The following is a 57,671-nucleotide window of genomic DNA, read 5'->3' on the forward strand; positions in this document are numbered from 1 at the left end:
CTACCGCGACGCGAACGGCATCAACTCTAACGCGACCAGTGCGTCCCTGCAGTTAACTCAATCCATTTTTGATATGTCAAAATGGCGTGCGTTAACGCTACAGGAAAAAGCAGCGGGTATTCAGGACGTCACGTATCAGACCGATCAACAAACCTTGATCCTCAACACCGCGACCGCTTATTTCAACGTGTTGAATGCGATTGACGTTCTTTCCTATACACAGGCGCAAAAAGAAGCGATCTACCGTCAGTTAGATCAAACCACTCAACGTTTTAACGTGGGCCTGGTGGCGATCACCGACGTGCAGAACGCCCGTGCACAGTACGATACCGTGCTGGCGAATGAAGTGACCGCACGTAATAACCTCGATAACGCTGTAGAGCAACTGCGTCAGATCACCGGTAACTATTATCCGGAACTGGCGGCGCTGAATGTCGAAAACTTTAAAACCGACAAACCGCAGCCGGTTAACGCGCTGCTGAAAGAAGCCGAAAAACGCAACCTGTCGCTGTTACAGGCACGCTTGAGCCAAGACCTGGCGCGCGAGCAAATTCGCCAGGCGCAGGATGGTCACTTACCGACTCTGGATTTAACGGCTTCTACCGGGATTTCTGACACCTCATATAGCGGTTCGAAAACCCGTGGTGCCGCTGGTACCCAGTATGACGATAGCAATATGGGCCAGAACAAAGTTGGCCTGAGCTTCTCGCTGCCGATTTATCAGGGCGGAATGGTTAACTCGCAGGTGAAACAGGCCCAGTACAACTTTGTTGGTGCCAGTGAGCAACTGGAAAGCGCCCATCGTAGCGTCGTGCAAACCGTACGTTCCTCATTCAACAACATTAATGCTTCTATCAGTAGCATTAACGCCTACAAACAAGCCGTAGTTTCCGCTCAAAGCTCATTAGACGCGATGGAAGCGGGCTACTCGGTCGGTACGCGTACCATTGTTGATGTGTTGGATGCGACCACCACGCTGTACAACGCCAAGCAAGAGTTGGCGAATGCGCGTTATAACTACCTGATTAACCAGTTGAATATTAAATCAGCTCTGGGTACGTTGAACGAGCAGGATCTGCTGGCACTGAACAATGCGCTGAGCAAACCGGTTTCCACTAATCCAGAAAACGTTGCGCCGCAAACGCCAGAACAAAATGCTATTGCTGATGGTTATGCACCAGATAGCCCAGCCCCAGCCGTTCAGCAAGCATCCGCACGCACGACTACCAGTAACGGTCATAACCCTTTCCGTAACTGATGCTGACGACGGGGCTTCGGCCCCGTCTGAACGTAAGGCAACGTAAAGATACGGGTTATCTGCCGCATTCTTCCCCCTTCCCGCTTCAATTTCGACCAGCCATCCTCTATTCTGATGGGTATTTACCACTGGTCCCGGAAGACAAAAATGAAACGGACAAAATCCATACGCCACGCATCGTTCCGCAAAAACTGGAGCGCACGCCATCTGACACCTGTCGCTCTTGCTGTTGCCACTGTTTTTATGCTGGCAGGCTGTGAAAAGAGTGATGAGACAGTGTCTCTGTATCAAAATGCTGATGACTGCTCAGCCGCAAACCCAGGCAAAAGCGCAGAATGTACCACTGCGTATAACAATGCGCTGAAAGAAGCCGAACGTACTGCGCCGAAATACGCCACACGTGAAGACTGTGTTGCCGAATTTGGTGAAGGTCAGTGCCAGCAGGCACCAGCCCAGGCTGGCATGGCACCTGAAAATCAGGCGCAGGCCCAGCAATCCAGCGGGAGTTTCTGGATGCCGCTGATGGCAGGTTACATGATGGGACGTTTGATGGGCGGCGGCGCGGGCTTTGCACAACAACCGCTGTTCTCCTCGAAAAACCCAGCCAGCCCGGCTTACGGTAAATATACTGATGCCACCGGTAAAAACTATGGCGCAGCTCAGCCAGGCCGCACCATGACCGTACCGAAGACAGCCATGGCACCAAAACCGGCGACCACCACTACCGTTACCCGCGGTGGCTTTGGTGAATCTGTTGCCAAACAAAGCACCATGCAGCGTAGCGCAACTGGCACCTCTTCTCGTTCAATGGGTGGCTGATACCGATGGAAAGAGTCAGTATTACCGAGCGCCCGGACTGGCGCGAAAAAGCCCACGAATACGGTTTCAATTTTCACACCATGTACGGCGAACCGTACTGGTGTGAAGATGCTTACTACAAGTTGACCCTCGCCCAGGTTGAAAAGCTGGAAGAAGTCACCGCCGAACTGCACCAGATGTGCCTGAAAGTGGTTGAAAAAGTGATCGCCAGCGATGAGCTGATGACCAAATTCCGCATTCCAAAACACACCTGGAGTTTTGTGCGCCAGTCATGGCTGACTCACCAGCCATCGCTTTATTCGCGTCTTGATCTGGCGTGGGATGGTACTGGCGAACCTAAACTTCTGGAAAATAACGCCGATACGCCAACGTCACTGTATGAAGCCGCATTCTTTCAGTGGATCTGGCTGGAAGATCAGCTTAACGCCGGTAACCTGCCGGAAGGCAGCGACCAGTTTAACAGTCTGCAAGAAAAGCTTATTGATCGCTTTGTCGAGCTGCGTGAGCAGTTCGGCTTCCAATTGCTACATCTCACCTGCTGTCGCGATACAGTGGAAGATCGCGGCACCATTCAATATTTGCAGGACTGCGCAACCGAAGCTGAAATCGCTACCGAATTCCTCTACATCGACGATATCGGTTTAGGCGAAAAAGGTCAGTTCACGGATTTACAGGATCAGGTGATTTCCAACCTGTTCAAGCTGTATCCGTGGGAATTTATGCTGCGTGAGATGTTCTCAACCAAGCTGGAGGATGCAGGCGTACGCTGGCTGGAACCGGCGTGGAAGAGCATTATCTCCAACAAGGCGCTTCTACCGCTGCTGTGGGAGATGTTCCCGAATCACCCAAACCTGTTGCCCGCTTATTTTGCGGAAGATGATCATCCGCAAATGGAAAAATATGTGGTTAAACCGATCTTCTCCCGTGAAGGCGCAAACGTGTCGATCATTGAGAACGGCAAAACCATTGAAGCAGCAGAAGGTCCGTATGGCGAAGAAGGGATGATTGTTCAGCAATTCCACCCGTTACCGAAATTCGGCGATAGCTATATGCTGATTGGTAGCTGGCTGGTGAACGATCAACCTGCCGGAATTGGCATTCGTGAAGACCGTGCATTGATCACCCAGGATATGTCTCGGTTTTATCCACATATTTTTGTTGAATAAGCCATGATACCGGATGGCACTCGCCATCCGGTAATTATTAGCCTATCTGCACCGACAACATACTTAAACTGCCCATTTCTATACCATCGACCGGAATGGTAATTGGCTCCTGCCCATCCCACGCACCTAAGACATACAACAACGGCAGATAGTGCTCTGGCGTTGGGTTCGATAACGCGCCACCTTCATGGTCGAGATAATTCACCAGAGGATGCTGCTCTACCGGTCCTTGCCACGTCAGATTCGCTTTCACATACTCATTAAATGACGTCGCCCACGGATACGGTGAACTATCACCGTGCCACTTCACCGTACGCAGGTTATGCACCACGTTACCGCTGGCGACCAACATTATTCCTTCGTCTCGCAGAGCCGCCAGTTTACGCCCCATCTCAAAGTGCCAGGCGGCAGGTTTGGTACTGTCGATACTCAACTGCACCATCGGGATATCGGCGTCAGGATACATCTTAATCAGCACGCCCCAGGAACCGTGGTCAAAGCCCCAGGCTTCTTTATCCAGCGTCACAGGGACCGGCGCTAACAGCTCAACCAGACGCTGTGCCAGCGCAGGCGAACCCGGAGCAGGATAATGGGTGTCGTACAGCGCCTGCGGAAAACCGCCAAAATCATGAATCGTGGGCGGCGTCTCCATCGCGGTCACTCCTGTTCCACGGGTAAACCAGTGAGCCGAAACCACCACAATCGCTTGCGGGCGTGGCAATGTCATCCCCAACTTCTGCCAGCTGCGGGTATACAAATTATCTTCCAGCACGTTCATCGGACTACCGTGACCTAAAAACAATGCTGGCATACGTGTTGAAGACATGATGATATCCTTAACTAAAGGTGTCATTTTGATATCCTCACAATACGCTTGTTCGGCGGAGTAAGAACCCGGATAACAATGATGATGATCATCAGTTATTTTGACGATCTGCCTGAAGGTAAAGATTTATAAGGAGTTGTCGATGTCAGTACCTCTCATTCTGACCATACTGGCGGGGGCAGCCACGTTTATTGGCGCGTTTCTCGGCGTTCTCGGACAAAAACCCTCGAACCGCTTACTGGCGTTTTCGCTAGGATTTGCGGCGGGGATTATGTTGCTCATCTCATTAATGGAAATGCTTCCTGCCGCATTAGCCGCCGAAGGAATGTCGCCTGTGCTGGGTTATGGAATGTTTATCTTCGGTCTGCTTGGCTATTTTGGTCTGGACCGCATGTTGCCACATGCGCATCCGCAGGATTTAATGCAAAAATCGGTGCAGCCGTTGCCAAAATCGATCAAGCGCACAGCCATTCTGCTCACTCTCGGCATCAGTCTGCATAACTTCCCGGAAGGCATTGCCACCTTTGTCACGGCGAGCAGTAACCTGGAGCTGGGCTTTGGCATCGCGCTGGCTGTTGCATTGCATAATATTCCTGAAGGTCTGGCAGTTGCGGGGCCGGTTTACGCGGCAACGGGGTCAAAACGCACCGCAATTTTGTGGGCGGGCATTTCTGGGCTGGCAGAAATTCTTGGTGGTGTTCTGGCGTGGTTAATCCTCGGTAGCATGATTTCTCCGGTGGTCATGGCGGCAATCATGGCGGCGGTTGCAGGAATTATGGTGGCGCTCTCGGTTGATGAATTAATGCCGCTAGCTAAAGAGATTGACCCCAATAATAACCCCAGCTATGGCGTGCTATGTGGAATGTCAGTGATGGGATTCAGTTTAGTGCTACTACAAACGGCGGGAATTGGTTAAAAGCAACATCAGAAGTTGTCCAGCGCATGGACAACTTCTGCCAGCTTCACTAAAGCCCTATTCTACCTTCTCGGCTGTCTCTTCTCTCGTACTGTTTAAGTATTTATTCCGCGCTTCAAGCAGTGCGTCTCTGTCCTGACGAAACGCCCGACAATAACGTTTCAAATGCAGTAAATAACCCACCACAACCAGAGCAATCAATACAATCCAGTACCAGGCGATAAACATCCTTTTACCCTTAATATTTAACAATACTAAACATTTAGCGCATAAAATTCACATATCCTTTTTCGGATATATTCATATGGTCGCATAATAACGGAACAATTATATGATTTTGATCATAATGGAAAAGAATGCCTGATATTAATGAAATTTTCTCATAGAAAGAGAAGAGGAATTAACATCTTGCATAACAAGAGCAAAATAAAAACCGAAGCCAGTAATAGCTTCGGTTTCTTGATTAACGCGGTAAATTAAGCAGCGGTTTTCAGCTAGCTTTACGCTCATGTGCCTGACGGTATGCCACCAGGTCTTCAATAGTCACGAGCGCCATATTGTGTTTCTTGGCAAACTCAATGCACTCTGGCGCACGCGCCATCGTGCCATCGTCATTAGTCAGCTCACACAACACACCAGCTGGTTTAAAGCCTGCCAGCGTCATCAGATCAATAGTCGCTTCGGTATGGCCGCCACGCGTCAGCACACCACCCGCCTGCGCGCGCAGTGGGAAAACGTGGCCAGGACGATTCAGATCAGAAGGTTTAGCGCCATCGGCAATCGCAGCACGAACGGTCGTAATACGGTCAGCGGCAGAAACACCGGTAGTCACCCCTTCAGCCGCTTCAATGGTCACGGTAAAACCGGTGCCATAGGCGCTGGTGTTATTTTCTACCATCATTGGCAGATCGAGTTGTTTACGGCGATCTTCAGTGATGCACAGGCAAACAATACCGCTACCGTGGCGAATGGTCAGCGCCATCTGCTCAACGGTCATGGTTTCTGCCGGGAAGATCATATCGCCTTCGTTTTCACGGTCTTCATCATCAAGCACCATTACACCGCGTCCTTCACGCAGCGCAGCCAGTGCATTTTCAACACGTTCGAAAGGCGTACCAAAAGAGGAAAGTAGCGTCTGATTCATGGTAAAAAAACCTCACTAAAATTATGGTTACCAGAATCAGGGCAGTCTTAGGAGTGGCGGCATATAGCCAAAATAACGTGAGCGGGTCCATGCCCGACAGAATCGTTACTCTCTCCCATCCGGACTCTAACCGTCGGCCCCGGAATTACACCGGATCTGCTGTCCTTTGAGTTCGCACCCAAAGCGCTCGCGGGCTTTCAACTGAGTTGATTTACCGCCGGTGGGGAATTTCGCCCCGCCCTGAGAATAAGCGGATTCACTATAACGCTAATGATTAGCGGCAGCAACGCATAGCTTCACATTATTCTGGTTTATGACTTACCCTTATCGCACTACAATGGCACTCAACACCTATCAGTACAGGGAAACTACAATGATTGACCCGAAAAAAATTGAGCAAATCGCTCGCCAGGTTCACGAATCAATGCCTAAAGGAATCAGGGAGTTCGGGGAAGATGTGGAGAAAAAAATCCGCCAAACCCTACAAGCGCAGTTGACGCGTCTCGATCTGGTAAGCCGCGAAGAATTCGACGTTCAGACGCAAGTCCTGTTACGGACTCGTGAAAAACTGGCGTTACTGGAACAACGCATCAGCGAACTGGAAGCGCGCAATAATCCGGTAGCAGAACTTCAATCTCCTCCGGCTATCCCGCCGGTTGATAAAGCAGAATAAAGCACCACAAAAACGGGCCAGACGGCCCGTAATATCAATGTTCTAATTCCAGTTCTCTGGTTTGCATCATCTGTTGGCAATACCAGGCATAACGTGCGCAAAACCAGGTTCTATGTTCTTCATCCATGTTACCAGTAACGGCTAGAATATCGACCGGGCGACCTTCTGCGTGCATTCTGGCAAAACTACGCGCCAGGAAATCGAAATTATTTAAAGAATTAAGACTATGATCCATAAGCACATCCTCCGGTTATCGCATACCTTTTAAGGCCATATGCTTTTTCTGATTTCAGTATTCCCCAATCAGTGTAGTGCCTTTAAACATAACGTGCGTAAATATATTGTCCCCGATCACACTTTTTAGTGAAAAATAAAAAACCATATTAAAAGACTTTCTCTTCCAGAACCTCTCTAACATGTGTTATTATTAACAAAGATAAATGTAAGCAAGGAAACTATCCTAAAGTAAATATTGCGTCACTAAATGGACATTGGAGTGACATATGATTTTATTCGCCGACTATAACACCCCTTATCTTTTCGCTATTTCCTTTGTACTGTTGATCGGCCTTTTAGAAATTTTTGCGCTTATCTGCGGTCACATGCTCTCCGGTGCTCTTGATGCACATCTTGACCATTATGATTCCATAACCACAGGTCATATTAGCCAGGCACTTCATTATCTCAATATCGGAAGATTGCCAGCTCTCGTCGTTCTCTGTTTACTGGCTGGTTTTTTTGGTCTTATTGGCATCCTGTTGCAGCATGCCTGCATCATGGTTTGGCAATCACCACTCTCGAACCTGTTCGTGGCTCCTGTCAGTTTACTGTTTACGATTATTGCGGTGCATTATACCGGTAAAATAGTTGCGCCCTGGATTCCACGCGACCATAGTTCAGCTATTACAGAAGAAGAATATATTGGTAGCATGGCGTTCATTACCGGTCATCAGGCCACTTCAGGTAATCCCTGCGAAGGAAAACTCACCGATCAATTTGGCCAAATACATTATTTACTACTAGAGCCTGAAGAAGGAAAAATTTTCACTAAAGGAGACAAAGTGTTAATTATTTGCCGACTTTCTGCAACGCGATATTTGGCGGAAAACAATCCCTGGCCCCAGATATTGTAATTTATTAATCAAAAGGAAATTTAATAATGGATGATATTGTTAATTCTGTGCCCTCCTGGATGTTTACCGCAATTATTGCCGTATGCATTCTGTTTATTATTGGAATTATTTTCGCCAGGCTCTATCGTCGCGCTTCGGCAGAGCAAGCTTTTGTTCGTACTGGTTTAGGTGGGCAAAAAGTGGTAATGAGCGGTGGCGCAATCGTGATGCCGATCTTTCATGAAATAATCCCCATCAATATGAATACTCTGAAGCTGGAAGTCAGCCGCTCAACCATTGATAGCCTGATTACGAAAGATCGTATGCGCGTCGATGTCGTTGTCGCTTTCTTTGTGCGGGTAAAACCGTCAGTGGAAGGTATTGCCACCGCCGCCCAGACGCTGGGGCAACGCACCCTGTCGCCTGAAGACTTACGTATGTTGGTTGAAGATAAATTTGTCGATGCCCTCCGTGCAACAGCTGCACAAATGACCATGCATGAGTTACAGGATACCCGCGAGAACTTCGTGCAGGGCGTACAAAATACCGTTGCTGAAGATCTGTCGAAAAACGGCCTGGAACTGGAAAGCGTTTCACTTACCAACTTTAACCAGACGTCGAAAGAACATTTCAATCCTAACAACGCCTTTGACGCCGAAGGTTTAACCAAGCTGACGCAGGAGACGGAGCGCCGTCGCCGCGAACGTAACGAAGTTGAACAAGATGTAGAAGTTGCGGTGCGTGAGAAAAACCGTGATGCGCTATCGCGGAAGCTGGAGATTGAACAGCAAGAAGCGTTTATGACGCTTGAGCAGGAGCAGCAGGTTAAAACCCGTACCGCTGAGCAGAATGCGAAAATTGCGGCTTTTGAGGCCGAGCGTCGTCGGGAAGCAGAGCAGACGCGAATTCTGGCTGAACGACAGATTCAGGAAACGGAAATCGACCGCGAACAGGCCGTCCGTTCCAGAAAAGTTGAAGCTGAACGTGAAGTTCGCATTAAAGAGATCGAACAGCAGCAGGTCACCGAAATCGCCAACCAGACGAAATCGATCGCTATTGCCGCCAAATCGGAACAGCAGTCACAAGCGGAAGCGCGTGCCAACCTTGCACTTGCAGAAGCGGTAAGCGCCCAGCAAAACGTAGAAACCACTCGCCAGACCGCAGAAGCCGATCGTGCTAAACAAGTTGCCCTAATCGCTGCCGCGCAGGATGCAGAAACCAAAGCGGTTGAACTGACCGTGCGGGCGAAAGCAGAAAAAGAAGCCGCAGAGATGCAGGCGGCGGCGATCGTTGAGTTAGCCGAAGCTACGCGTAAAAAAGGCCTGGCGGAAGCAGAAGCGCAACGTGCGCTGAACGATGCTATCAACGTACTTTCTGACGAGCAAACCAGCCTTAAATTCAAACTGGCATTGTTGCAGGCGCTCCCTGCGGTAATTGAGAAATCTGTGGAACCAATGAAGTCTATCGACGGTATTAAGATTATTCAGGTCGATGGTCTGAACCGTGGTGGTACCGCAGGGGATGCAATATCAGGTAGCGTTGGTGGAGGAAATCTGGCGGAACAAGCGTTATCAGCCGCGCTTTCTTATCGCACACAGGCACCGCTGATTGACTCCTTACTCAATGAAATCGGTGTTTCAGGCGGCTCGCTAGCGGCATTGACTTCACCCTTAACCTCAACAACTCCCGTCGCAGAAAACATAGAATAAATTTTCAACTATGAACATCCCTGGCCCAAAAAGCCGGGGATTTTTTATATCTGCGTTCCGCTAAAAAGTACAAATGATCAGGTTGTTACAGCGTTTTGCGAGCCAACTCGGGGAAGAGAAAACTGCATAAGAGAAAGCATTGCGCGGGGTCTGGCGCTCATCAACAATCGGGTAGTCAGCAAGGGGCTGAAACGGGAAAGCCCCTCCCGAGGAAGGGGCCTTGTATAAGGAAAGGGTTATGATGAAGTTCGTCATCATACTGATTGTGTTGTTACTGTTAAGTTTCCCGACTTACTAACAACCAATTCAGAGGGGGGAGAAATCCTCCCTTACCCTTGTTCCTTTACTTTAGGTTGAAAAAACAACAGCGTCAATAGGCCTGCCTGGTTCGAAGCGAGATCTGTGAACCGCTTTCCGGTTAGCCTTTTTTATCCTGTTGGATCTTCTTGATGATGTTGGTCGTTGAGCAACCGTCTTCAAAGTTGAGCACCAACACTTCGCCACCGTTGGCCCAGACTTCTTTACTCCCGGCAATCTCTTCTGGTTTATAGTCGCCGCCTTTCACCAGCAGGTCTGGCAAGATCCCGGCGATCAAGCGCTGCGGCGTATCTTCTTCAAACGACACCACCCAGTCGACCGCTTCCAGTGCCCCCAGCACAATCATACGCTGTTCGAGAGGGTTAACGGGGCGGGAATCCCCTTTCAGCCGTTTGGTGGAGGCATCGCTGTTCACAGCGACAATCAGGCGGTCACCCAGTTTACGGGCGTTTGCCAGATAGGAGACATGCCCGGCGTGCAGAATGTCGAAGACGCCGTTGGTCATCACCACTTTTTCACCGCGTTTACGCGCCGCCGCTACCGCCAGCTTCAGCTCCTCTTCGGTCATCACACCAAAGCCGGTATCTGCACGTCCACGTACTGCGTTTTCCAGCTCGATCGGTGAAACCGTGGATGTTCCCAGTTTGCCAACCACCACACCAGCTGCCGCATTGGCAAAGAAGCAGGCTTCTTCCAGCGAATTACCCGCTGCCAGCGTTGCCGCCAGGACGCCAATCACCGTGTCGCCCGCACCGGTAACGTCATACACTTCCTGCGCCTGGGTTGGCATATGCAGCGGCGCTTTACCCGGTTGCAGCAGGGTCATCCCTTGTTCGGAACGGGTCACCAACAGAGCCGAGAGTTCGTAGTCGGCAATCAGTTTCATGCCGCGTTCAACAATCTCTTCTTCTGTTTTACATTTACCAACAACAGCTTCAAATTCCGAGAGATTCGGCGTTAACAGCGTAGCGCCGCGGTAGCGCTCAAAATCGGTGCCTTTTGGATCAATCAGCACCGGAACGCCCGCTTTACGCGCCAGTTGGATCATCTGCTGCACGCTTGCCAGCGCACCTTTCGCGTAGTCAGAGAGCACCAGCGCGCCAATCGAACTCAGCGCCTGATTAATCCGCTCGTGCAGCGGCTGCGGATCAACCCCTTCGAAACCTTCTTCAAAATCCAGACGGATCAGCTGTTGGTTGCGGGAAAGTACCCGTAATTTGGTGATGGTCGGATGCGTCGGTACAGAAACGAAGTCGCATTTGACGTTGACGTCGGCCAGAGATTTACTCAGCGCGCGCGCCGCATCGTCAATGCCCGTCAACCCGACCAGGCGTGCATTAGCACCGAGAGAAGCGATATTCATCGCCACGTTAGCCGCGCCGCCCGGACGTTCTTCGATGGTATTCACTTTAACCACGGGCACCGGCGCTTCCGGCGAGATACGGCTGGTGGGACCGTACCAGTAACGATCCAGCATCACATCACCAACCACCATCACTCCTGCACGTTCAAACTCTGGCAGCGTTACTTTCATTCCTGTCTCCTGAGAGATTCAAAATTTGCGCGCGATAATACCATACTTCATTCTTCCACCAGCCACTTCTGCCAGCTTGCCCGCACCAGTTCACGCTCTGCGGTAAAGCAATCTTCCGGCACATGACCCGGCAATTCCTGTAATGCCAGATGATGAAGTTCATCGCGCAGCGTCGTGTAAGCACGGGTCAGCGCCATCGCTTCCTGCTCTTCCATAATGTCGTTTTGCGCCAGCAGCTCCAGAATACGCACGTTGTCTGACCAGCGCGTTAACTTCGGTTTTTCATGAGCGTAGCGCAACACCAGATATTGGGTAATAAATTCGATATCGGTAATTCCGCCTTCATCGGCTTTGATATCAAAGCGATCGCGATGTTTATTGCCGAGATGAGCGCGCATTTTCTCGCGCATTTCCCGCACTTCCGTTTGCAGAGTTTTACCTTCACGCGGCAGCGTCATAATCTCGCGACGCACCGCGTCAAAGTGCGCGGTGAGCTGCGGATCGCCGTACACTACACGCGCACGCACCAGCGCCTGATGTTCCCACGTCCAGGCCTCGTTTTTCTGATAATCGGAAAACGCTTCTGCAGATGTCACCAGCATTCCCGCCGCCCCGGACGGACGCAGTCGAGCATCCACTTCATACAAAATGCCGGAAGAGGTTCGCGTACTGAACAGATGCATAATGCGTTGCGCCAGACGCAGATAAAACTGTCGCCCGTCGATTTCCCGCTCGCCGTCAGTCATCGCATCCATTGGGCAATCATGGAGGAAGATCAGGTCAAGATCAGAACTGTAGCCTAACTCCCAGCCGCCCAGCTTGCCGTAGCCGACCACCGCAAAACCACGCCCTTCGCGTTCGTTCAGGTGATTTGGCTTACCGTAGCGGGCAACCATTTGAACCCATGCCTGTTGTACGACAGCATCTATCATGGCTTCTGCCAGCCAGGTTAAGTGATCGCTCACTTTCATTACCGGTAGCGTACCGGCGATATCCGCCGCCGCGATGCGTAAAAGTTGCGCCTGTTTGAACTGACGCAGCGCCTCAAGCTGTTGCTCTTCGTCATCTTCCGGCACGCGCAGCAAATACTGGCGCAGTTCATCACGGTAGGCATCCGTCGCCGTCGGCTGGTAAAGAGTGTTCGGATCGAGCAGTTCGTCCAGCAATAATGGATAACGCGCCAGTTGGCTGGCAATCATCGGCGATGCGGCGCACAGCGAAATCAAATGCTTAAGCGCTGCGGGGAATTCACTAAGCAGCTCAAGATAGGTAGTGCGGGTAACAATCCCCACCAGCAAAGCCGTAATGCGCGACAGCGTGACAGCAGCGTCTTCACGCGCACAGACATCACTTAGCAGATGCGGCATCAGATGGTCGAGCACCAGACGTCCTCGCGGCCCAATAGTGCGCTTATCCAGCTCTTTGCGGAAATCAGCAATCAGCGTCAGCACCTGTTTGCGATCATCTTCGCTAAGATGCGCCAGCACTGGCGTGGTGTCATCTTCCTGCAACGCATCCTGCCACAGCTCACGCCACTGTTCCGACAGCGACTCTTCCTGAGTTTCGCTTTCGTCGTCGCCAATCAATTCATTAAACACCCGGCGCACATTGGTCATATGTCCGGTCAGCGCCCCGGTCAGTTGCGGCCAGTCCGCGAAATCCATTGCCCATGCCAGCCGCGCACGGTTAAGCTCATCCGAAGGAAGCGTCTGAGTTTGTTCGTCGTTAATGCTTTGCAGCAGGTTTTCCAGACGCCGCAGGAACAGATACGCCACTCGCAATTGTTCAGCATCGTTTTCAGAAAGCAGATGCAGCGCGGCAATGGCGCTGAGAGTGGGTAGTAAAGAGCGGGATTGCAGCGACGGCTCGCGCCCACCGCGAATGAGCTGGAACACCTGAACGATAAATTCAATTTCGCGAATGCCACCCGCGCCAAGTTTGATGTTGTCGGTCAAACCGCGTCGGCGCACTTCACGGGCAATCATCCCTTTCATGTTGCGCAGCGACTGGATCACGCTGAAATCGATGTAACGGCGGAAAACAAACGGGCGCAGCATCGCACGCAACTCGTTAGCATAGACGCCGTCGCTATCGCCCATAATCCGCGCCTTGACCATGGCGTATCGCTCCCAGTCGCGCCCCTGCTCCTGGTAATAGTCTTCCAGCGCCGCAAAGCTCAGCACCAGCGGGCCACTTTCGCCAAACGGACGCAGTCGCATATCCACGCGATAAACAAAACCATCCTGCGTTGGTTGATCCAGCACTTTAATCAGCCGCTGACCCATGCGGGTAAAGAACTGAGCGTTATCCAGTTCCCTGCGTCCGCCCTGCGTGCAACCATGTTCCGGCCAGACAAAAATCAGATCGATATCTGAGGAAAAATTCAGCTCCCCGCCGCCCAGTTTACCCATGCCTAAAATCAGCAGCGGTTGCGCTTCACCCTGCGCATTGCAGGGCGTACCCCACTCGCGGCAGCAGGCCTCATACAGCCAGTCACGCGCGGCGACAATCAATGTCTCCGCCAGATGGCTGAGCTGCTGCAATATGCTCTCTTCAGTAACCAGTGCCAGCGTTTGCGCCCAGGCAATGCGCACCATAATGCGCCGCCGGAACAGACGCAGCTCGCGCATTAACCCTGCTTCGTCGCTTACATCACTGAGCGCCTTCTGCAACCATGCAGCGTAATGCTGCCATTCGTCGGCCTGCGGCGGCTGGCTTTCCAGTTCCGTCAGCCACTCTGGATGCGCAATTACGCTGTCCTGCACAAAATCACTGAAGGTAAGTACTGACTTCGCCTGTGCGCTAAGTGATTCCTCGGCTAAAGGCGCTGGCAGCCGCTCAACAACGGTCTGCCAGTACTGCTGTAACGGTGAAGAGAGCGGCTTCATAAGCGATTTTATCCTTGCCTGATTAACGTTTTCCGCTGTGCAACCAGAACGGTTCCTGATTGTTTGCCTCATTACGGAAATGTTCAATTTCAATGCGTTGCCCGGTCGCAATGGCATGACGCAGTCCCTGCCAGTTCTCCAGCCAGGCTTGCGCGACGAGAGGATCGTAGTAACCCGCCAGCAACAATATTGAGTCAATGTCACGCTTCAGGCGCGGCAATTGGTCACGGTAGCGATCGCCTAATGGCTGGCAGAAAACGCTTTTCAGTTCAGCGGCATGGCGGGAAAGATGGATATCGGCAAAGCGTTTGAAAGAATCGCTGATTTTGCCCTGCGCTTTGGCATCTAAAAACGGCTGCCAGGCTTTGCTTACCAGCCATTCGGTCAACGCCAGCTTCGCCATCGCCGTTTCGGTAGAGTAGACCGCCGTCACGGCAGATACCGCAGAAACGATGGTCGCTTCGCATTGGGTCAGCAGGTCACGTAAGTGAGTGCTCGCTTTACGCGGCACAATACCGCCGAACAGCATCAGCGTATGACGGACCAGACCGATGGCTGCCAGCACCTGCTCTTTCGCCGCATCGTTGCCACGTACCCACAGTTCTTCATGATACTGCCATTGCGCTAACGCCAGCTCGAGCGCCGCTTCCAGCCCCTGTTCCACATCAGCTTTTGCCGCAACATGCAAAATGGTGATCGGTTTGATTTCACGCGCGGGATTGCCCTGCGCCAGATGATAGCCGCGCGCGGCTTTGCTCAGGCTGCCCTGACGTAATCCGGTTTGCGATACCAGTTGGTTCGCCAGTTTCAGTACCGCGCGCGTATCGCCGCTAAGCAGCTCCAGTTCCAGCTCGCAGATAGGCTCAGCAAATTCGCCTGCCTTCACCTCGCCCTGATCGAGAGCGATTTCAATTCGGCTGCCATCGAGTTCCACCAGCCATTTTTCGCGATAAAAATCGGTGCTGAACAGTGGCTTCACGCGGGACGCGAGATCGGCTGGTAACTCACCGTTCGGCCAGACTTCCGTCGGTAACTGCGCTAGCTCGAGCGTCGGTTCGCTCAACGCCACGTTATATTCCGGGCGCTGGTGTAAACCGCCAGTCACTCTTCCTGCGACTTTCATGGTCATCTCATAGCGGCCGTTTTCGCCACGAATACGTAAGCCCATATCGTGTTCACGCAACCAGTTATCCGGCGTTTCGTAGTAAATATTCAGCAACTGCACGGGGTCATGGTGCTCACCGCCCAGCGTATTGAGATGGTCACGCAACGCCTCAACGGCACTGTGATTAACAATAAACTTTAATTCGATTTCCTGAGCCATCCTTCCTCCACTGGGTACTCCCCCCCAACGTAGGCGGGAGGGGAATTTGGGCTGTTAAGCCCGCAGTTTATCAGCCACGCTGATTCTGAATATACTTTTTCACAACTTCCAGCGGTGCTCCACCACATGAACCGATGAAATAAGAGCGTGACCAGAGTACGGGCTTTGAATACGCGGCGCGCAAATCAATAAAATCATTCCGCAGCCGCCTACTGGTAACGGACTTAAGGCTGTTTACCAGCTTTGTGAGTTGCACCAACGGTGGGTATTCAATCAGCATGTGAACATGATCTGCCTCGCCGTCACATTCCTTTAACTCGGCGCCAAAGTCCGCGCATACCTCCGCTACATACTGACGCATGTTTGCATGATGCAATTCACCAAAAACTGGACGGCGGTATTTTGTCATAAAAACAACGTGAACATGCAACAGGTAAGCTGAATAGCGTGAACGATTGATTTCGCACACGTATTGACCCTCCCAAAAAAATGTGGATATATTGTACATTCTAAACAACCACATACTGAATGCAAAATGTTAATCCAGAAAGCATATAAATACAGGCTCTACCCCACTGACCAGCAGGCGCAAAGGTTGCGTCAGTTGTGCGGTTGCGCTCGCTTTGTCTGGAACTATGCACTGAATGAAACACTGAGCATTCATGACGCGGGCGGAAAAATTCTGTCAGCTTTCGACCTGAATAAACGACTTACGGGCTGGAAAAAACTCCCTGAGCTGGCCTTTCTTGCTGAGGGTTACACTGACAACCTCCAGCAGAAACTGAAAGACCTGCGGAGCGCATGGGATCGCTGTTTTGATAAATCCCTGACGGCTGAAAAGCCCGTTTTCAAAAAGAAAACCAAAGGCTGCGACTCTATCCGGTTCGTCAATTTCAGCAAATATTGTGGGCTGGATTATGGCCGTGTGAAACTCCCGTCAGGACTGGGCTGGGTTAAATTTCGTCAGTCCCGGAAGATTGAAGGCGTCATTAAAAATTGCACCATCAGCCAGCATGCCGGACACTGGTATGTGTCTTTTCAGGTCGAATTAGCTGTTACCGATCCGATTCACGCATCGACCAGCGCAATAGGCCTGGATGCAGGTATAACAAAGCTGGCAACACTTTCAGACGGCACGGTCTTTGAACCGGTAAACAGCTTTAAAAAAAATCAGGATAAGCTGGCTCGCTTACAGCGCCGTCTGGCCCGGATGGTTAAATTCTCCGCCAACTGGAAAAAGCAGAAAGCGAAGATTTCCCGTTTCCACTCTCATATCGCAAACATCCGCCGCGATTACCTTCATAAAACCACGACGACGATCAGCAAAAACCACGCGATGATAGTCATTGAGGATTTAAAGGTTTCGAACATGTCAAAATCAGCAGTGGGTACGGTAGACCAGCCGGGGCGCAACGTCGCGGCAAAATCAGGTCTTAACCGGGCGATACTGGATCAGGGCTGGGCAGAAATGCGCCGCCAGCTCGAATATAAGCAGGCATGGCGCGGCGGTGATGTGCTGGCGATTAATCCGGCGTACACCAGTCAGAAATGCGCATGTTGTGGGCATACATCGAAAAATAACCGCAGGACGCAGGCGAGCTTTATCTGTACCGCGTGCGGCTATACGGCAAACGCCGATGTAAACGGCGCTCGCAATATATTAACAGCAGGTTTTGAAGTCATGGCGGCAGGACAAATATTGCCGTCAGTCCGTAAAGGACGCGCCCGTAAGGCGGCGTAAGCCGTCGAGCGAGGAACCGGGCAATGCGGCAACGTATTGCTACCCTGACAAGGGAATCCCCCTCCTGAGTCGCTTTGCGCGAAGGTGGGGGAGGATGTCAAGGCCTTTACTTATCGGTTATGTCACATAAGTGACGATGAACGGCGAACTTAATGCGATCTTTTTTGTCAGTAGATAGTATTTTGCGCCAAATTGCCATGCAACGGGCAATTTGACGGGCGTAAAAGTTTGAAGCAGTGGCAAGACCTGACACAGAGGATTCCGATTGATGTCGAATGCTTTGCGTAGCGACACTGATGCCACTACTATCGTTCCACTTTCCATGACAATAACGACAGCCTGATGCCAAAATTACGCCTGATCGGATTAACTTTACTCGCGCTTAGCGCCACTGCCGTCTCACACGCTGAAGAAACGCGCTATGTTTCTGACGAACTGAATACCTGGGTCCGTAGCGGTCCGGGAGACCATTATCGCCTCGTGGGCACGGTTAACGCCGGCGAGGAAGTGACCTTATTACAAACTGACGCCAACACCAATTATGCCCAGGTGAAAGACAGCTCTGGCCGTACCGCCTGGATCCCGTTGAAACAACTTAGCACAGAGCCAAGCCTGCGCTCCCGTGTGCCAGATCTGGAAAATCAGGTCAAAACCCTGACCGATAAGCTCACCAATATCGATAACACCTGGAATCAGCGCACCGCAGAAATGCAGCAAAAAGTGGCGCAGAGCGACAGCGTGATCAACGGGTTAAAAGAAGAAAATCAGAAACTGAAAAACGAGCTGATTGTCGCGCAGAAAAAGGTCGATGCCGCCAGCGTGCAGCTGGATGACAAACAGCGCACCATCATCATGCAGTGGTTTATGTATGGTGGCGGCGTGCTGGGGCTTGGCTTGCTGCTCGGTCTGGTACTGCCGCACCTGATCCCAACGCGCAAACGTAAAGATCGCTGGATGAACTAAATCGCCTTCTTCGTTGCACTGTCTTATTATTAGGAATTGTGTATTTGACGAAGGGATGATGGCGTGAAGATTTATCTGGTCGGTGGTGCTGTTCGGGATGCATTGTTAGGGCTACCGGTCAAAGACAGAGATTGGGTGGTAGTCGGTAGTACGCCACAGGAGATGCTCGACGCGGGCTACCAGCAGGTAGGCCGCGATTTTCCTGTTTTTCTGCATCCGCAAACGCATGAAGAGTATGCGCTGGCACGTACCGAACGGAAATCCGGTTCCGGTTACACCGGTTTTACCTGCTATGCCGCACCGGATGTCACGCTGGAAGATGATCTTAAGCGGCGCGATCTGACCATTAATGCGCTGGCCCAGGACGATAACGGCGAGATTATCGACCCGTACAACGGTCTGGGCGATCTGCAAAATCGTCTGTTGCGCCATGTTTCCCCCGCTTTTGGCGAAGATCCGTTACGCGTACTGCGCGTGGCGCGTTTTGCTGCGCGTTATGCCCACCTCGGTTTTCGTATTGCCGATGAAACTCTGGCGCTGATGCGCGAGATGACCCACGCGGGTGAACTGGAACACCTGACGCCTGAACGGGTGTGGAAAGAGACGGAAAGCGCCCTCACTACCCGCAATCCCCAGGTGTTCTTCCAGGTACTGCGCGATTGCGGCGCACTGCGCGTTTTATTCCCGGAAATTGACGCCCTGTTTGGCGTTCCGGCCCCTGCCAAGTGGCATCCGGAAATCGACACCGGTATTCACACCTTAATGACGCTCTCAATGGCGGCGATGCTAAGTCCGCAGGTCGATGTCCGTTTCGCAACGCTATGCCACGATCTCGGTAAAGGACTGACGCCGCCAGAACTTTGGCCGCGTCATCATGGTCATGGCCCGGCGGGTGTGAAGTTAGTGGAACAACTATGCCAGCGTCTGCGCGTGCCAAATGAAATTCGCGATTTAGCCAGACTGGTGGCTGAGTTTCACGATCTCATCCACACCTTCCCAATGCTGAACCCAAAAACCATCGTCAAACTATTTGATTCCATCGACGCCTGGCGTAAACCGCAGCGTGTCGAGCAACTGGCGCTGACCAGCGAGGCTGATGTGCGCGGCAGAACCGGTTTTGAATCAGCGGACTACCCGCAAGGCCGCTGGTTGCGCGAAGCCTGGGAAGTGGCACAGTCAGTGCCGACAAAAGCCGTCGTTGAAGCGGGATTTAAAGGTGTGGAGATTCGCGAGGAGCTGACCCGACGGCGGATTGCGGCGGTATCCAGCTGGAAGGAACAACGTTGTCCAAAGCCTGATTAAGCACTTGAATTTCAATTTATTGCAAACACCGGCCAGGTCGGATAAGACGCACAAGCGTCATATCCGACACTATTCCTCAATCAAAAGAACACGACATACACCACAGCCGCCACAATAAAGCGATAAATGGCGAAAGGGATAAACGAAATGCGCTTAATCAATTGCAGGAAGGTTTTAATCGCTATCAGCGCCACCACAAAAGCGGTGATAAACCCAACGGCAAACATCGGGATATCGCCGGTTGTCAGGAAGCCCCAGCTTTTGTAGAGATCGAGCGCCGTTGCGCCCATCATCATCGGCACCGCCAGCAGGAACGAGAACTCAGAAGCCGCATAACGGCTCACACCCATCAGCATCCCACCTGAAATGGTCGCCCCGGAACGGGAGAAACCTGGCCACAGCGCCAGACACTGGAAGCAGCCAATCATAAACGCCTGACGATAGGTCATATCATCGAGACCCGGCGCACGCGGTTCTTTTGGTTTCAGGCATTCGGCGGCAATCAGCAACAGGCCGCCAACGACCAGCGCATACATCACATTTATTGGATTAAACAACGACTTAATCGTGTCGTGGAACAACAGCCCCAGTACTACCGCTGGGATCATGCCAAGCAGAATGTGGATCAGCGTTAAACGGCCTTTGCTTTCTCCTTCGTGTTGCAGCGGACGACCAAAGTGAATGCCAATCAGGCCAAACAGACGCCGCCAGAACATCACTACTACCGCCAGAATTGATCCTAACTGGATCACGACTTCAAAGGTTTTCGCCGTGTCGCCCTCAAATCCCAACAAGTGACCGACAATAATCATATGGCCCGTGCTGGATACCGGCAGAAATTCTGTCAATCCTTCGACCACACCCAATATTGCCGCTATCAGCAGCGAGTGCATATCGCTCATCAATAAACCCCTAAATTATAAAAATGTAACGCTTGTCCAAACTACTGCAGTATGACCAGGTTATAACCGTTTGGTTTAACAGCTGTAAAATTAATTATTTTCTTTCAGATTATTGCCACGCTCAATGATGACGCCAACATTCGCCGCCCGCGCCACTGCGCCTGGCTTGCTGAGTTTGATACGCACCCACGGCGAGTTGAAGCGTGCTAACAGCAGCTCCGCCACCTCTTCCGCCACACGTTCCACCAGCGCAAAACGCGCGCCCTCGACGTGGCTGACTACCGTTTCTGCAATGTCAGCGTAACTGAGGCAATCCGCCACATCATCACTTTTCGCCGCTTTACGGTTATCCCACGCCATTTCGATATCGAACACTAACTTCTGTTCGATGGTCTGTTCCCAGTCGTAAACACCAATAGTGGTGATTACCGAAAGTTGCTCTATAAATACAATATCCATCACGTCCTGCCTGCTTTTTGGCTAACCGGATACCACTTCCGGCGAAATGTGCGTATTATCCACAGATTCATCGTTGAACACGAATTTTCAAAACGGAACAGCTTATGAGTGCAATCGCGCCTGGAATGATCCTCATCGCGTACCTCTGCGGCTCCATTTCCAGTGCCATTCTGGTTTGCCGCTTGTGTGGGCTGCCCGATCCGCGAACCAGCGGCTCCGGTAATCCTGGCGCAACCAATGTGTTACGTATCGGTGGCAAGGGAGCAGCCGTAGCAGTACTGATTTTCGACGTTCTGAAAGGAATGTTGCCCGTCTGGGGCGCGTATGAATTAGGTGTCAGCCCCTTCTGGCTAGGCTTAATTGCCATCGCCGCCTGCCTTGGACACATCTGGCCCGTTTTCTTCGGTTTTAAAGGAGGAAAAGGCGTTGCTACCGCTTTTGGTGCCATCGCACCAATTGGCTGGGATCTCACCGGAGTAATGGCGGGAACCTGGTTACTGACCGTGCTATTGAGCGGATACTCGTCGCTGGGAGCGATTGTCAGCGCACTGATTGCTCCATTTTACGTCTGGTGGTTTAAGCCACAATTCACCTTCCCGGTTTCGATGCTCTCATGCCTGATCCTGCTGCGCCATCATGACAACATCCAGCGTCTGTGGCGTCGTCAGGAGACAAAAATCTGGACGAAATTCAAAAGAAAGCGCGAAAAGGATCCTGAGTGATTTTTCGCGAGTCTACATAACCTGATAGCCTTCGTCGGGCTTGCCCAGCCGCTGCTGGCACCATGCCGCCAGAAATTCCACGCAGACACGTAATTTCATGCTGCGATAGAGCGGCTCCCGGTAAACAGCCCAGATATTGGCGCTTTGTGCATACTCCGGCAATACTCGCACCAGTTTGCCACTCTCCAGAAACGGTAAAACATCCCACTCAGAACGCAGCATAATTCCTTTTCCTTCCAGCGCCCATTGCAGCACAATCTCGCCGCTATTGGAGGAAAGGTGCCCGCTTACCTTCACCGATTTTTTCTCCTGACCGTTCCCCAACTCCCATATTCCGTGGGTCATATCGCGCTCTTTGGTCACCAGACAGTCATGACGACTTAATTCCTGCAAGGATTGTGGCTGCGGATATTTTTGCAGATACTCAGGTGCTGCACATAATATTCGTTTATTTTTTGTCAAAAGATGCGCAATATAATAATCAGGAATTTCGTCATTAATACGAATATCCAGATCAATATTATCCTGCACTAAATCAATTTGCCGATCGAACAATTCAAAATGCACCTGTAACTCAGGATAATTGCGCATCAGTTCGGTAATAGCTGGCGCAATATGGCTGCGCCCAAAACCAAAACTACAGCCAATACGAATCATCCCCTCCGGGCGCGTTTTGATTTGCGTGACGTCATCAACCAGTCGCTGATATTGGGTGAGGATTTCCAGCGCATGCTCGTAACAACGTTGGCCACTTTCAGTCAGCGCCACGCCGCGGGCGGAGCGGTTCAGCAGCGTTGTTGCCAGCGTATTTTCAAGGATTTGGATCCGCTTGGTGACAAATGCAGGCGTTTGCCCAAGCGTCGCCGCTGCAGCACTAAAACTCCCGCTGTGGACGATTTCTACCAGTACCTGCAAATCTTTGGCTAAAGGCCAGCTATTCAGCATCTTTAATTATCCGCAGTTGTGATAAGCGCAGTGTATTTCGCAAAACATTGCCATTCCCTGCTCTGGCGCAATATTCATTCTTATTTTCGCGTTGATTCACGAACTGTGAATTACATATTCACGGCGGCAAAAAATATAAAGCCACATTTTTAGTGGTAGTTTGTGGCGGTGAATTTTTCCAGACAAATACATAAACTGGAGTTGCCATGATGAGCGAAAGTAATAAGCAACAGGCAGTGAATAAGTTGACGGAGATTGTCGCTAACTTTACCGCCATGATTTCTACCCGAATGCCCGATGACGTGGTGGACAAACTAAAACAGCTAAAGGATGCCGAAACGTCGTCGATGGGGAAAATCATCTACCACACGATGTTCGACAACATGCAAAAAGCAATCGACCTGAATCGTCCTGCCTGTCAGGACACCGGCGAAATCATGTTTTTTGTTAAGGTCGGTTCCCGTTTCCCACTGCTTGGCGAGCTGCAAAGCATTCTTAAGCAAGCCGTGGAAGAGGCAACCGTCAAAGCGCCACTGCGTCACAATGCGGTAGAAATTTTTGACGAAGTGAACACCGGCAAAAATACCGGCAGCGGCGTACCGTGGGTCACCTGGGATATCGTCCCCGACGGTGACGATGCGGAAATCGAAGTTTACATGGCAGGCGGCGGCTGCACGTTGCCTGGTCGTTCGAAAGTGTTAATGCCGTCGGAAGGCTACGAAGGCGTAGTGAAATTCGTCTTCGAAAATATCTCCACCCTCGCCGTAAACGCCTGTCCACCGGTACTGGTAGGCGTGGGCATCGCCACCTCGGTGGAAACCGCCGCTGTGCTCTCACGTAAAGCCATTTTGCGCCCGATTGGCAGCCGCCATCCCAATCCAAAAGCGGCAGAGCTGGAACTACGCCTGGAAGAAGGACTCAACCGTCTGGGGATTGGTCCACAGGGGCTGACTGGCAACAGTTCAGTGATGGGCGTACATATCGAATCTGCCGCCCGCCATCCGTCAACCATCGGCGTTGCTGTTTCTACCGGCTGCTGGGCGCATCGTCGCGGCACACTGCTGGTTCATGCCGATCTCACCTTTGAAAATCTGTCTCACACCCGGAGCGCGTTATGAAAAAGATCCTGACAACCCCGATCAAAGCTGAAGATCTGCAAGATATTCGCGTCGGCGATGTGATCTACCTGACCGGTACGCTAGTAACCTGCCGTGACGTTTGTCACCGTCGCTTGATCGAACTCAAACGTCCGATCCCTTACGATCTCAACGGCAAAGCGATATTCCACGCTGGCCCCATCGTGCGCAAAAACGGCGACAAATGGGAGATGGTATCCGTCGGCCCGACAACCAGTATGCGTATGGAAAGTTTTGAACGTGAATTTATCGAACAGACTGGCGTGAAACTGGTGGTCGGCAAAGGCGGAATGGGGCCGCTGACCGAAGAAGGCTGCCAGAAATTCAAGGCGCTGCATGTGATTTTCCCGGCAGGCTGCGCAGTACTGGCGGCAACCCAGGTGGAAGAGATTGAAGAGGTGCACTGGACAGAACTCGGGATGCCGGAGTCGCTGTGGGTCTGCCGGGTCAAAGAGTTCGGTCCGCTGATTGTCTCTATTGATACCCACGGCAACAACCTGATAGCCGAAAACAAAAAGCTGTTCGCCGAACGCCGCGATCCCATCGTGGAAGAGATTTGCGAGCACGTCCACTACATCAAATAACCCTCCCGGAGAGGCTCACCCCCTCTCCTTTTTCGCAGGCATAACACGATGAAACCTTCCACTGAATGGTGGCGATACCTTGCGCCGCTGGCGGTCATCGCCATTATTGCTCTAATTCCGGTTCCCGCAGGGCTGGAGAGTCATACCTGGCTCTACTTTGCCGTTTTTACTGGCGTGATCGTTGGACTGATCCTCGAACCCGTGCCGGGTGCCGTGGTGGCGATGGTGGGTATCTCCATTATCGCCATTCTCTCGCCGTGGCTGCTGTTTAGCCCGGAGCAGCTCGCCCAGCCAGGTTTTAAGTTCACCGCCAAATCCCTCTCCTGGGCGGTTTCTGGTTTTTCTAATTCGGTTATCTGGCTGATTTTCGCCGCCTTTATGTTTGGCACAGGCTATGAAAAAACCGGGCTGGGGCGACGTATCGCGCTGATTCTGGTGAAAAAGATGGGGCATCGTACGCTGTTTCTCGGCTATGCGGTGATGTTCTCCGAGCTGATCCTGGCACCTGTAACACCGTCCAACTCAGCGCGCGGTGCGGGGATTATCTATCCCATCATCCGTAACCTGCCACCGCTCTATCAATCACAACCAAACGACAGCAGTTCGCGCAGCATTGGCTCGTACATCATGTGGATGGGGATTGTTGCCGACTGCGTGACCAGCGCCATTTTCCTGACGGCGATGGCACCTAACTTGCTGTTAATTGGACTGATGAAAAGCGCATCTCACGCCACGCTGAGTTGGGGCGACTGGTTTCTCGGCATGTTGCCGCTCAGCATTTTACTGGTTCTGCTGGTTCCCTGGCTGGCTTACGTGCTGTACCCGCCGGTACTGAAGTCTGGTGATCAGGTGCCGCGCTGGGCAGAGACGGAACTGCAGGCAATGGGCCCGCTCTGTTCTCGTGAAAAACGGATGCTGGGGCTGATGGTAGGCGCACTGGTGCTGTGGATTTTCGGCGGTGATTATATCGATGCCGCGATGGTCGGTTACAGCGTGGTGGCACTGATGCTGCTTCTGCGCATTATCTGCTGGGACGATATTGTCAGTAATAAAGCGGCGTGGAACGTTTTCTTCTGGCTGGCCTCGCTTATCACCCTCGCTACCGGACTCAACAACACCGGTTTTATTAGCTGGTTTGGCAAACTGTTAGCAGGCAGCTTAAGCGGTTATTCGCCAACGATGGTGATGGTGGCGTTGATTGTGGTCTTTTATCTGCTACGCTACTTCTTTGCCAGCGCCACGGCGTATACCTCCGCTCTCGCGCCGATGATGATTGCCGCCGCGCTGGCGATGCCGGAAATCCCGCTTCCCGTGTTCTGCCTGATGGTTGGCGCGGCAATTGGTCTGGGGAGCATTCTTACGCCATACGCCACCGGACCCAGTCCAATTTACTACGGTAGTGGTTATCTGCCAACGGTGGATTACTGGCGACTGGGGGCAATTTTTGGGCTGATATTCCTCGTGTTGCTGGTGATTACCGGCTTACTGTGGATGCCCGTGGTGTTGCTTTAAGTGAGGACGGTGCCGGAAGTGACTCTCCGGCACCTAATAGTTTTACGCGGCCGGTAACTCTGCCAGCGGCCAGCGCGGACGCACGCTAACGCCGAGATCCGCCGTCACGCCTGCTTTAAACCGCACCATTCCGGCATAGGCGATCATCGCGCCGTTATCAGTACAAAATTCCGGACGCGCGTAGAACACTTCGCCACGGCGTTTTTTCATCATTTCAGCCAGCTTCGCCCGTAACGTGCGGTTAGCACTCACGCCGCCTGCCATGACCAGTCGCTTAAAGCCTGTCTGATCCAGCGCTCGCTTACACTTAATCATCAACGTATCGACCACCGCATCTTCAAAGGCGCGGGCGATATCAGCACGCGTCTGGTCGTCGGTGCCGTTGTCACGAATCGTGTTCGCCGCAAAGGTTTTCAGACCAGAAAAGCTGAAATCCAGCCCTGGGCGGTCAGTCATCGGGCGCGGGAAGACAAAGCGCCCGGCTGTACCCTGAGCCGCCATTTTCGACAGTAATGGCCCGCCAGGATAATCCAGTCCCAGCAGCTTCGCGGTTTTATCAAACGCTTCCCCGGCGGCATCATCGATAGACTCTCCGAGCAGCTCGTACTGACCAATGCCAGTCACGCTGATTAACTGCGTATGACCGCCGGAAACCAGCAGCGCCACAAACGGAAATTCCGGTGGGTTATCTTCCAGCATCGGCGCTAACAGATGCCCTTCCATATGGTGTACCGGGATCGCCGGAACGCCCCAGGCAAACGCCAGCGAACGCCCGACCGTTGCGCCAACCAACAGCGCACCGACTAATCCAGGGCCTGCAGTATAGGCCACGGCGTCAATGTCTTTTGCCGTTAAACCGGACTCTTTCAGCGCCTCCTGGATCAACGGTACGGTTTTACGCACGTGATCGCGGGAGGCCAGTTCAGGCACGACGCCGCCGTAGTCAGCGTGCAATTTCACCTGACTATACAATTGGTTGGCTAACAAACCTTTTTCATCGTCGTAAATGGCGATGCCGGTTTCATCGCAGGAAGTTTCAATACCCAGTACACGCATGACTTGTTTTACCTCGCTTTATTACCGCGCAGTGTAGGACCAATGCGGGTTGATGTAAAACTTTGTTCGCCCCTGGAGAAAGCCTCGTGTATACTCCTCACCCTTATAAAAGTCCCTTTCAAAAAAGGCCGCGGTGCTTTACAAAGCAGCAGCAATTGCAGTAAAATTCCGCACCATTTTGAAATAAGCTGGCGTTGATGCCAGCGGCAAACCGAATTAATCAAAGGTGAGAGGCACATGCCGGTAATTAAAGTACGTGAAAACGAGCCGTTCGACGTAGCTCTGCGTCGCTTCAAGCGTTCCTGCGAAAAAGCAGGTGTTCTGGCGGAAGTTCGTCGTCGTGAGTTCTATGAAAAACCGACTACCGAACGTAAGCGCGCTAAAGCTTCTGCAGTGAAACGTCACGCGAAGAAACTGGCTCGCGAAAACGCACGCCGCACTCGTCTGTACTAATTCCCCGAGAGCGTTGCTCTCCGATCAGACCGAGTTGTAGTTGTAAGGCCGTGCTTCCGAAAGGAATGCGCGGCTTATTTTCGTTTATGAATTGCTAAAAATCGGGGCCTATGGCTGGACGAATCCCACGCGTATTCATTAATGATCTGCTGGCACGCACTGACATCGTCGATCTGATCGATGCCCGTGTAAAGCTGAAAAAGCAGGGCAAGAATTTCCACGCGTGTTGTCCATTCCACAACGAGAAAACCCCGTCATTCACCGTTAACGGTGAAAAACAGTTTTACCACTGCTTTGGATGTGGCGCGCACGGCAATGCGATCGACTTCCTGATGAACTACGACAAGCTCGAGTTCGTCGAAACGGTCGAAGAGCTGGCGGCAATGCACAATCTTGAAGTGCCATTTGAAGCAGGCAGCGGCCCCAGTCAGATCGAGCGCCATCAACGGCAAACGCTTTATCAGTTGATGGACGGTCTGAATACGTTTTACCAACAATCTTTACAGCAACCTGTAGCCACGTCTGCGCGCCAGTATCTGGAAAAACGCGGATTAAGCCACGAGGTTATCGCCCGCTTTGCGATTGGTTTTGCGCCCCCCGGCTGGGACAACGTCCTGAAACGGTTTGGCGGCAATCCAGAAAATCGTCAGTCATTGATTGATGCGGGCATGTTGGTCACCAACGATCAGGGTCGCAGTTACGATCGTTTCCGCGAACGGGTGATGTTCCCCATTCGCGATAAACGCGGTCGGGTGATTGGTTTTGGCGGGCGCGTGTTGGGCAACGATACCCCCAAATACCTGAACTCGCCGGAAACCGATATTTTCCATAAAGGCCGCCAGCTATACGGTCTTTATGAGGCGCAGCAGGATAACGCTGAACCCAATCGTCTGCTTGTGGTCGAAGGCTATATGGACGTGGTGGCGTTGGCGCAATACGGCATTAATTACGCCGTTGCGTCGTTAGGCACGTCAACCACTGCCGATCACATTCAATTGTTGTTCCGCGCGACCAACAATGTCATTTGCTGTTATGACGGCGACCGTGCAGGTCGCGATGCTGCCTGGCGAGCGTTGGAAACGGCGTTGCCTTACATGACAGACGGACGGCAGCTACGTTTTATGTTTTTGCCTGATGGCGAAGACCCTGACACGCTGGTGCGCAAAGAAGGTAAAGAAGCGTTTGAAGCGCGGATGGAGCAGGCGATGCCGCTCTCCGCTTTTCTGTTTAACAGTCTGATGCCGCAAGTTGATCTGAGTACCCCTGACGGGCGCGCACGTTTGAGTACGCTGGCACTGCCATTGATATCGCAGGTGCCGGGCGAAACGCTGCGAATATATCTTCGTCAGGAATTAGGCAACAAATTAGGCATACTTGATGACAGCCAGCTTGAACGATTAATGCCAAAAGCGGCGGAGAGCAGCGTTTCTCGCCCTGTTCCACAGCTAAAACGCACGACCATGCGTATACTTATAGGGTTGCTGGTGCAAAATCCAGAATTAGCGACATTGGTCCCGCCGCTTGAGAATCTGGATGAAAATAAGCTCCCTGGACTTGGCTTATTCAGAGAACTGGTCAACACTTGTCTCTCTCAGCCAGGTCTGACCACCGGGCAACTTTTAGAGCACTATCGTGGTACAAATAATGCTGCCACCCTTGAAAAACTGTCGATGTGGGACGATATAGCAGATAGGAATATTGCTGAGCAAACCTTCACCGACTCACTCAACCATATGTTTGATTCGCTGCTTGAACTGCGCCAGGAAGAGTTAATCGCTCGTGAGCGCACGCATGGTTTAAGCAACGAAGAACGCCTTGAGCTCTGGACATTAAACCAGGAGCTGGCGAAAAAGTAATTTAACGGCTTAAGTGCCGAAGAGCGATCGGGAAGCCCCCGACAGCCGCACTGAGAGGCAGCGGCAAATATATAAGTACGCCCTCGTAATTATCGTTGGCGGTAAACAACCGTTGGATTTCAGCGTTAACGGCTGAAGGACAGCGGGTCAATCGCCCAACACCAACCTCATGAAATAAGTGTGGATACCGTCTTATGGAGCAAAACCCGCAGTCACAGCTGAAACTTCTTGTCACCCGTGGTAAGGAGCAAGGCTATCTGACCTATGCCGAGGTCAATGACCATCTGCCGGAAGATATCGTCGATTCAGATCAGATCGAAGACATCATCCAAATGATCAACGACATGGGCATTCAGGTGATGGAAGAAGCACCGGATGCCGATGATCTGATGCTGGCTGAAAACACCGCGGACGAAGATGCTGCCGAAGCCGCCGCGCAGGTGCTTTCCAGCGTGGAATCTGAAATCGGGCGCACGACTGACCCGGTACGCATGTACATGCGTGAAATGGGCACCGTTGAACTGTTGACCCGCGAAGGCGAAATTGACATCGCTAAGCGTATTGAAGACGGGATCAACCAGGTTCAATGCTCCGTTGCTGAATATCCGGAAGCGATCACCTATCTGCTGGAACAGTACGATCGTGTTGAAGCAGAAGAAGCGCGTCTGTCCGATCTGATCACCGGCTTTGTTGACCCGAACGCAGAAGAAGATCTGGCACCTACCGCCACTCACGTCGGTTCTGAGCTTTCCCAGGAAGATCTGGACGATGACGAAGATGAAGACGAAGAAGATGGCGATGACGATAGCGCCGATGATGACAACAGCATCGACCCGGAACTGGCTCGCGAAAAATTTGCGGAACTGCGCGCTCAGTACGTTGTAACACGTGACACCATCAAAGCGAAAGGTCGCAGTCACGCAGCCGCTCAGGAAGAGATCCTGAAACTGTCTGAAGTATTCAAACAGTTCCGCCTGGTACCGAAGCAGTTTGACTACCTGGTCAACAGCATGCGCGTCATGATGGACCGCGTTCGTACGCAAGAACGTCTGATCATGAAGCTCTGCGTTGAACAGTGCAAAATGCCGAAGAAAAACTTCATTACCCTGTTTACCGGCAACGAAACCAGCGATACCTGGTTCAACGCGGCAATTGCGATGAACAAGCCGTGGTCGGAAAAACTGCACGATGTCTCTGAAGAAGTGCATCGCGCTCTGCAGAAGCTGCAACAGATTGAAGAAGAAACAGGCCTGACCATCGAGCAGGTTAAAGATATCAACCGTCGTATGTCCATCGGTGAAGCGAAAGCCCGCCGTGCGAAGAAAGAGATGGTTGAAGCGAACTTACGTCTGGTTATTTCTATCGCCAAGAAATACACCAACCGTGGCTTGCAGTTCCTTGACCTGATTCAGGAAGGTAACATCGGCCTGATGAAAGCGGTTGATAAGTTCGAATACCGTCGTGGTTACAAATTCTCCACCTACGCAACCTGGTGGATTCGTCAGGCTATCACCCGTTCTATCGCGGATCAGGCGCGCACCATCCGTATTCCGGTGCATATGATTGAGACTATCAATAAGCTCAACCGTATTTCTCGCCAGATGCTGCAAGAGATGGGCCGCGAGCCGACGCCGGAAGAACTGGCTGAACGTATGCTGATGCCAGAAGACAAGATCCGCAAAGTGCTGAAGATCGCCAAAGAGCCAATCTCCATGGAAACGCCGATCGGTGATGATGAAGATTCGCATCTGGGGGATTTCATCGAGGATACCACCCTCGAGCTGCCGCTGGATTCTGCGACCACTGAAAGCCTGCGTGCGGCAACGCACGACGTGCTGGCTGGCCTGACCGCGCGTGAAGCGAAAGTTCTGCGTATGCGTTTCGGTATCGACATGAACACCGACCACACGCTGGAAGAAGTGGGTAAACAGTTCGACGTTACCCGCGAACGTATCCGTCAGATCGAAGCGAAGGCGCTGCGTAAACTGCGTCACCCGAGCCGTTCTGAAGTACTGCGTAGCTTCCTGGACGATTAATCGGTAGGCCGGATCAGGCGTTACACCACATCCGGCACTTTTCCCTTTGCACAAACGCCACCTTTTCGGTGGCGTTTTTTATCGCCCACGCACTACCAGCGCCTGGTCCAGTTCCCGATACGCCTCAACCAGTTTCTCCAGTGAAACGCGACTTAAACCGCTGGGATTTGGCAGTACCCAAATCTGCGTCGAACCAATAGTGAGCGTTTGCTTCCCCCACTGTGCACCGCGTTGGCTGAATCCTTGCTCAAACGCCTGTTTGCCCAGAATTGCCAACGCTTGTGGTTGGTAATCTTCAATTTTTTCAATCAGCTTACGCCCGCCTGCGTGCAGCTCCTGCTTTGAAACTTCATTGGCTTGCACCGTTGGACGGTCTACCAGTTTGGTGACACCACAACGATAATCCAGCAGATGCTGTGCCTCCTGCGGCTTCAACTGACGGTCGGTAAACCCAGCCTGATATATCACCTTCCAGAAGCGATTTGCCGGATGAGCAAAGGGAAAACCAGTTCCGGCGGATGAAAGACCAGGATTGATACCGCAAAACACAACCCGTAACCCTGGAGCCAAAATATCCTCAACCATATTTACTCCTTTCTAACATCACCAGGAAAAGTATAACGGATTGAAAATACATTGTTTATAAAAACAGCAGGCGAGCGGTAATGGCTGGATTGCGACACGGAGTTACTTTATAATCCGCTACCATGGCCCCTTAGCTCAGTGGTTAGAGCAGGCGACTCATAATCGCTTGGTCGCTGGTTCAAGTCCAGCAGGGGCCACCAGACATAGCAAAGGCTGACGAGAAATCGTCAGCCTTTTTCTTTTTATATATCAGTTACTTTTCGTGCCAGTAAGCCGCTGCGCGTACCCGCTGTGGGTCATACTGTTCCGCTTCAAAGCGGCTGCTTAAATTCTTAACGACTTTGCCTTCGCCGGTTATCCAGATGAAGTAATCATCGGCAGGGATTTGCAGCTGCGCCAGGCGTGCGTCTACCGCCTGCTCATCATGCGCCAACCATTCGATATTAAAACCATCAAGGTGCGCGAGATAATCCTGACAGGCGTTATCCTGTACGCTGACCAGCGCGGTAACTTGCGGTTTAACGGCAAGTTTACTCAACGTTTCCAGGCGGCGGCGCAGTGCCGGCATTCCGGACTCATCGCAAACATACACCTGATACGCGTAATCTTCCGGCACCACCAGCGAACCGCGCGGACCTGCCACCGTGAGTTTATCGCCCGGTTGCGCCTGCATTGCCCAGCTGCTGGCGACGCCGCCTTCGTGAATAAAGAAATCAATCGCCAGTTCATGGCGTAGTTCGTCATACAGCGGCGTATAGTCACGCGACGGTGGGCGTGGTCCTTCCGGCCAGACGATCCCCTCTTCCGTTACCGTTGGCGGCACAAAGTGAACGTCAGATTGAGGAAAGAAGAGTTTGCTGTGATCGTCAAAGCCGCGCGATGTAAAACCGTCCAGCGCCTCGCCGCCGAGGACAATGCGCTGAAAACCGGCACTGATACGCTCAACGCGTAACACAGTCAGTTCACGGAAGCGCAGATCATTGCGAACGCGCTGTGGGTAGCTGGGGGAATTATTCATTGTTATCGCCTTCGTGATGATAATCAGATATATCTAAATAAAATTATTAAATGATAATGATTGTTAATCGTGATAAATGCAAGCGATTTGTAGAACTGATATGTCTATAGTCTGATAAGACGAACCGCCTCTTCTCAGGCATCATTACTCAACGCCGGATGCGGCGTGAACGCCTTATCCGGCCTACGTGTGAGATGAGTCCACGTTTAAAAATCATTTTTACACTTGCAAGAGCGCTCATATCAGATATAAATTAGATATATCTAATTAAGCCAAAGGAGGCTGATATGAGCCATCACCACGAAGGGTGTTGTAAACATGAAGGCCAGCCACGTCATGAAGGCTGCTGCAAAGGTGAGAAATCAGAACACGAACACTGCGGACACGGTCACCAGCATGAACACGGTCAATGCTGTGGTGGTCGCCACGGTCGCGGCGGCGGTCGTCGGCAACGTTTCTTTGGTCACGGTGAATTGCGTCTGGTGATTCTGGATATTCTCTCGCGCGATGACAGCCACGGTTACGAATTGATTAAAGCGATTGAAAATCTGACCCAGGGAAATTACACCCCAAGCCCGGGCGTCATCTACCCGACGCTGGATTTTCTTCAGGAACAGTCGCTAATTACCATCCGCGAAGAGGAAGGTGGTAAGAAGCAGATTGCGCTGACCGAACAAGGCGCGCAGTGGCTGGAAGAAAACCGCGAACAAGTGGAGATGATTGAAGAGCGCATCAAAGCGCGTTGCGTTGGCGCTGCGCTGCGCCAGAACCCGCAAATGAAGCGGGCGCTGGATAATTTTAAAGCGGTGCTGGATTTACGCGTCAACCAGAGCGATATCACTGATGCACAAATAAAAAAGATCATTGCGGTGATCGACCGCGCCGCTTTTGATATTACCCAACTGGATTAATCACCGATTGCCGGATGCGGCGTACCCTACACACCCCGTAGGCCTGATAAGATGCGCCAGCATCGCATCAGGCATTGTGCGCCAACCGCCGGATGCGGCATACCGATTAATGCAGCACCGTCACCGCGTCTTCCAGTCGGCTGGCGCGGTGTTTCACCATCGCCGACACCTGCGCACTCTCTTCCACTAACTCGGCGTTTTTCTGGGTGATCAGGTTAAGCTCATCCACCGCACGGGTCAGGCTGGAAAGCCCATCGGACTGTTCCAGCGTTGAATGGCTAATCTGAGCTATCAACTGGGTGACGTTTTTTACCTGCGCCACAATATCTTCCATCGTCCGTCCGGCGGCGTGTACCTGCTGCGAACCGGATTGCACCTTATCAGCACTGGCATCAATCAGCTTGCGAATATCGTTGGCGGCATTAGCACTGCGGCTGGCTAAATGACGCACTTCCCCTGCCACCACTGCAAAACCTTTGCCTTGTTCTCCGGCACGCGCCGCTTCCACCGCCGCATTCAGGGCGAGAATATTGGTCTGAAACGCAATATCGTTAATCAGCGAAGTAATGGTGCCAATGCGCTGGGTACTGTCAGCAATATCGTCCATCGTTTTGATCACCGTGGACATCGCCTCCCCGCCCTGCACGGCCGCATTACTGGCGGTGATCGAAAGTTTATCGGCAGCCGACGCCGTGGCAGAGTTCTGTTTCACCGACGCCGCCATCTGGTTCATGGTCGCCACCGTTTGCTGAACATTATCAACCGTCTGTTGGGTATGTTCGTTCAGTTCATCAGTGCCTTTCGCCAGCGTCTCGCTGCCGTTTCTGACACTGGACACCTGGCTCGAGACATCGTTAATTAGCCAACGGCACATCAGGCCAAGCTGCCCTACCGCGCGTAATGTCAGCCCCAGCTCATCGCTGCGATTCAGATGCTCAACACTATTACGTTCTCCGGTCGCCACCTTCAGTGCCTGACGGGCGACATTTTCTATCGGGCGCACAATCTGCCATTCAAAACAGGCGCTTACTAACAATACCACTAATGCACAGAGGAAATACGACACCACCGGGGCAGCAACAAACCCAAGCATAGCCGCCAACAAGATAAACATCAGCGTCATCACTCCACGCGCCCGCCAGCGAAGCGGCAATGAAGGCAGTTTTCCCAGCCAGCCTTTACGCACCACCAGGCCTTTATGAATACGCTTACTGGTACGTCCGGCGTTCAACGCTTTGTACAGTGGCTCCACCGCCGCAATCTCTTCATCCGTCGCCCGGGTACGAATCGACATATAGCCACTGATTTTTCCCTCGCGCACCATCGGTACCGCATTGGCCCGCACCCAATAATGGTCGCCATTTTTGCGGCGATTTTTCACGATGCCGCTCCAGGGCTCCCCTTTTTTCAGGGTGAACCACATATCCGCAAACGCCGCTTTTGGCATATCGGGATGACGCACCATATTGTGCGGCTGCCCCTGTAACTCCTGCAAGGTATAGCCGCTCACCTGCACAAAAGTGTCATTAGCATGAGTGATATAGCTTTGCAGATCGGTAGTGGACATCAGAGTGGTATCGTCCGCCAGCGGGGTATTTTGCTGGGTGACATACGGATGAGAAGACATGTTCGCGTCCTGTGCAGGTTATATGGTTGTTAACTTCTTGTCAGAGTTTATGTCGGCCCCGCTGCGGTTATCTTTAACCGATTAATTTGATTTAGATCGCAATTTGCGATTAAAGCACAAATCTAATTCCTTGATTTAAAATACTTTCACTCTGTTACTATACGAAAACGTTAATTATCTTGCCCAAAAATCAGGCATTTATTGCCCTAAAAGCGTGCATTTGCGCAGCGATCACCACATCCATACCCAATATAGACCGTGCAAAATAACAGCAAATGTTAACAAATAGCATTAAATATTGCGTAAATGATAACCACATTTGTGTTTATCCCGATTTTCGCGATTGCAGCCGGAGTGGCGCAATCCCTGCAATACTTAAATCGGTATCATGTGATACGCGAGCCTCCGGAGCATATTTTGAACAGGTTACCTTCGAGCGCATCGGCTTTAGCGTGCAGCGCCCACGCCCTGAATCTCATTGAGAAGCGAACGCTGGATCATGAGGAGATGAAAGCACTTAACCGAGAGGTCATTGAATACTTCAAAGAGCATGTCAATCCGGGGTTTTTAGAGTATCGCAAATCTGTTACCGCCGGCGGGGATTACGGAGCCGTAGAGTGGCAAGCGGGAGGTTTAAATACGCTTGTCGACACCCAGGGACAGGAGTTTATCGACTGCCTTGGAGGTTTTGGAATTTTCAACGTGGGGCACCGTAATCCAGTTGTGGTTTCCGCCGTACAGAATCAACTTGCGAAACAACCGTTACATAGCCAGGAGCTGCTCGATCCGTTACGGGCGATGCTGGCGAAAACCCTTGCTGCGCTAACGCCAGGTAAACTGAAATACAGCTTCTTCTGTAATAGCGGCACCGAGTCCGTTGAAGCAGCGCTGAAGCTGGCGAAGGCTTATCAGTCGCCGCGCGGCAAGTTTACTTTTATTGCCACCAGCGGCGCGTTCCACGGTAAATCGCTTGGCGCGCTGTCGGCCACGGCGAAATCGACCTTCCGCAAACCGTTTATGCCGTTACTGCCGGGCTTCCGTCATGTACCGTTTGGCAATATCGAAGCCATGCGCACGGCTCTTAACGAGTGCAAAAAAACCGGTGACGATGTTGCCGCAGTGATCCTTGAGCCGATTCAGGGCGAAGGTGGCGTAATTCTGCCGCCGCCGGGCTATCTCACCGCCGTGCGTAAGCTGTGCGATGAGTTCGGCGCACTGATGATCCTCGATGAAGTACAAACGGGCATGGGGCGCACGGGCAAGATGTTCGCCTGCGAGCATGAGAACGTTCAGCCGGACATTCTGTGTCTGGCAAAAGCCCTCGGCGGCGGCGTGATGCCGATTGGCGCGACCATCGCCACTGAAGAGGTGTTCTCAGTTCTGTTCGACAACCCGTTCCTGCATACCACCACCTTTGGCGGCAACCCGCTGGCCTGTGCGGCGGCGCTGGCGACCATCAATGTGTTGCTGGAGCAGAACTTACCGGCTCAGGCTGAGCAAAAAGGCGATATGTTGCTGGACGGTTTCCGTCAACTGGCACGGGAATATCCCGATCTGGTACAGGAAGCGCGTGGCAAAGGGATGTTGATGGCGATTGAATTTGTCGATAACGAAATCGGCTACAACTTTGCCAGCGAGATGTTCCGCCAGCGCGTACTGGTGGCCGGAACGCTCAATAACGCCAAAACGATCCGCATTGAACCGCCACTGACACTGACCATTGAACAGTGCGAACTGGTGATCAAAGCGGCGCGTAAGGCGCTGGCGGCCATGCGAGTAAGTGTCGAAGAAGCGTAATATCAAATCGGATGGCGATACGACGTCGCCATCCGATTGTTTTATACGATACGTACGCCCGTAGGCATCATCCGCTCCGGCGTTAACAGCACGCTTTCGCTGCCATCATCGGTTTCCGCACACAACAACATGCATTCCGACGTTTCACCGCGCATTTTCGCTTTTTGCAGATTGCATAAGACCACCACTGTTTTTCCCATCAGCTCTTCTTCGCTGTAGTACGGCACCAGGCTGGTCACGGTTTGCAGCGTTTTTTCACTCACATCAACCTGTACGATGTACAGCTTGTCGGCGTTTTCATGGCGTTTCACTTCCACAATCTTTCCGACGCGCATTTCCAGACGTGCAAAATCAGCGTAAGCCACGGTTTCCATTGTTTCCTCCCCTTGAGTAAAATTTTACTAAACTATAGCAAAAGTTTTTCTCAATCCTGTAGGCTAAAAATGGAGAATGCAGGCGTGATCACATTCGTGAGCCGCTGTGTTACCGTTACAGCGTCAAAGAAACGCGCTTTATTTACTGAAAACAGGTGACCCGATAAGCACTTCCTCTACAATGGGGGCGCACATCAGGGAAAGTAAAAAAGGTAAACATGGCAACACTAAAAGACATCGCAATCGAAGCTGGCGTATCCCTGGCGACAGTATCCAGGGTCTTGAATGACGATCCGACATTGAATGTGAAAGAAGAGACGAAACATCGCATTCTCGAGATCGCCGAAAAGCTGGAGTACAAGACCAGTAGCGCCCGTAAACTCCAGACAGGCGCAGTCAACCAGCACCATATTTTGGCTATCTACAGCTACCAACAAGAGCTGGAAATCAACGATCCTTACTATCTGGCGATCCGCCACGGCATTGAAACCCAGTGCGAAAAACTGGCGATCGAACTGACCAACTGTTATGAACACAACGGTTTGCCAGACATTAAAAACGTCACCGGTATTTTAATTGTCGGCAAACCCACGCCCGCCCTGCGCGCCGCTGCCAGCGCGTTGACCGACAATATCTGTTTTATCGACTTTCACGAACCCGGCAGCGGTTACGATGCGGTGGATATCGATCTGGCACGTATCAGTAAAGAAATCATCGACTTCTATATCAACCAGGGCGTTAATCGTATTGGTTTTATTGGCGGTGAAGATGAGCCTGGCAAGGCGGATATTCGTGAGGTCGCCTTTGCGGAATATGGCCGACTGAAACAAGTGGTACGCGAAGAGGATGTCTGGCGCGGCGGTTTTTCCAGTTCGTCGGGCTATGAACTGGCAAAACAGATGCTGGCGCAGGAAGACTATCCGAAGGCACTGTTTGTTGCTTCCGATTCCATTGCTATCGGCGTACTGCGGGCAATTCATGAACGTGGCCTGAACATCCCACAGGATATTTCGCTTATCAGCGTTAACGATATCCCCACCGCACGATTTACCTTTCCGCCGCTCTCCACCGTGCGCATCCATTCCGAGATGATGGGAAGCCAGGGCGTTAACCTGGTGTATGAAAAAGCCCGGGATGGTCGCGCGCTGCCTCTGTTAGTCTTCGTTCCCAGCAAATTAAAACTGCGCGGCACGACCCGTTAAATCCCCTTACACACTGTCCGGCAATCGTTTTTGCCGGACAGTGCTGTCGTTTATTTTCGTGATCCAGTTAAAGTAAATGCATTTACCTGCTACTTTTTAGTAAAAATTTTACTAAACTCCCCAGCAATTACACAAACTACCATCACCATGAATGGTTCCGATTTCTCTCTACCGGGAGGCCCTATGAATCGCTGGGAAAACATTCAGCTCACCCACGAAAACCGACTTGCGCCGCGTGCGTACTTTTTTTCATATGATTCTGTTGCACAGGCACGTACCTTTGCCCGCGAAACCAGCAGCCTGTTTCTGTCTTTAAGCGGTCAGTGGAATTTCCATTTTTTTGACCATCCGCTGCAAGTACCTGACGCCTTCACTTCCGAGTTAATGGCTGACTGGGGACATATCACCGTCCCCGCCATGTGGCAAATGGAAGGCCACGGCAAACTACAATATACCGACGAAGGTTTTCCGTTCCCTATCGATGTGCCGTTTGTTCCCAGCGATAACCCAACCGGTGCCTATCAACGTATTTTCACCCTCAGTGACGGCTGGCAGAGTAAACAGACGCTGATTAAATTTGACGGCGTCGAAACCTATTTTGAAGTCTACGTTAACGGTCAGTATGTGGGTTTCAGCAAGGGCAGTCGCCTGACCGCAGAGTTTGACATCAGCGCGATGGTTAAAACCGGCGACAACCTGTTGTGTGTGCGCGTGATGCAGTGGGCGGACTCTACCTACGTGGAAGACCAGGATATGTGGTGGTCGGCGGGGATCTTCCGCGATGTTTATCTGGTCGGTAAACAACTCACGCATATTAACGATTTCACCGTGCGTACCGACTTTGACGAAGCCTATTGCGATGCCACGCTTTCTTGTGAAGTAGTGCTGGAAAATCTCGCCGCCTCCCCTGTCGTAACGACGCTGGAATATACCCTGTTTGATGGCGAACGCGTGGTGCACAGCAGCACTATTGATCATTTGGCAATTGAAAAACTGACCAGCGCCAGCTTTGCTTTTACTGTCGAACAGCCCCAGCAATGGTCAGCAGAATCCCCTTATCTTTACCATCTGGTCATGACGCTGAAAGACGCCGACGGCAACGTTCTGGAAGTGGTGCCACAACGCGTTGGCTTCCGTGATATCAAAGTGCGCGACGGTCTGTTCTGGATCAATAACCGTTATGTGATGCTGCACGGCGTCAACCGTCACGACAACGATCATCGCAAAGGCCGCGCCGTTGGAATGGATCGCGTCGAGAAAGATCTCCAGTTGATGAAACAGCACAACATCAACTCTGTGCGTACCGCTCACTACCCCAACGATCCGCGTTTTTACGAACTGTGTGATATCTACGGCCTGTTTGTGATGGCGGAAACCGATGTCGAATCGCACGGCTTTGCTAACGTCGGCGATATCAGCCGTATTACCGACGATCCGCAGTGGGAAAAAGTCTACGTCGAGCGCATTGTTCGCCATATCCACGCGCAGAAAAACCATCCGTCGATCATCATCTGGTCGCTAGGCAATGAATCCGGCTATGGCTGTAACATCCGCGCGATGTACCACGCAGCGAAGGCGCTGGATGACACGCGACTGGTGCATTACGAAGAAGATCGCGATGCTGAAGTGGTCGATATTATTTCCACCATGTACACCCGCGTGCCGCTGATGAATGAGTTTGGTGAATATCCGCATCCGAAGCCGCGCATCATCTGTGAATACGCCCATGCGATGGGGAACGGTCCGGGCGGGCTGACGGAGTACCAAAACGTATTCTATAAGCACGATTGCATTCAGGGACATTATGTTTGGGAATGGTGCGACCACGGGATCCAGGCGCAGGATGACAACGGCAATGTCTGGTATAAATTCGGCGGTGACTACGGCGACTATCCCAACAACTATAACTTCTGTCTTGATGGTTTGATCTATTCCGATCAGACGCCGGGGCCGGGACTGAAAGAGTACAAACAGGTTATCGCGCCGGTAAAAATCCACGCGCTGGATCTGACTCGCGGCGAGCTGAAAGTCGAAAATAAACTGTGGTTTACCACGCTTGATGACTACACCCTGCACGCAGAGGTGCGCGCCGAAGGTGAAACGCTCGCGACGCAGCAGATTAAACTGCACGACGTTGCGCCGAACAGCGAAGCCCCCTTGCAGATCACGCTGCCACAGCTGGACGCCCGCGAAGCGTTCCTCAACATTACGGTGACCAAAGATTCCCGCACCCGCTACAGCGAAGCCGGGCATTCTATCGCCACTTATCAGTTCCCGCTGAAGGAAAACACCGCGCAGCCAGTGCCTTTCGCACCAAATAATGCGCGTCCGCTGACGCTGGAAGACGATCGCTTGGGCTGCACCATTCGCGGCTACAACTTCGCGATCACCTTCTCAAAAATGAGTGGCAAACCGACATCCTGGCAGGTGAATGGCGAGTCGCTGCTGACCCGCGAGCCAAAGATCAACTTCTTCAAGCCAATGATCGACAACCACAAGCAGGAGTACGAAGGACTGTGGCAACCGAACCATTTGCAGATTATGCAGGAACATCTGCGCGACTTTGCCGTTGAGCAAAGTGATGATGAAGTGTTGATCATCAGCCGCACGGTTATTGCCCCACCGGTGTTTGACTTCGGGATGCGCTGTACCTACATCTGGCGCATCGCTGCCGATGGTCAGGTTAATGTGGCGCTTTCCGGCGAACGTTACGGCGACTATCCGCACATCATTCCGTGCATCGGTTTCACCATGGGGATTAACGGCGAATACGACCAGGTAGCATATTACGGACGTGGACCGGGCGAAAACTACGCCGACAGCCAGCAGGCTAACATCATTGATATCTGGCGCAGTACCGTCGATGCCATGTTCGAGAACTATCCCTTCCCGCAGAACAACGGCAACCGTCAGCATGTCCGCTGGACGGCACTCACTAATCGCCACGGCAACGGTCTGCTGGTGGTTCCGCAGCGCCCCATTAACTTCAGCGCCTGGCACTACACCCAGGAAAACATCCACGCTGCCCAGCACTGTAACGAACTGCAGCGCAGTGATGACATCACCCTGAATCTTGACCACCAACTGCTTGGCCTCGGCTCTAACTCCTGGGGCAGCGAAGTGCTGGACACCTGGCGCGTCAGGTTCCGTGACTTCAGCTACGGCTTTACGTTGCTGCCAGTTTCTGGCGGGGAAGCTACCGCGCAAAGCCTGGCGTCGTATGAGTTCGGCGCAGGGTTCTTTTCCACGAATTTGCACAGCGAGAATAAGCAATGAGGATCATCGATAACTTAGAACAGTTCCGCCAGATTTACGCCTCTGGCAAAAAGTGGCAACGCTGCGTTGAAGCGATTGAAAATATCGACAACATTCAGCCTGGCGTCGCCCACTCCATCGGTGACTCATTGACTTACCGCGTGGAGACAGACTCCGCGACCGATGCGCTATTTACCGGGCATCGACGCTATTTTGAAGTACATTACTACCTGCAAGGACAACAAAAAATTGAATATGCGCCGAAAGAGACATTACAGGTAGTGGAATATTATCGTGATGAAACTGACCGTGAATATCTAAAAGGCTGCGGAGAAGCCGTTGAGGTCCACGAAGGGCAAATCGTTATTTGTGATATCCATGAAGCGTATCGATTTATCTGTAATAACGCGGTCAAAAAAGTCGTTCTCAAAGTCACCATCGAAGATGGTTATTTCCATAACAAATAACAATTACGGCGGCATAAGGAGTTTGCCGCCACCGCTACCCTACTCATTTTCGGAGATGTGTTATGTCTGATACCAAACGTAATACAATCGGCAAATTCGGCTTGCTCTCGCTGACTTTTGCCGCCGTTTACAGCTTTAACAACGTTATCAATAATAATATTGAGCTTGGACTGGCCTCGGCACCAATGTTTTTCCTCGCGACGATTTTTTATTTTATTCCCTTCTGTCTGATCATCGCAGAATTTGTTTCGTTAAATAAAAACTCGGAAGCCGGTGTCTACGCGTGGGTAAAAAGTTCGCTGGGCGGACGTTGGGCATTTATTACTGCCTATACCTACTGGTTCGTAAACTTGTTCTTTTTCACCTCATTATTGCCGCGCGTTATTGCTTACGCCTCGTATGCTTTCCTCGGCTACGAATATATTATGACACCGGTTGCCACCACCATTATCAGTATGGTGCTGTTCGCCTTCTCCACCTGGGTTTCCACCAACGGGGCGAAAATGCTGGGGCCAATCACCTCCGTCACTTCAACGCTGATGCTGCTGTTAACGCTCTCCTACATTTTACTGGCAGGCACGGCGCTGGTTGGCGGCGTACAGCCTGCCGATCCGATCACCGTTGACGCGATGATCCCTAACTTTAACTGGGCGTTCCTCGGCGTTACTACCTGGATCTTTATGGCCGCAGGTGGCGCGGAATCTGTCGCGGTGTACGTTAACGACGTCAAAGGCGGTTCAAAATCGTTTGTTAAAGTGATCATTCTCGCCGGGATTTTTATCGGTGTACTGTATTCCGTCTCCTCGATGCTGATTAACGTCTTCGTCAGCAGCAAAGAGTTGAAGTTTACCGGCGGATCGGTGCAGGTATTCCATGGCATGGCGGCGTATTTTGGTCTGCCGGAAGCGTTGATGAATCGCTTTGTCGGTCTGGTGTCCTTTACCGCAATGTTCGGTTCCCTGCTGATGTGGACCGCAACGCCGGTAAAAATTTTCTTCTCCGAAATCCCGGAAGGCATCTTTGGTAAGAAAACCGTCGAACTGAACGAAAACGGCGTTCCGGCGCGCGCGGCATGGATCCAGTTCCTGATTGTCATCCCGCTGATGATTATCCCGATGCTCGGTTCCAATACCGTGCAGGATCTGATGAATACCATTATTAATATGACCGCCGCAGCATCCATGCTTCCGCCATTATTCATCATGCTGGCTTACCTGAATTTACGCGCCAAATTAGATCACCTGCCACGCGATTTCCGTATGGGCTCCCGCCGCACAGGTATTATCGTTGTTTCAATGCTGATTGCGATATTTGCCGTAGGGTTTGTCGCTTCGACATTCCCGACTGGCGCGAATATTCTGACCATCATTTTTTATAACGTCGGCGGTATTGTTATCTTCCTCGGCTTTGCGTGGTGGAAATACAGTAAATATATAAAGGGATTAACGGCTGAAGAGCGCCATATTGAAGCGACGCCAGCCAGCAATGTTGATTAAGCAGAATAATAAAAAATGAGCAGGCATTTTTCCTCTTCCTGGATGGGGAGAGGGAAAATAGTTTCTGCCTTTATATTTTTATAATTACAACGATAAAAGGCTGTACTTTTTCTTTAGCTCATGGATTAACACAATGAAATTAATCACTGCACCATGCAGAGCATTACTTGCTCTGCCGTTTTGCTACGCCTTTTCTGCGGCCGCTGAAGAAGCACGTCCGGCAGAACATGACGACACAAAAACACCCGCAATGACCTCGACATCTTCTCCTTCATTTCGTTTTTACGGCGAATTAGGGGTTGGTGGATATATGGATTTAGAGGGTGAGAATAAACATAAATACAGCGACGGCACCTATATTGAAGGTGGCCTGGAGATGAAGTACGGCTCCTGGTTCGGCCTGATTTACGGCGAAGGCTGGACCGTGCAGGCCGACCACGACGGTAATGCCTGGGTGCCTGACCATAGCTGGGGCGGTTTCGAAGGTGGGATTAACCGTTTCTATGGCGGTTATCGTACCAATGATGGCACCGAAATCATGCTCAGTCTGCGTCAGGATTCCTCGCTGGATGACCTGCAATGGTGGGGCGATTTCACGCCCGATCTGGGCTACGTCATTCCCAATACCCGCGACATTATGACCGCGCTGAAGGTACAGAACTTAACCGGCAACTTTCGTTATAGCGTCACCGCCACACCTGCCGGACATCATGACGAAAGCAAAGCCTGGCTACATTTTGGCAAATACGATCGCTACGACGACAAATACACCTATCCGGCAATGATGAACGGTTACATCCAGTATGACCTTGCCGAAGGCATCACCTGGATGAACGGTCTGGAAATTACCGACGGTACCGGACAACTCTATCTCACTGGCCTGCTTACCCCTAACTTTGCCGCTCGCGCCTGGCACCATACCGGACGCGCCGACGGACTGGACGTACCGGGAAGTGAAAGTGGGATGATGGTGAGCGCCATGTATGAAGCGTTCAAGGGGATTTATCTCTCTACCGCTTACACGTACGCCAAACATCGCCCTGACCACGCTGACGATGAAACCACCTCTTTCATGCAGTTTGGTATCTGGTACGAATACGGCGGCGGACGTTTCGCAACGGCTTTTGATAGCCGCTTCTACATGAAAAATGCCTCTAACGATCCCAGCGACCAACTCTTCCTGATGCAATATTTCTACTGGTAAAAGGACAATAATCTCATGAAAATCAAAACTATTTTAACGCCAGTAGCCTGCGCTCTACTGATAAGTTTTTCCGCCCATGCCGCTAATGCCGACAATTACAAAAACGTGATTAACCGTACCGGCGCACCGCAGTACATGAAGGATTACGATTACGACGATCACCAGCGTTTTAATCCGTTTTTCGATCTCGGATCCTGGCATGGTCATCTGTTGCCAGACGGCCCGAATACCATGGGCGGTTTTCCAGGCGTTGCGCTGCTGACGGAAGAATACATCAACTTTATGGCCAGCAATTTCGACCGCCTGACCGTCTGGCAGGACGGCAAGAAAGTCGACTTCACGCTGGAGGCATACAGTATTCCCGGCGCGCTGGTGCAAAAACTGACAGCAAAAGATGTGCAGGTTGAAATGACTCTTCGCTTCGCCACGCCGCGCACGTCACTACTGGAAACCAAAATCACCAGCAATAAACCGCTGGATCTGGTGTGGGACGGCGAACTACTGGAAAAACTGGAAGCGAAAGAAGGGAAACCGCTTTCCGATAAAACCATTGCTGGCGAATACCCTGACTATCAGCGCAAAATCAGCGCCACCCGTGATGGCCTGAAAGTCACCTTTGGCAAAGTGCGCGCCACCTGGGATCTGCTGACCTCCGGCGAATCAGAATATCAGGTGCATAAATCCCTGCCAGTGCAGACTGAAATCAACGGTAATCACTTTACCAGTAAGGCGCATATCAACGGGTCGACGACGCTCTATACCACCTACTCCCACCTGCTGACCGCTCAGGAAGTTAGCAAAGAGCAAATGCAGATCCGCGATATTCTGGCGCGTCCGGCGTTTTATCTCACCGCCTCGCAGCAACGCTGGGAAGAGTACCTGAAGAAAGGGTTAACCAATCCGGATGCGACGCCGGAACAGACGCGCGTCGCGGTGAAAGCCATCGAAACACTCAACGGTAACTGGCGCTCACCGGGCGGGGCGGTGAAATTTAATACCGTCACACCGTCGGTGACCGGGCGCTGGTTCTCCGGCAATCAGACCTGGCCGTGGGATACCTGGAAACAGGCGTTTGCGATGGCGCATTTCAATCCGGAGATCGCCAAAGAGAATATCCGCGCGGTCTTCTCCTGGCAGATCCAACCTGGCGACACCGTGCGTCCACAGGATGTGGGATTTGTCCCCGACCTGATTGCGTGGAACCTTAGCCCCGAGCGTGGCGGCGATGGCGGCAACTGGAACGAACGCAATACCAAGCCCAGCCTTGCCGCCTGGTCGGTGATGGAAGTGTACAACGTCACCCAGGATAAAACCTGGCTGGCAGAGATGTACCCGAAACTGGTGGCCTATCACGACTGGTGGTTACGTAACCGCGATCATAACGGCAACGGCGTGCCGGAATATGGCGCGACCCGCGATAAAGCCCATAACACCAAGAGCGGCGAGATGCTGTTTACGGTGAAAAAAGGCGATAAAGAAGAGACGCTGTCTGGGCTGAACAACTACGCCCGCGTGGTGGAGAAAGGCCAGTACGACAGTCTGGAAATTCCGGCACAAGTTGCTGCGTCGTGGGAATCGGGCCGTGATGACGCCGCCGTCTTTGGGTTTATCGACAAGGAACAGCTGGATAAATATGTCGCTAACGGCGGCAAACGTAGCGACTGGACGGTGAAATTCGCCGAGAACCGCAGCCAGGACGGAACGTTGCTGGGCTACTCGCTATTGCAGGAGTCGGTGGATCAGGCCAGCTATATGTACAGCGATAACCATTATTTGGCAGAGATGGCAACTATCCTCGGTAAGCCGGAAGAGGCCAAACGCTATCGCCAGTTGGCGCAGCAGCTCGCGGACTACATCAATACCTGTATGTTCGACCCGACCACGCAGTTCTACTATGACGTGCGCATTGAAGATAAACCGCTGGCGAACGGCTGCGCGGGCAAACCGATTATTGAGCGCGGTAAAGGGCCTGAAGGCTGGTCGCCGCTGTTTAACGGTGCGGCAACGCAGGCCAATGCCGACGCGGTGGTGAAGGTGATGCTGGACACCAAAGAGTTCAACACCTTTGTACCGCTGGGAACGGCGGCGTTAACCAACCCGGCTTTTGGCGCGGATATCTACTGGCGCGGGCGCGTATGGGTGGACCAGTTCTGGTTTGGTCTGAAAGGAATGGAGCGTTACGGTTATCGCGATGATGCCCTGAAACTGGCGGATACGTTCTTCCAGCATGCAAAAGGATTAACCGCCGACGGTCCGATTCAGGAGAATTACAACCCGCTGACAGGTGCACAGCAAGGGGCTCCAAATTTCTCCTGGAGTGCCGCACATTTGTATATGTTGTATAACGATTTTTTCCGTAAGCAGTAATTTGCAACGGCTGGCGGATGCGGCGTAAACACCTTATCCGCCCTACATGTGCGTTCCGTAGGCCGGATAAGACGCGGCAAGCGTCGCATCCGGCATCTGCACCGCGCCACTGGCGGATGCGGCGTGGACACCTTATCCGCCCTACATGTACGTTCCCCCAGGTCGGATAGGACGCGGCACGCATCGCATCCGGCATTACCACTAGCGTATTCTTTTTGATTCCCATCACAAACCCCGCATTCCCCTTTTCCCTTTTCCCCGGCGACGGCTAAATTAGAACTCATCCGACCACGTAACAATTATTTTACATGCTGGATAATTTATGAGCTACCCGTCGCTGTTTGCCCTGCTTGATTTAGGTTTTACCACGTTAAAAAACCGCGTGTTGATGGGTTCAATGCACACCGGGCTGGAGGAATACCCGGACGGTGCCGAGCGGCTGGCGGCGTTTTATGCTGAACGCGCCCGTCACGGCGTGGCGCTGATCGTTAGCGGCGGTATTGCACCTGATTTAACAGGCGTTGGCATGGAAGGCGGTGCAATGCTCAATGACGTCAGCCAGATCCCGCACCATCGCACCATTACCGAAGCGGTACATCAGGAAGGCGGCAAAATCGCCCTGCAAATTTTGCATACCGGACGCTACAGCTACCAACCGCATCTGGTAGCGCCCTCCGCGTTGCAGGCCCCCATCAACCGTTTTGTTCCTCATGAACTCACCCATGAAGAGATCCTGCGACTGATCGACGATTTCGCCCGCTGCGCGCAACTGGCGCGGGAGGCCGGATACGATGGCGTAGAGGTGATGGGTTCCGAAGGGTATTTGATCAACGAGTTTCTGACTCTGCGCACCAACCAGCGTAGCGACCAGTGGGGCGGCGATTACCGCAACCGGATGCGGTTTGCTATTGAAGTGGTACGTGCGGTGCGCGAGCGCGTCGGCAACGACTTCATTATTATCTATCGGCTGTCGATGCTCGACCTGGTAGAAGGCGGCGGGACTTTTACCGAAACGGTAGAACTGGCGCAGGCCATTGAAGCGGCGGGCGCAACCATTATCAACACTGGAATAGGCTGGCATGAAGCGCGGATTCCGACCATCGCCACGCCAGTGCCGCGCGGCGCATTTAGCTGGGTCACACGCAAACTGAAAGGTCACGTCTCATTGCCGCTGGTGACCACCAACCGGATTAACGATCCGCAGGTTGCCGACGATATTCTCTCGCGCGGTGATGCCGATATGGTATCGATGGCGCGACCGTTTCTTGCTGATGCGGAGCTGCTGTCAAAAGCGCAATCGGGGCGAGCCGATGAGATCAACACCTGCATTGGCTGCAATCAGGCCTGTCTCGATCAGATCTTTGTCGGCAAGGTCACCTCGTGCCTGGTGAATCCTCGCGCCTGCCACGAAACCAAAATGCCGATCCTTCCCGCCGTGCAGAAAAAAAATCTGGCGGTGGTCGGCGCAGGTCCGGCGGGGCTGGCGTTTGCCATCAATGCGGCGGCGCGTGGTCATCAGGTAACGTTGTTTGATGCACATAGCGAGATCGGCGGGCAGTTTAATATCGCCAAACAGATCCCCGGCAAAGAGGAATTTTACGAAACATTGCGCTACTACCGCCGGATGATCGAAGTGACTGGCGTGACACTGAAACTTAATCACACCGTGACCGCAGATCAGTTAAAGGCGTTCGATGAAACGATCCTCGCCAGTGGGATCGTACCGCGCATTCCGCCCATCGACGGGATCGATCATCCGAAGGTGTTGAGTTATCTCGACGTACTGCGCGACAAAGCGCCGGTGGGCAACAACGTCGCCATCATTGGTTGTGGTGGGATTGGCTTTGATACAGCGATGTATTTGAGTCAGCCAGGGGAGTCCACCAGCCAGAATATCACCGAGTTTTGTAATGAGTGGGGAATCGACAGTAGCCTGCAACAGGGTGGTGGGTTAAGCCCGCAGGGAATGCAGATCCCCCGTAGCCCGCGACAGATTGTGATGCTTCAACGCAAAGCCAGCAAACCAGGGCAAGGGTTGGGCAAAACTACGGGCTGGATCCATCGCACCACCCTACTCTCACGGGGTGTAAAAATGATCCCAGGCGTAAGTTACCAGAAGATCGACGATGAAGGGCTGCATGTGGTGATCAACGGCGAACCGCAAATTTTGGCGGTAGATCATGTGGTGATCTGCGCGGGGCAGGAGCCAAACCGCACGCTGGCGCAACCGCTCATTGATAGCGGGAAAACCGTGCATTTAATTGGCGGCTGCGATGTGGCTATGGAGCTGGACGCACGACGGGCGATCGCGCAGGGAACACGGCTGGCGCTGGAGATTTAAATCGTTGTTTGAAGCGCCGGATGCGACGCATCCGGCACGTCGCGTTAATCAATAAACAAGGCGGGAGAAATGCCGAATCGCGTTGCCAGTTTTTTAGCGTGTTCCAGCGTTAATTTCCTCTTCCCGCTCAAAACGCGTGACACCATCGATTTACTGCCAATTTCCGGCAGATCGGAAAGGGTTAAACCATATTGATCCATAAGGGTACGAATCACAGCTATACCGCCAGGCATGGCTTGAGCCATGGCATTAAATTCAGCAAATTCGGGCGCTGATTCTTCCCACGCGGTTATTTTGGCACACACCAGATCCAGCAAGGGGTTTTCAGGATCGTTGAGCAGCAGATGATCTACCAGTTCCAGCGCCTGGGTGTATTGTTCCTCGTTCTGAATACCCGCCAGAAAAGGTGCCACAGCAGTTAGCTTTTCTCCTGCTTGTAAGATGTCGGCAATCGCAATCATTTTTTCCCCTTAGTACGATGAACGGCGGTAAAGAAATCGTATTCTTTATGCGTCATAACTTCACGTATGTAGCACTTTTGCGATTCAAAAAAGACCATTGCTACAACACGTAATTCATTGCCCCCGACATTGAAAACATAATGCTTATCCAGATATTTGAAGTTATCCAGAGAAGGGAATACTGCTTTTAATGACTCAGGTTTTTTGAAATATCCCTTAGCAATCGTGTTCCCCAGAGCCACCAACTCCGTTTTATGTTGCGGGTATTTTTCCGCAGCATCTTTCAATGCTTTTTGAGTTATCATGTGCATTCTTCATCACGTCCGTTGACAAATTGGCAACATGATAACATCCGTTGACAGATTGGCAACGGATGAATTTATCTGTGTGACGGAAGAATAAACGTAGAAAAACGCTAAACAAGAGAATGTAGAGGATGGTGACAGGGATTTTTTGTTTTATGGAAGCGCGATTCCAGAACTGGGCAGACATTGCCGGATGCGACGCTTGCCGCGTCTTATCCGACCTGGGGGTAATGTGCTGAACGTAGGCCGGATAAGGCGTTTACGCCGCATCCGGCAGGTAACTCCCAATCTTACCGACGACGCCCCAGTTTCACCGCTTTCAGCACCACAAATTTATTATTCGTAGCGATGGTGGTGCAATTGCCGAAAATTTTCTTCAGTTTATGGAAGTAATCCAGGTGACGGTTGGCAACGATATACAGCTCGCCGTTGATTTTCAGGCAGCGGCGCGCGTGGTGGAACATTTCCCAGGCAACGTTATCGGTCAGTGCATGTTGCTGGTGAAACGGCGGGTTGCAGAGCACAGCATTAAAGCGGAAAGGCTCCACGCCGGAGAGCGCGTTGTTGATCATAAACTCGCAGCGATCCAACGCCTCTGGCATGTTGGTTTCAACATTCAAACGGCTGGAAGCAACCGCCATCGGTGATTCATCGACAAACACCACTTTCGCCTGCGGGTTTTTATCAAGCAGCGTCAGGCCAATAACGCCGTTACCACAACCGAGATCGACAACCTCACCCTCGAGATTCTCTGGCAGATGCTGCATAAAGAAGCGCGCGCCAATATCAAGCCCGGTGCGTGAGAAGACATTCGCATGGTTGTGGATAGTCCAGTCAGTACCCTCCAGCTTCCAGCTAACGGTCTGCGGTGCATCAACCAGCGGCGGCTCGTTGAAAGTGCAGTTAATCAGGCGCGCTTTCTTCCATGCCAGCGTGGTGGTGGTCGGGCCGAGCACTTTTTCGAACAGTTCCAGCGTGGAGGTGTGAATGTCACGGGCTTTAGCACCGGCAATAATACGTGTATCCGGCGTGACTACTTTGCGCAATGCGCGCAGTTGCTGTTCCAGCAATGCCAGTGTTTTCGGCACTTTGATCAGTACCACGCCCGGCTGTTGCGGGTAGTCAGCGGTGCTGTCGAGAAACTTCACGCTCGATTCATCAATCCCGTTGAGGCGTAAATTCTCGCGCGTCGCCAGTTCGCTGATGTATGAGTCGCCAATGCTGTACGGCTTATGTTCCGCCAGCGCACAACTTAACGCCCCAAAGGCATCATTCAGGATTAACACCGGGCCGCGGATTTCTGTGTCGTCCAACTGTTGCAGCAAATATTCATCTGCCGCTTCCCACGCCTGTAGCGGGTTAACGTCATCCGTCGCCGGAAAACGTTGTAGTGTCAGTGAACGGAAACCGTTGTCTAAGTGGCTCATCGGCCCTCCTGAATGATAAAATTTCGACGTTGCCCCTGAAAAGGGTGCGTGAGTATACCCTTTTTCTCTTTTTCGTGGGCGGTTATGAGCAATCTTACTTATCTTCAGGGTTATCCCGAACAGTTGCTTTCCCAGGTGCGCACGCTGATTAATGAACAGCGTCTGGGCGATGTGCTGGCAAAACGCTATCCGGGAACACACGACTACGCCACCGATAAAGCCCTCTGGCAATATACTCAGGATCTGAAAAATCAGTTTCTGCGTAATGCTCCACCGATCAATAAAGTGATGTATGACAACAAGATCCATGTGCTGAAAAACGCGCTCGGGTTACATACCGCTGTTTCGCGTGTGCAGGGCGGCAAGCTGAAAGCAAAAGCAGAGATCCGCGTCGCTACCGTGTTTCGCAACGCGCCGGAACCGTTTTTGCGCATGATCGTGGTGCACGAGTTGGCGCACCTGAAGGAGAAAGAGCACAACAAAGCGTTTTACCAGTTGTGCTGTCATATGGAACCGCAGTACCACCAGCTTGAGTTCGACACCCGGCTGTGGCTAACGCAGTTGTCGCTTGGGCAGGACAAAATCTGAAAATAATTTCAGGCGTTATCTTTTCCTCCTTTAGCGCCTAAAATCGACCTCCCCCCTTTCGTTAAGGATAACGACCATGCTGCGCGCCTTTGCCCGCCTTTTTCGCCGCGTTTGTTTTTCTCGCCGGACTCTAAAGATTGCCTGCTTACTGTTACTTGTGGCAGCAGCGACAATTTTTATCGCCGATCGCGCAATGGTCAACGCCAGCAAGCAGCTGACCTGGAGCGATGTTAACGCCGTTCCAACACGCAACGTGGGTTTATTGCTGGGAGCGAGGCCGGGTAATCGCTACTTTACCCGACGTATTGATACCGCAGCAGAGTTGTACCACGCCGGAAAAGTGAAATGGCTACTAGTGAGCGGCGATAACGGACGTAAAAATTACGATGAAGCCTCAGGCATGCAGCAGGCTTTGATCACTAAAGGCGTACCCGCAAAAGTCATCTTCTGCGACTATGCCGGATTCTCAACGCTTGATTCGGTGGTGCGTGCCAAAAAGGTGTTTGGTGAAAGCCATATCACTATTATTTCGCAAGAATTTCATAACCAACGCGCCATCTGGCTGGCAAAACAGTACGGCATCGATGCCATCGGGTTTAACGCACCAGACCTGAATATGAAACATGGTTTTTATACTCAGCTGCGGGAGAAACTCGCTCGCGTCAGCGCAGTGATTGACGCGAAAATCCTCCATCGACAGCCAAAATATCTCGGGCCGTCGGTCATGATTGGGCCGTTTAGCGAGCATGGCTGTCCGGCGAAAGAATAATGCATATCTGCGCACGTCGAAGATGAAAAAGGCGTGCTACATTGACGGCAGAATCCCTTTATGGAGTATCCACGCGTTATGATACGTTTCGCTGTGATTGGCACGAACTGGATCACCCGCCAGTTCGTCGAGGCCGCCCATGAGAGCGGTAAATACAAGTTAACCGCTGTCTATTCCCGCAGCCTTGAACAGGCCCAGCACTTCGCCAATGATTTTTCTGTCGAGCATCTGTTTACATCGCTGGAAGCGATGGCAGAAAGCGATGCCATTGACGCGGTGTATATTGCCAGCCCGAATGCCCTGCATTTTTCCCAGACACAACTTTTCCTTAGCCATAAAATTCATGTGATTTGCGAGAAACCGCTGGCGTCGAATCTGGCGGAAGTGGATGCCGCCATTGCCTGTGCGCGGGAAAATCAGGTGGTGCTGTTTGAGGCATTTAAAACCGCCAGCCTGCCGAATTTCCATTTGTTACGCCAGGTACTGCCGAAAGTTGGCAAATTGCGTAAAGTCTTTTTCAACTATTGCCAATATTCCTCGCGATATCAACGTTATCTGGACGGCGAGAATCCCAACACCTTCAATCCGGCATTCTCCAACGGTTCAATTATGGATATCGGCTTTTACTGTCTGGCGTCGGCGGTGGCGTTATTTGGTGAACCGAAAAGCGTGCAGGCAACCGCCAGTTTGCTGGCAAGTGGTGTGGATGCCCACGGCGTGGTGGTGATGGATTACGGTGATTTCAGCGTTACCTTGCAGCACTCAAAGGTCAGTGATTCTGTGCTGGCAAGTGAGATTCAGGGCGAAGCGGGATCGCTGGTGATTGAAAAACTGTCTGAATGCCAGAAAGTTTGCTATGTGCCGCGCGGCAGCCAGATGCAGGATCTTACCCAACCGCAGCATATTAATACCATGCTGTACGAAGCAGAGCTGTTCGCTACCCTGGTGGATGAACATCTGGTAGATCATCCAGGGCTGGCGGTCAGTCGTATCACCGCCAGGCTGCTGACCGAGATCCGCCGCCAGACCGGGGTGATTTTTCCGGCAGATAGCGTAAAACTATAATAGCCAAAGTAAAACAGTGTAAAAGGGATGTAACAGACCATTGACTGACCGAATGGTCTGTCATACTTTGTTACCTGCAAAGGGGAGTAACTTCATTGCCGGTCGATCGTCATTACGATGTGTGAAAAACCACATCCGGTCACCGGGCAACCCGAAAGGAATACGCAGACGTATTCCTTTTTTGTTGTAAGTGAGACCTTGCCGGAAGGCGAGGTCTATGCATAAAAAGCAGCGGCTGACGTCTTCCGACGTTGGCCGTTTTTTTATGTGTAAGGAACTTCTATGAATACTGTCGGCACGCCGTTGCTATGGGGCGGATTCGCTGTTGTTGTCGTCATTATGCTGGCTATCGACCTGTTGTTGCAGGGGCGTCGCGGGGCACATGCCATGACCATGAAACAGGCTGCGGCCTGGTCGCTGGTCTGGGTGACACTGTCGTTATTGTTTAATGCCGCTTTCTGGTGGTATCTGGCGCAGACACAGGGGCGCGAAGTCGCGGACCCTCAGGCATTGGCCTTCCTCACGGGTTATCTGATTGAGAAATCACTGGCGGTCGATAACGTCTTCGTCTGGCTGATGTTGTTCAGCTATTTCTCTGTTCCGGCGGCATTACAACGCCGCGTGCTCGTGTATGGCGTACTCGGGGCGATTGTTCTGCGTACCATCATGATCTTCACTGGCAGCTGGCTGATTTCGCAGTTCGACTGGATCCTGTATATCTTCGGTGCCTTCCTGCTGTTTACTGGCGTGAAGATGGCGCTGGCTCATGAAGATGAATCAGGTATTGGTGACAAGCCGCTGGTGCGCTGGCTGCGCGGTCATTTGCGCATGACCGACACCATCGACAACGAGCATTTCTTTGTGCGTAAGAATGGTTTGTTGTATGCCACGCCGCTGATGCTGGTACTGATTCTGGTGGAGTTGAGCGACGTGATTTTCGCCGTGGATAGCATTCCGGCTATCTTCGCCGTGACCACCGATCCGTTTATTGTGCTGACCTCAAACCTGTTTGCGATCCTCGGCCTGCGTGCGATGTATTTCCTGCTGGCGGGCGTAGCAGAACGTTTCTCGATGCTCAAATATGGTCTGGCGGTGATTCTGGTGTTTATCGGTATCAAGATGCTGATTGTCGATTTCTACCATATTCCGATCGCCGTTTCGCTGGGCGTGGTGTTTGGCATTCTGGTGATGACGTTTATTATCAACGCCTGGGTGAATTATCGGCATGATAAGCAGCGGGTGGGATGATTTTTAATCTGCCTAAGCCGTGTACCTTGTCATCAACATGAGCACCGTTTTCTCCCTCTCTCTTCCAGGGAGAGGGGACTGACCGAGTACTTTTTTGACGTTGTCATCAGTCTGGAAGCCGCACGTTGGGCTTTATTTTTATGTCAAACAAATGTAACCATTAAGTTGCAAAATATGACCTCTCTTTAAAATCCAGCATTTTTCGCTTCCCGAAGCTGTAACTTTCCTTATACTCGACCTTGCAAACACTTTGTTACATCCTGAAAGATGCGTCGACAGAACGCACCAGGGATGTGCGACAACACAATGAAAGGATCGAAAAATGACTACGCAACGTTCACCGGGGCTATTCCGGCGTCTGGCTCATGGCAGCCTGGTAAAACAAATCCTGGTCGGCCTTGTTCTGGGGATTCTTCTGGCATGGATCTCAAAACCGGCGGCTGAAGCTGTCGGTCTGTTAGGTACTTTGTTCGTTGGTGCCCTGAAAGCTGTAGCGCCGATTCTGGTGCTGATGCTGGTAATGGCATCTATTGCTAACCACCAGCACGGGCAGAAAACCAACATTCGCCCTATTCTGTTCCTCTATCTGCTGGGCACCTTCTCTGCTGCTCTGGCCGCGGTAGTCTTCAGCTTTGCCTTCCCTTCTACCCTGCACTTGTCCAGTAGCGCGGGTGATATTTCGCCGCCGTCAGGCATTGTCGAAGTGATGCGCGGGCTGGTAATGAGCATGGTTTCCAACCCCATCGACGCGCTGCTGAAAGGTAACTACATCGGGATTCTGGTGTGGGCAATTGGCCTCGGTTTCGCACTGCGTCACGGTAACGAGACCACCAAAAACCTGGTCAACGATATGTCGAATGCCGTCACCTTTATGGTGAAACTGGTCATTCGCTTCGCACCGATCGGTATTTTTGGGTTGGTTTCTTCTACCCTGGCTACCACCGGTTTCTCCACACTGTGGGGCTACGCGCAACTGCTGGTCGTGCTGGTTGGCTGTATGTTACTGGTGGCGCTGGTGGTTAACCCATTGCTGGTGTGGTGGAAAATTCGTCGTAACCCGTTCCCGCTGGTGCTGCTGTGCCTGCGTGAAAGCGGTGTGTATGCCTTCTTCACCCGCAGCTCTGCAGCGAACATTCCGGTGAATATGGCGCTGTGTGAAAAGCTGAATCTGGATCGCGATACCTATTCCGTTTCTATTCCGCTGGGAGCCACCATCAATATGGCGGGCGCAGCAATCACCATTACCGTGTTGACGCTGGCTGCGGTTAATACGCTGGGTATTCCGGTGGATCTACCAACGGCGCTGCTGTTGAGCGTAGTGGCTTCTCTGTGTGCCTGTGGCGCATCCGGCGTGGCGGGGGGGTCTTTGCTGCTGATCCCACTGGCCTGTAATATGTTCGGTATTTCGAACGATATCGCCATGCAGGTGGTTGCCGTCGGCTTTATCATCGGCGTATTGCAGGACTCTTGCGAAACCGCGCTGAACTCTTCAACTGACGTGCTGTTCACTGCGGCAGCTTGCCAGGCAGAAGACGATCGTCTGGCAAATAGCGCCCTGCGTAATTAATTGTTTAACCCCTTTCGTCTACTGCGGAAGGGGTTGTTTTCTCTACTTTAAACGGATCAATTCCCCTTTTCTGCATCCGCCAGAAACGAATGATATTCAGGCCATTCATGAGCAGAAAACTCCCCTCAATCATCGTGCCGCCTATCGACCCCGCCCAGAAGTTGTGAATCACCCAGCAACACGTTGAAAACCACATTACGCAGCGCATGGTCAGCCCTTTACAGCGGAATAGCGCCCAGGTAC

The 57,671-nt window shown here is 52.0% G+C and carries 52 protein-coding genes, 1 tRNA gene and 1 riboswitch (2 of these 54 only partly in view); of the genes, 33 read left to right on the forward strand and 20 right to left on the reverse strand.

What is annotated here, in order from left to right; genetic code table 11:
- The 3 genes from tolC to BGE37_RS01435 form a co-directional block, all read left to right on the forward strand.
- Positions 1-1,258: the 3' portion of an outer membrane channel protein TolC gene (tolC, locus tag BGE37_RS01420; RefSeq protein ID WP_000735299.1), read on the forward strand. It extends 224 nt beyond the left edge of the window; only the last 1,258 of its 1,482 coding nucleotides appear in the window; its start codon lies beyond the left edge, outside the window; it ends in the stop codon at positions 1,256-1,258.
- Positions 1,259-1,405: 147 nt separating this feature from the next.
- Positions 1,406-2,077 (forward strand): DUF1190 family protein, encoded by a 672-nt coding sequence (locus BGE37_RS01430; protein WP_000831543.1) that lies wholly within the window; start codon positions 1,406-1,408, stop codon positions 2,075-2,077.
- A 5-nt stretch (positions 2,078-2,082) separates the two neighbouring features.
- Positions 2,083-3,243, forward strand: coding sequence for a glutathionylspermidine synthase family protein (locus tag BGE37_RS01435; RefSeq protein ID WP_100733764.1), 1,161 nt, complete (start codon positions 2,083-2,085; stop codon positions 3,241-3,243).
- Between the two features lie 37 nt (positions 3,244-3,280).
- Here BGE37_RS01435 and ygiD read toward each other — a convergent pair whose 3' ends face one another.
- A complete protein-coding gene (gene ygiD, locus BGE37_RS01440; protein WP_105278339.1) occupies positions 3,281-4,069 on the reverse strand; it encodes a 4,5-DOPA-extradiol-dioxygenase in 789 nt (262 codons plus the stop codon).
- 142 nt (positions 4,070-4,211) lie between these two features.
- Here ygiD and zupT point away from each other — a divergent pair, with 142 nt between their 5' ends.
- Entirely contained in the window at positions 4,212-4,985 is a 774-nt protein-coding gene (gene zupT, locus BGE37_RS01445) for a zinc transporter ZupT (protein WP_001295627.1), read from the forward strand.
- Positions 4,986-5,042: 57 nt separating this feature from the next.
- On the opposite strand, the gene yqiD is transcribed toward zupT, so the two are convergent.
- Together yqiD and ribB are read right to left on the reverse strand one after the other, a co-directional pair.
- Positions 5,043-5,213: a protein YqiD gene (gene yqiD, locus BGE37_RS25305; RefSeq protein ID WP_000469268.1), complete on the reverse strand. Its 171-nt coding sequence runs from the start codon at positions 5,211-5,213 to the stop codon at positions 5,043-5,045.
- Positions 5,214-5,475: 262 nt separating this feature from the next.
- A complete protein-coding gene (ribB, locus tag BGE37_RS01455) occupies positions 5,476-6,129 on the reverse strand; it encodes a 3,4-dihydroxy-2-butanone-4-phosphate synthase (protein ID WP_039021375.1) in 654 nt (217 codons plus the stop codon).
- Between the two features lie 103 nt (positions 6,130-6,232).
- Positions 6,233-6,381: riboswitch (FMN riboswitch) on the reverse strand.
- Positions 6,382-6,502: 121 nt separating this feature from the next.
- On the opposite strand from ribB, the gene ubiK reads away from it, so the two are divergent.
- Positions 6,503-6,802 carry a ubiquinone biosynthesis accessory factor UbiK gene (gene ubiK, locus BGE37_RS01460; RefSeq protein WP_000566827.1) on the forward strand — a complete coding sequence of 100 codons (300 nt, stop codon included), beginning with the start codon at positions 6,503-6,505 and terminating at the stop codon, positions 6,800-6,802.
- Positions 6,803-6,836: 34 nt separating this feature from the next.
- On the opposite strand, the gene glgS is transcribed toward ubiK, so the two are convergent.
- Positions 6,837-7,037: a cell surface composition regulator GlgS gene (gene glgS / locus BGE37_RS01465; protein ID WP_001296424.1), complete on the reverse strand. Its 201-nt coding sequence runs from the start codon at positions 7,035-7,037 to the stop codon at positions 6,837-6,839.
- Positions 7,038-7,305: 268 nt separating this feature from the next.
- Here glgS and BGE37_RS01470 point away from each other — a divergent pair, with 268 nt between their 5' ends.
- From BGE37_RS01470 to BGE37_RS01485, 3 genes are all read left to right on the forward strand, one after another.
- The gene (locus BGE37_RS01470) at positions 7,306-7,935 is read left to right on the forward strand and encodes an OB-fold-containig protein (protein ID WP_105287695.1); all 630 of its coding nucleotides are present in this window, start codon (positions 7,306-7,308) and stop codon (positions 7,933-7,935) included.
- Between the two features lie 26 nt (positions 7,936-7,961).
- Positions 7,962-9,623, forward strand: a complete 1,662-nt coding sequence (locus tag BGE37_RS01475; protein WP_032185149.1) for a flotillin family protein — start codon at positions 7,962-7,964, stop codon at positions 9,621-9,623.
- Between the two features lie 238 nt (positions 9,624-9,861).
- Positions 9,862-9,921 carry a type I toxin-antitoxin system Ibs family toxin gene (locus BGE37_RS01485; protein WP_071821827.1) on the forward strand — a complete coding sequence of 20 codons (60 nt, stop codon included), beginning with the start codon at positions 9,862-9,864 and terminating at the stop codon, positions 9,919-9,921.
- A gap of 120 nt (positions 9,922-10,041) precedes the next feature.
- Here BGE37_RS01485 and hldE read toward each other — a convergent pair whose 3' ends face one another.
- From hldE to tnpA, 4 genes are all read right to left on the reverse strand, one after another.
- Positions 10,042-11,475, reverse strand: a complete 1,434-nt coding sequence (gene hldE, locus BGE37_RS01490; RefSeq protein WP_000869189.1) for a bifunctional D-glycero-beta-D-manno-heptose-7-phosphate kinase/D-glycero-beta-D-manno-heptose 1-phosphate adenylyltransferase HldE — start codon at positions 11,473-11,475, stop codon at positions 10,042-10,044.
- 47 nt (positions 11,476-11,522) lie between these two features.
- Positions 11,523-14,363, reverse strand: coding sequence for a bifunctional [glutamate--ammonia ligase]-adenylyl-L-tyrosine phosphorylase/[glutamate--ammonia-ligase] adenylyltransferase (glnE, locus tag BGE37_RS01495; protein WP_105287697.1), 2,841 nt, complete (start codon positions 14,361-14,363; stop codon positions 11,523-11,525).
- A gap of 22 nt (positions 14,364-14,385) precedes the next feature.
- Entirely contained in the window at positions 14,386-15,687 is a 1,302-nt protein-coding gene (gene ygiF / locus BGE37_RS01500; RefSeq protein WP_105287698.1) for an inorganic triphosphatase, read from the reverse strand.
- A gap of 70 nt (positions 15,688-15,757) precedes the next feature.
- On the reverse strand, positions 15,758-16,210 hold the full coding sequence (gene tnpA / locus BGE37_RS01505) for an IS200/IS605-like element ISEc41 family transposase (RefSeq protein ID WP_000266197.1): 453 nt from the start codon (positions 16,208-16,210) through the stop codon (positions 15,758-15,760).
- A 12-nt stretch (positions 16,211-16,222) separates the two neighbouring features.
- Between tnpA and BGE37_RS01510 the strand changes: the two genes are divergently transcribed.
- From BGE37_RS01510 to cca, 3 genes are all read left to right on the forward strand, one after another.
- Positions 16,223-17,428 (forward strand): RNA-guided endonuclease InsQ/TnpB family protein, encoded by a 1,206-nt coding sequence (locus tag BGE37_RS01510; RefSeq protein WP_105287699.1) that lies wholly within the window; start codon positions 16,223-16,225, stop codon positions 17,426-17,428.
- A gap of 342 nt (positions 17,429-17,770) precedes the next feature.
- Entirely contained in the window at positions 17,771-18,391 is a 621-nt protein-coding gene (locus BGE37_RS01520; protein ID WP_001125332.1) for a TIGR04211 family SH3 domain-containing protein, read from the forward strand.
- Between the two features lie 63 nt (positions 18,392-18,454).
- The gene (gene cca / locus BGE37_RS01525) at positions 18,455-19,693 is read left to right on the forward strand and encodes a fused tRNA nucleotidyltransferase/2',3'-cyclic phosphodiesterase/2' nucleotidase/phosphatase Cca (protein WP_088541765.1); all 1,239 of its coding nucleotides are present in this window, start codon (positions 18,455-18,457) and stop codon (positions 19,691-19,693) included.
- 80 nt (positions 19,694-19,773) lie between these two features.
- Here cca and bacA read toward each other — a convergent pair whose 3' ends face one another.
- On the reverse strand, positions 19,774-20,595 hold the full coding sequence (gene bacA, locus BGE37_RS01530; RefSeq protein ID WP_088541766.1) for an undecaprenyl-diphosphate phosphatase: 822 nt from the start codon (positions 20,593-20,595) through the stop codon (positions 19,774-19,776).
- Positions 20,596-20,685: 90 nt separating this feature from the next.
- Positions 20,686-21,054: a bifunctional dihydroneopterin aldolase/7,8-dihydroneopterin epimerase gene (folB, locus tag BGE37_RS01535; RefSeq protein WP_001295541.1), complete on the reverse strand. Its 369-nt coding sequence runs from the start codon at positions 21,052-21,054 to the stop codon at positions 20,686-20,688.
- 104 nt (positions 21,055-21,158) lie between these two features.
- Here folB and plsY point away from each other — a divergent pair, with 104 nt between their 5' ends.
- A complete protein-coding gene (gene plsY / locus BGE37_RS01540) occupies positions 21,159-21,776 on the forward strand; it encodes a glycerol-3-phosphate 1-O-acyltransferase PlsY (RefSeq protein ID WP_001272796.1) in 618 nt (205 codons plus the stop codon).
- A gap of 12 nt (positions 21,777-21,788) precedes the next feature.
- Here plsY and ttdR read toward each other — a convergent pair whose 3' ends face one another.
- Positions 21,789-22,721 (reverse strand): L-tartrate utilization transcriptional activator TtdR, encoded by a 933-nt coding sequence (gene ttdR, locus BGE37_RS01545; RefSeq protein WP_000935209.1) that lies wholly within the window; start codon positions 22,719-22,721, stop codon positions 21,789-21,791.
- A 206-nt stretch (positions 22,722-22,927) separates the two neighbouring features.
- Here ttdR and ttdA point away from each other — a divergent pair, with 206 nt between their 5' ends.
- From ttdA to ttdT, 3 genes are read left to right on the forward strand one after another with little or no spacing between them, the layout of a single operon-like run.
- On the forward strand, positions 22,928-23,839 hold the full coding sequence (gene ttdA, locus BGE37_RS01555; RefSeq protein WP_000986806.1) for a L(+)-tartrate dehydratase subunit alpha: 912 nt from the start codon (positions 22,928-22,930) through the stop codon (positions 23,837-23,839).
- Entirely contained in the window at positions 23,836-24,441 is a 606-nt protein-coding gene (gene ttdB / locus BGE37_RS01560; protein ID WP_000722957.1) for a L(+)-tartrate dehydratase subunit beta, read from the forward strand. The genes ttdA and ttdB overlap by 4 nt, the downstream gene beginning before the upstream one ends.
- A gap of 48 nt (positions 24,442-24,489) precedes the next feature.
- Positions 24,490-25,953: an L-tartrate/succinate antiporter gene (ttdT, locus tag BGE37_RS01565; protein WP_000804924.1), complete on the forward strand. Its 1,464-nt coding sequence runs from the start codon at positions 24,490-24,492 to the stop codon at positions 25,951-25,953.
- Positions 25,954-25,995: 42 nt separating this feature from the next.
- Here the strand turns inward: ttdT and tsaD are convergent, their stop codons facing one another.
- Positions 25,996-27,009, reverse strand: a complete 1,014-nt coding sequence (gene tsaD, locus BGE37_RS01570; protein WP_105287700.1) for a tRNA (adenosine(37)-N6)-threonylcarbamoyltransferase complex transferase subunit TsaD — start codon at positions 27,007-27,009, stop codon at positions 25,996-25,998.
- A 237-nt stretch (positions 27,010-27,246) separates the two neighbouring features.
- Here tsaD and rpsU point away from each other — a divergent pair, with 237 nt between their 5' ends.
- From rpsU to rpoD, 3 genes are all read left to right on the forward strand, one after another.
- The gene (gene rpsU / locus BGE37_RS01580; RefSeq protein ID WP_001144069.1) at positions 27,247-27,462 is read left to right on the forward strand and encodes a 30S ribosomal protein S21; all 216 of its coding nucleotides are present in this window, start codon (positions 27,247-27,249) and stop codon (positions 27,460-27,462) included.
- Between the two features lie 110 nt (positions 27,463-27,572).
- Positions 27,573-29,318: a DNA primase gene (dnaG, locus tag BGE37_RS01585; RefSeq protein ID WP_000918834.1), complete on the forward strand. Its 1,746-nt coding sequence runs from the start codon at positions 27,573-27,575 to the stop codon at positions 29,316-29,318.
- Between the two features lie 194 nt (positions 29,319-29,512).
- Positions 29,513-31,354, forward strand: coding sequence for an RNA polymerase sigma factor RpoD (rpoD, locus tag BGE37_RS01595; RefSeq protein ID WP_000437371.1), 1,842 nt, complete (start codon positions 29,513-29,515; stop codon positions 31,352-31,354).
- Between the two features lie 78 nt (positions 31,355-31,432).
- On the opposite strand, the gene mug is transcribed toward rpoD, so the two are convergent.
- Positions 31,433-31,939, reverse strand: coding sequence for a G/U mismatch-specific DNA glycosylase (gene mug, locus BGE37_RS01600; RefSeq protein ID WP_000228932.1), 507 nt, complete (start codon positions 31,937-31,939; stop codon positions 31,433-31,435).
- Positions 31,940-32,063: 124 nt separating this feature from the next.
- Here mug and BGE37_RS01605 point away from each other — a divergent pair.
- Positions 32,064-32,139: transfer RNA gene (locus BGE37_RS01605), tRNA-Ile, on the forward strand.
- 53 nt (positions 32,140-32,192) lie between these two features.
- Here the strand turns inward: BGE37_RS01605 and nfeF are convergent.
- Entirely contained in the window at positions 32,193-32,957 is a 765-nt protein-coding gene (gene nfeF, locus BGE37_RS01610) for an NADPH-dependent ferric chelate reductase NfeF (RefSeq protein WP_105287701.1), read from the reverse strand.
- Positions 32,958-33,244: 287 nt separating this feature from the next.
- Here nfeF and nfeR point away from each other — a divergent pair, with 287 nt between their 5' ends.
- Complete coding sequence (gene nfeR, locus BGE37_RS01615) at positions 33,245-33,868, forward strand: DNA-binding transcriptional regulator NfeR (RefSeq protein ID WP_000018005.1); 624 nt, start codon at positions 33,245-33,247, stop codon at positions 33,866-33,868.
- 106 nt (positions 33,869-33,974) lie between these two features.
- Here nfeR and aer read toward each other — a convergent pair whose 3' ends face one another.
- Positions 33,975-35,495, reverse strand: a complete 1,521-nt coding sequence (gene aer / locus BGE37_RS01620) for an aerotaxis sensor receptor Aer (RefSeq protein ID WP_105287702.1) — start codon at positions 35,493-35,495, stop codon at positions 33,975-33,977.
- 417 nt (positions 35,496-35,912) lie between these two features.
- Here aer and ygjG point away from each other — a divergent pair, with 417 nt between their 5' ends.
- On the forward strand, positions 35,913-37,292 hold the full coding sequence (gene ygjG, locus BGE37_RS01630; protein ID WP_001297164.1) for a putrescine aminotransferase: 1,380 nt from the start codon (positions 35,913-35,915) through the stop codon (positions 37,290-37,292).
- A 41-nt stretch (positions 37,293-37,333) separates the two neighbouring features.
- Here ygjG and BGE37_RS01635 read toward each other — a convergent pair whose 3' ends face one another.
- Positions 37,334-37,666: a tRNA-binding protein gene (locus BGE37_RS01635; RefSeq protein ID WP_105276777.1), complete on the reverse strand. Its 333-nt coding sequence runs from the start codon at positions 37,664-37,666 to the stop codon at positions 37,334-37,336.
- A 218-nt stretch (positions 37,667-37,884) separates the two neighbouring features.
- Here BGE37_RS01635 and ebgR point away from each other — a divergent pair, with 218 nt between their 5' ends.
- The 7 genes from ebgR to fadH all read left to right on the forward strand — a co-directional run bounded on the left by ebgR (position 37,885) and on the right by fadH (position 49,998).
- Positions 37,885-38,868, forward strand: a complete 984-nt coding sequence (gene ebgR, locus BGE37_RS01640) for a transcriptional regulator EbgR (protein WP_105287703.1) — start codon at positions 37,885-37,887, stop codon at positions 38,866-38,868.
- A 183-nt stretch (positions 38,869-39,051) separates the two neighbouring features.
- Positions 39,052-42,144, forward strand: a complete 3,093-nt coding sequence (gene ebgA, locus BGE37_RS01645; protein WP_105287704.1) for a beta-galactosidase subunit alpha — start codon at positions 39,052-39,054, stop codon at positions 42,142-42,144.
- Complete coding sequence (locus BGE37_RS01650; protein ID WP_001219950.1) at positions 42,141-42,590, forward strand: beta-galactosidase subunit beta; 450 nt, start codon at positions 42,141-42,143, stop codon at positions 42,588-42,590. Before ebgA ends, BGE37_RS01650 begins: the two co-directional genes overlap by 4 nt.
- Positions 42,591-42,652: 62 nt before the next feature.
- Entirely contained in the window at positions 42,653-44,086 is a 1,434-nt protein-coding gene (locus BGE37_RS01655; RefSeq protein WP_001285439.1) for an amino acid permease, read from the forward strand.
- 133 nt (positions 44,087-44,219) lie between these two features.
- Entirely contained in the window at positions 44,220-45,290 is a 1,071-nt protein-coding gene (gene ygjJ, locus BGE37_RS01660; protein WP_039021363.1) for a protein YgjJ, read from the forward strand.
- 15 nt (positions 45,291-45,305) lie between these two features.
- Complete coding sequence (gene ygjK / locus BGE37_RS01665) at positions 45,306-47,657, forward strand: alpha-glucosidase (protein WP_105287705.1); 2,352 nt, start codon at positions 45,306-45,308, stop codon at positions 47,655-47,657.
- 322 nt (positions 47,658-47,979) lie between these two features.
- A complete protein-coding gene (gene fadH / locus BGE37_RS01670) occupies positions 47,980-49,998 on the forward strand; it encodes an NADPH-dependent 2,4-dienoyl-CoA reductase (RefSeq protein WP_105287706.1) in 2,019 nt (672 codons plus the stop codon).
- 44 nt (positions 49,999-50,042) lie between these two features.
- On the opposite strand, the gene higA is transcribed toward fadH, so the two are convergent.
- From higA to rlmG, 3 genes are all read right to left on the reverse strand, one after another.
- Complete coding sequence (gene higA / locus BGE37_RS01675) at positions 50,043-50,459, reverse strand: type II toxin-antitoxin system antitoxin HigA (protein ID WP_000560266.1); 417 nt, start codon at positions 50,457-50,459, stop codon at positions 50,043-50,045.
- Entirely contained in the window at positions 50,456-50,770 is a 315-nt protein-coding gene (gene higB, locus BGE37_RS01680; RefSeq protein ID WP_105287707.1) for a type II toxin-antitoxin system toxin HigB, read from the reverse strand. Before higB ends, higA begins: the two co-directional genes overlap by 4 nt.
- Before the next feature lie 284 nt (positions 50,771-51,054).
- Positions 51,055-52,191: a 23S rRNA (guanine(1835)-N(2))-methyltransferase RlmG gene (gene rlmG, locus BGE37_RS01690; protein ID WP_000018675.1), complete on the reverse strand. Its 1,137-nt coding sequence runs from the start codon at positions 52,189-52,191 to the stop codon at positions 51,055-51,057.
- Between the two features lie 84 nt (positions 52,192-52,275).
- Between rlmG and BGE37_RS01695 the strand changes: the two genes are divergently transcribed.
- The 5 genes from BGE37_RS01695 to sstT all read left to right on the forward strand — a co-directional run bounded on the left by BGE37_RS01695 (position 52,276) and on the right by sstT (position 57,428).
- On the forward strand, positions 52,276-52,779 hold the full coding sequence (locus tag BGE37_RS01695; protein ID WP_001295542.1) for a M48 metallopeptidase family protein: 504 nt from the start codon (positions 52,276-52,278) through the stop codon (positions 52,777-52,779).
- A 76-nt stretch (positions 52,780-52,855) separates the two neighbouring features.
- On the forward strand, positions 52,856-53,548 hold the full coding sequence (locus tag BGE37_RS01700) for a SanA/YdcF family protein (protein WP_032185166.1): 693 nt from the start codon (positions 52,856-52,858) through the stop codon (positions 53,546-53,548).
- A gap of 78 nt (positions 53,549-53,626) precedes the next feature.
- Complete coding sequence (locus BGE37_RS01705) at positions 53,627-54,613, forward strand: Gfo/Idh/MocA family protein (protein WP_088541800.1); 987 nt, start codon at positions 53,627-53,629, stop codon at positions 54,611-54,613.
- A gap of 282 nt (positions 54,614-54,895) precedes the next feature.
- The gene (gene alx / locus BGE37_RS01710) at positions 54,896-55,861 is read left to right on the forward strand and encodes a TerC family membrane protein Alx (RefSeq protein WP_001098830.1); all 966 of its coding nucleotides are present in this window, start codon (positions 54,896-54,898) and stop codon (positions 55,859-55,861) included.
- Positions 55,862-56,183: 322 nt separating this feature from the next.
- Positions 56,184-57,428, forward strand: coding sequence for a serine/threonine transporter SstT (sstT, locus tag BGE37_RS01715; protein WP_000211655.1), 1,245 nt, complete (start codon positions 56,184-56,186; stop codon positions 57,426-57,428).
- Between the two features lie 4 nt (positions 57,429-57,432).
- Here the strand turns inward: sstT and BGE37_RS01720 are convergent, their stop codons facing one another.
- Positions 57,433-57,671 carry the end of a YgjV family protein gene (locus BGE37_RS01720; RefSeq protein WP_000128139.1) on the reverse strand. Its footprint extends 316 nt past the window's final position, so 239 of the gene's 555 nt are visible here — the last part of the coding sequence; its start codon lies off the right edge, out of view — the gene reads right to left on this strand; its stop codon occupies positions 57,433-57,435.

The organism is Escherichia sp. MOD1-EC6300 (genome assembly GCF_002965045.1).
Taxonomy (GTDB): Bacteria; Pseudomonadota; Gammaproteobacteria; order Enterobacterales; family Enterobacteriaceae; genus Escherichia; species Escherichia coli_F.

Excerpts from the sequence above, each read along its gene's own strand:
- BGE37_RS01430 (WP_000831543.1), top strand. The coding sequence starts at position 1,406 with ATGAAACGGACAAAATCCATACGCCACGCATCGTTCCGCAAAAACTGG.
- BGE37_RS01435 (WP_100733764.1), top strand. The coding sequence starts at position 2,083 with ATGGAAAGAGTCAGTATTACCGAGCGCCCGGACTGGCGCGAAAAAGCC.
- ygiD (WP_105278339.1), bottom strand. The coding sequence starts at position 4,069 with ATGTCTTCAACACGTATGCCAGCATTGTTTTTAGGTCACGGTAGTCCG.
- zupT (WP_001295627.1), top strand. The coding sequence starts at position 4,212 with ATGTCAGTACCTCTCATTCTGACCATACTGGCGGGGGCAGCCACGTTT.
- yqiD (WP_000469268.1), bottom strand. The coding sequence starts at position 5,213 with ATGTTTATCGCCTGGTACTGGATTGTATTGATTGCTCTGGTTGTGGTG.
- ribB (WP_039021375.1), bottom strand. The coding sequence starts at position 6,129 with ATGAATCAGACGCTACTTTCCTCTTTTGGTACGCCTTTCGAACGTGTT.
- ubiK (WP_000566827.1), top strand. The coding sequence starts at position 6,503 with ATGATTGACCCGAAAAAAATTGAGCAAATCGCTCGCCAGGTTCACGAA.
- glgS (WP_001296424.1), bottom strand. The coding sequence starts at position 7,037 with ATGGATCATAGTCTTAATTCTTTAAATAATTTCGATTTCCTGGCGCGT.
- BGE37_RS01470 (WP_105287695.1), top strand. The coding sequence starts at position 7,306 with ATGATTTTATTCGCCGACTATAACACCCCTTATCTTTTCGCTATTTCC.
- BGE37_RS01475 (WP_032185149.1), top strand. The coding sequence starts at position 7,962 with ATGGATGATATTGTTAATTCTGTGCCCTCCTGGATGTTTACCGCAATT.
- hldE (WP_000869189.1), bottom strand. The coding sequence starts at position 11,475 with ATGAAAGTAACGCTGCCAGAGTTTGAACGTGCAGGAGTGATGGTGGTT.
- glnE (WP_105287697.1), bottom strand. The coding sequence starts at position 14,363 with ATGAAGCCGCTCTCTTCACCGTTACAGCAGTACTGGCAGACCGTTGTT.
- ygiF (WP_105287698.1), bottom strand. The coding sequence starts at position 15,687 with ATGGCTCAGGAAATCGAATTAAAGTTTATTGTTAATCACAGTGCCGTT.
- tnpA (WP_000266197.1), bottom strand. The coding sequence starts at position 16,210 with ATGTGGTTGTTTAGAATGTACAATATATCCACATTTTTTTGGGAGGGT.
- BGE37_RS01510 (WP_105287699.1), top strand. The coding sequence starts at position 16,223 with ATGTTAATCCAGAAAGCATATAAATACAGGCTCTACCCCACTGACCAG.
- BGE37_RS01520 (WP_001125332.1), top strand. The coding sequence starts at position 17,771 with ATGCCAAAATTACGCCTGATCGGATTAACTTTACTCGCGCTTAGCGCC.
- bacA (WP_088541766.1), bottom strand. The coding sequence starts at position 20,595 with ATGAGCGATATGCACTCGCTGCTGATAGCGGCAATATTGGGTGTGGTC.
- folB (WP_001295541.1), bottom strand. The coding sequence starts at position 21,054 with ATGGATATTGTATTTATAGAGCAACTTTCGGTAATCACCACTATTGGT.
- plsY (WP_001272796.1), top strand. The coding sequence starts at position 21,159 with ATGAGTGCAATCGCGCCTGGAATGATCCTCATCGCGTACCTCTGCGGC.
- ttdR (WP_000935209.1), bottom strand. The coding sequence starts at position 22,721 with ATGCTGAATAGCTGGCCTTTAGCCAAAGATTTGCAGGTACTGGTAGAA.
- ttdA (WP_000986806.1), top strand. The coding sequence starts at position 22,928 with ATGATGAGCGAAAGTAATAAGCAACAGGCAGTGAATAAGTTGACGGAG.
- ttdB (WP_000722957.1), top strand. The coding sequence starts at position 23,836 with ATGAAAAAGATCCTGACAACCCCGATCAAAGCTGAAGATCTGCAAGAT.
- ttdT (WP_000804924.1), top strand. The coding sequence starts at position 24,490 with ATGAAACCTTCCACTGAATGGTGGCGATACCTTGCGCCGCTGGCGGTC.
- tsaD (WP_105287700.1), bottom strand. The coding sequence starts at position 27,009 with ATGCGTGTACTGGGTATTGAAACTTCCTGCGATGAAACCGGCATCGCC.
- rpsU (WP_001144069.1), top strand. The coding sequence starts at position 27,247 with ATGCCGGTAATTAAAGTACGTGAAAACGAGCCGTTCGACGTAGCTCTG.
- dnaG (WP_000918834.1), top strand. The coding sequence starts at position 27,573 with ATGGCTGGACGAATCCCACGCGTATTCATTAATGATCTGCTGGCACGC.
- rpoD (WP_000437371.1), top strand. The coding sequence starts at position 29,513 with ATGGAGCAAAACCCGCAGTCACAGCTGAAACTTCTTGTCACCCGTGGT.
- mug (WP_000228932.1), bottom strand. The coding sequence starts at position 31,939 with ATGGTTGAGGATATTTTGGCTCCAGGGTTACGGGTTGTGTTTTGCGGT.
- nfeF (WP_105287701.1), bottom strand. The coding sequence starts at position 32,957 with ATGAATAATTCCCCCAGCTACCCACAGCGCGTTCGCAATGATCTGCGC.
- nfeR (WP_000018005.1), top strand. The coding sequence starts at position 33,245 with ATGAGCCATCACCACGAAGGGTGTTGTAAACATGAAGGCCAGCCACGT.
- aer (WP_105287702.1), bottom strand. The coding sequence starts at position 35,495 with ATGTCTTCTCATCCGTATGTCACCCAGCAAAATACCCCGCTGGCGGAC.
- BGE37_RS01635 (WP_105276777.1), bottom strand. The coding sequence starts at position 37,666 with ATGGAAACCGTGGCTTACGCTGATTTTGCACGTCTGGAAATGCGCGTC.
- ebgR (WP_105287703.1), top strand. The coding sequence starts at position 37,885 with ATGGCAACACTAAAAGACATCGCAATCGAAGCTGGCGTATCCCTGGCG.
- ebgA (WP_105287704.1), top strand. The coding sequence starts at position 39,052 with ATGAATCGCTGGGAAAACATTCAGCTCACCCACGAAAACCGACTTGCG.
- BGE37_RS01650 (WP_001219950.1), top strand. The coding sequence starts at position 42,141 with ATGAGGATCATCGATAACTTAGAACAGTTCCGCCAGATTTACGCCTCT.
- BGE37_RS01655 (WP_001285439.1), top strand. The coding sequence starts at position 42,653 with ATGTCTGATACCAAACGTAATACAATCGGCAAATTCGGCTTGCTCTCG.
- ygjJ (WP_039021363.1), top strand. The coding sequence starts at position 44,220 with ATGAAATTAATCACTGCACCATGCAGAGCATTACTTGCTCTGCCGTTT.
- ygjK (WP_105287705.1), top strand. The coding sequence starts at position 45,306 with ATGAAAATCAAAACTATTTTAACGCCAGTAGCCTGCGCTCTACTGATA.
- fadH (WP_105287706.1), top strand. The coding sequence starts at position 47,980 with ATGAGCTACCCGTCGCTGTTTGCCCTGCTTGATTTAGGTTTTACCACG.
- higA (WP_000560266.1), bottom strand. The coding sequence starts at position 50,459 with ATGATTGCGATTGCCGACATCTTACAAGCAGGAGAAAAGCTAACTGCT.
- higB (WP_105287707.1), bottom strand. The coding sequence starts at position 50,770 with ATGCACATGATAACTCAAAAAGCATTGAAAGATGCTGCGGAAAAATAC.
- rlmG (WP_000018675.1), bottom strand. The coding sequence starts at position 52,191 with ATGAGCCACTTAGACAACGGTTTCCGTTCACTGACACTACAACGTTTT.
- BGE37_RS01695 (WP_001295542.1), top strand. The coding sequence starts at position 52,276 with ATGAGCAATCTTACTTATCTTCAGGGTTATCCCGAACAGTTGCTTTCC.
- BGE37_RS01700 (WP_032185166.1), top strand. The coding sequence starts at position 52,856 with ATGCTGCGCGCCTTTGCCCGCCTTTTTCGCCGCGTTTGTTTTTCTCGC.
- BGE37_RS01705 (WP_088541800.1), top strand. The coding sequence starts at position 53,627 with ATGATACGTTTCGCTGTGATTGGCACGAACTGGATCACCCGCCAGTTC.
- alx (WP_001098830.1), top strand. The coding sequence starts at position 54,896 with ATGAATACTGTCGGCACGCCGTTGCTATGGGGCGGATTCGCTGTTGTT.
- sstT (WP_000211655.1), top strand. The coding sequence starts at position 56,184 with ATGACTACGCAACGTTCACCGGGGCTATTCCGGCGTCTGGCTCATGGC.